Genomic DNA, 57,671 nt, shown 5'->3' with positions numbered 1-57,671 from the left:
GTCGCGCGCGCGGCCTCGTCGCCCAGGCCCTCGTAGGACAGCGAGAGGTTGATCCGGACCAGGCACTCGTCCCGGCCCGGGGGCTCGCCCTCGGGCGCCTTCGGCACGAGCGTGAGCGCGACCCCGAGATCCTGCGTCGCCGCGAAGAACCGGCCGGAGGAGTACTCGGCCGTCCCGACGTTGTAGTGCGGCTTCCAGGTCTCGACCGCGTTGACGGAGCGGACGACGCCGAACTGGCCGGCCGCGCTCGTGTACGACTGCGCGGCGTAGGACCGCTCGCCGACCAGCACGACGATGCAGATCGCGAAGAGGAACACGGCCGCGAGGGCGAGGATCGCCACGACCGGAGCGGACCAGCGCAGCAGCCGGCTGCGCCGGGCGCGCGCGTCCGCGATCGCCTTGGCCTCGCGCGCGGCCTCGATCGACGCGAAGAACTCGCGCCCGCCGGCCCCGTCGCGCCCCGGGGGGAGCTGGGTCATGGTGCTCATCGGACCTCCACGGCGCCGAGCCGGTTGCGCGAGACGGGGAACGTCCGCGCGATCGCGAACGACTCCCACACGAGCAGCACGAGCGCGAGGGTCGCGAACGGCCACACGACCGGCTGGTAGATGACGTGCTCGCGGCGTCCGTCCGCCGAGATCTCCTGGACGTCGATGCCCGAGGTGAAGCCCTCGACCGTGTCCGGGGTGATCCGGTGCACGTACTCGACGCCGAGCTGCTCGGCGATCGTGCGCAGCGTCTCCTCGTCGATCCGCGACACGGCCTCGGCCCCGCCGTTGGTCGGATCGGTGATGTAGGGCGCATCGGCGGTGGGCGTGAACCCGTCCCACACCTTCATCCGGCCGCCCTCGGTCGTCCCGTACCCGAGCACGGCGCCGCCGTCGACGAGCGGGGCCAGCGGGGCGAACGACTCGAGCTGGGCCGAGGACGAGGACTGCTCGCCGTCGGTGTTCTCGCCGTCGGACAGGAAGTAGACCAGGCGCACGTTCGACGGGTTGCGCTCGGCCGCGCCGGCCAGCGCCTCCGAGAGCGCGCCGAGCGGGCGGTCGACCTGGGAGCCCGTGGAGAACGACGTGAGCTCCTGGCGCACGGTGTCCGCCCAGGACTTCACGGCCCGCGCGTCGGTCGTCAGCGGGAGCTGCCGGGTCGCCTGGGAGTCCCAGGCGATGATCGAGTACCGCGCGCCGGGGAACGCGTCGACGATCGCGTCGAGGTCGTGCCGGACGCCGTCCAGGCGCGGCGACGTTCCGTCGTAGTCCTCCGCCGCCATCGACCCGGTCCGGTCGACGACGAAGAAGATCTCCGCGTTGGACTGCACGGTCGAGGCGGTCGTGTGCATCGTCGAGGGCCCGATGGCGATGACGCCGACGGCCAGCGCGATGCCGAGACGGCGCAGCCAGGCGATCTGCCGGTCCTTGCGCCGCAGGAGCATGACGAGGCAGACCAGCACGAGCGGCAGGGCCACGAGGAGGACGGCCCACAGCGGCCAGATCGGGTGCAGGCTCATTCCTTCAACCTCCACGCCACGAGCAGGAGGACGGCGAACGCGCACGCGAGCACCGCCAGTGCCGCCGCGGGCCGGTCCGTGATGACGACCTCGGGCGTCGCGTCGAGGTCGACGGCCTGCTGCGACTGGATGCGGTCGATGATCGCGTCGACGGCGGCCGGGTCGTTGGCCTCGAAGTAGAGCCCGTCGTGCGTCGTCACGACCTCGCGGAACTCCTTCTTCTCCTGGCTGCTCGTCGCGGTCGAGGCGCCGGAGTAGATGCCGACGAGGCCGATCTGGCGCTCGGTGACGAAGTCGGCCGCCTCCGTCAGCGTGAAGATCGGCGTGCCGATGAGCTCGTTGTCCCCCGCCAGGATGATCGAGCGCGAGCGCTCGGTGTCGGCCTCGTCGAACAGCAGGCCGCACGAGACGAGCCCGTCGCCGATGAGCGACGTCGACGTGTCGCTGCCGCCCTCGGTGCCGGTGATGAACTTGAGCAGCCGGTCGAGCTTGCCCGGGTCGTAGGAGCCGTTGTCGAGCGAGTCGACGTCGAAGTCGAGCGCGTCGCGCGCCGCCGTCAGCTCCTCCTTGACGAGCGTGTAGTCGTCGGTGAGCGGGAAGACCGTGCGCGTCGTCTGGTTCCAGATCGCGAGGGCGATCCGCTCGCCGTCGAAGGAGTCGACGAGCTGGAGGAACCGGTCGACGATCTCCACGTCGTACCCGATCATCGAGCCCGAGACGTCGAGGCACAGCACGATGTCCCGCGTGGCCAGCTCGGAGTTCTCCGTCGAGCGGTCGACCGGCCGCGCCAGCAGCACGCCGGCGGCCACGCCGCCCGTGAGCGCGACGAGCACGAGCGCCGCCAGCCCGGCCCGGTACTGGACCATCCGCGCCCGGAACGACGGCAGCTCCGTGAGGTAGGAGGAGTTCGCGACCCAGCGCACGTCCGACGGCGTCCGCGGTCCGCGGCGCGTCGCGTAGCCGAGGACGACGGCGACGGCGAGCAGCACGACCGCGATGACGATCGTCCACGGGCGAAGGAGCAGCGACTCGGTCACCACGTGCCGATCACCTCCCGCGCCTCGGTGCAGGCGGCGGCGGCCTGGGCGTCGGACACGGCGGCGAACGCGGGCTCGGAGTACTCCCCGAGGACGGTGGCGAGCGCCGAGCCGTGCTCGATCCGGGTGAACTCGGCGACCGTGAGCGACGAGGTGTCGATGCCCGTGCGCGCCGTCGCGAAGCTGCGGATCGCGTGGTTGAGGTCGAGGTGCAGCTCGCGCAGGTCGGCCTCGCCGCTCACGAAGCGCTGGTAGGCCTCGTCGACGAGCGCGAGGTGCTCGGCGCGGACGCCGTCGTAGCTCGACGGGTCGTCGTCCGGGACCTTGGGCCGCGTGGAGCGGAACACCCAGAAGTACCAGGCGGCGATGAGGACGAGCAGCGCGATGCCGAGCGCCCAGACCCACCAGGAGTACTGGACGGGCGGCTGGGCCGGTGCGGGCAGCGCGAGGATCGCGCCGTATCCGGAGACGTCAGTGACGGGCACGGCGGCTCCTCGCGAGCAGGTCGGCGAGACCGTCGACCACCTCGGCCTCGCTGCCGACCGTCACGGTCGGCACGTTGTAGCGGCGCAGCATCGCGGCGACGTCGCTGCGCCGGCGGGCGACGGCGTCGCGCGCCTCGGCCGCCATGTCCCGGCGCGCGCGGAAGAACTCCGGCAGCCCGAGCGGGGACTCGACGTCCTCGACCGGCTGGCTGCCGAAGTCGGTCGGCAGCGCGTCGGCGACCTGGATCACCATGAGCTCGTGCCGGGTGCGCAGCCGCTTGATCGTCTGCTCGGACTCCAGCGGCGGGCGCACCTCGTCCGTCACGACGACGACGAGCGAGCGCCGGGTGAACCAGGTGAGGACGCGGTCGAGCACGTGGGTCACGTTGGACGGCGGACCGTCGAGGGCGAGCATGCCGTTGATGCGCTGGAGCAGCATCTCCATGTGCTCGGTCCCGCCCCGGGCCGGGATCTGCACGGTGCGCTCGGCGTCGCCGGCGACGAGCGCGAGCAGGTCGCCCCGTCCGCGGGCGAGGTAGCCGATGACGTCGCAGGCGAACTGCGCGATCGCCCCCTTGACCTCACCGCTGGGGGCGAGCGCCGCCATCGAGCGGCCGGTGTCGACGGCGAGCACCATCGCGAGGTTCGACTCGCGCTCGAACCGCCGGATGATCGGGACGCCGGTGCTGGCCGACGCCTTCCAGTCGATGTCCCCGATGTCGTCGCCGACGAGGTACTGCGCCATCTCGTCGAAGTCCTGGCCGTGGCCGGAGAAGATCGAGCGGTGGCGGCCGTCGAGCAGGCCGGAGGCGCGCCGCACGACCGGCAGCTCGAGCCGCGCGCGCACGGCGGCGAGGCGCGAGTGGGCCTGGCCGGTTCGGGTGCGCGGCGGCATGCCCGTGTCGAGCCCGGGCGCGCCGGAGCCGCCCGACGCGGGGAGCGACCCGGGCGCTGGGATGGCCGGAACGGTTGACGTCACTGGTCCGGCTGGCTCACGGGCTCGGGACGGCGGCGAACACGGCGTCGATGAGCGCCTCCGGCGGCACGTTGTTCGCCAGGGCGTCGTAGGTGCGCACGATGCGGTGGCGCAGCACCGGGTGGCGCAGCTGCTTGATGTCGTCGGGCACGACGTAGGCGCGCCCGGCCTGGAGCGCGAGCGCCTGCGCGACGCGCATGAGGGCGATCGAGCCACGCGGGGAGGCGCCGACGCGCACGTGCTGGGCGAACCCGGGCAGCGGCCGCGGGCCGCCGCCGCGCGTCGTGTTGATGAGCGCGACGATGTACTGGCGGATGACGTTGTCGACGTAGACCTTGTCGACGAGCCGCTGCAGGAAGATCGTGTCCTCCAGCGTGATGGGCTGCGCCTGGATCGGCGTGTTGAACGCGCCCGACGCCATCATGTCGAGGATGTCCACCTCCTCCTCGGGGGCCGGGTAGGTGAGCACCTCCTTCATGAGGAAGCGGTCCATCTGCGCCTCGGGGAGGACGTAGGTGCCCTCCTCCTCGATCGGGTTCTGCGTGGCGAGCACCATGAACGGCTTGGGCAGCGGGTACACCTCGCCGCCGATGGAGGTCTGCTTCTCCTGCATCGCCTCGAGCATGGCCGACTGGGTCTTGGCCGAGGAGCGGTTGATCTCGTCCAGCAGCACGAGGTTGGCGTGCACCGGGCCGAGCTGCGTCGAGAACTCACCGGTCGCGTAGTTGTAGATCTGCGTGCCGATGATGTCGTTCGGCATGAGGTCCGGCGTGCACTGGATGCGGTGGAACGTCCCGCCGACGCCGGCGGCGAGCGTCTGCGCGCTCAGGGTCTTGGCGAGTCCCGGCACCGACTCGAGCAGCACGTGGCCGCCGGCGAGCAGCGACGTGACGAGCGCGGTGCGCAGACCGCGCTGGCCGACGATGCGCTGGTCGAGCACCGCGTCGAGGCGGGCCAGCAGCTCGCGGGCGCGCTCGCCGTCGTCGTAGGAGATGGGACTCGTGGGCGGTGCGAGGTGACCCGAAGGCTGGACGGACAAGTGATCCCCGATCGGTCTCGGTCCGCTGGAAGGCCGGGGAGCCACCCCCTGGTGGGTGCTCAGCCTCCGTGTGCGGTCGTGAACCGTGTCATTCTGCCACTCCCCATTTGTGCCCGGGCATGGCGTGCGTCACAGTGGGAGGACAATGCGGGAAGGCTACGCCAGGGGGGCGTGCGCCGGGGGCCCTCATTGCAGGGGTGGGACACGTGTACACGATCGAACGGACGGCACTGCTCGCTCGGCTTGATGCGCCATCACCGCTGGTGGTGATGGAGGCACTGCCGAAGAGCGGCAAGCTGACGGCACTGCGCCAGTGGGCGGAGCATGCACCGGGGCGGGTCCTGGTGGAGGGACGCTCGCTGGTCCACACGCGCGCCGACTTCCTCTCGCGGACGGTGTGGTCGGCGCAGGCGGCCGCGCGTCGCCAGGGCCATCCCGTCGGGCCCGACGTCGTCGACCAGGGCGAGCCGGCCGACTACGACGAGCTCATCGTCCGGCTCCTCGCGGAGCTGGACGCCTACCCGTGGGTCACGGCGATCGCGTTCGACGGGCTGGTCCACGCCGAGCCGGCCGCGGTCGTCGCCGGCGTCCAGGCGGTCCAGGAGGAGCGGCCGGACCTGCGCGTGCTGTTCGCGACGATCGACGGCACGCCGCTCGTCGAGGCCGCGCACGCCGCCGGGCTGCCCGTCGAGCTGGTGACGGACGCCGACGTCTGGTTCGGGCCGGGCGAGACCGACCGGCTCGCCCGCGCGCTGCTGCCCGAGATCGACTCCCGCGCCGTCGACGCCCTCCACCGCGCGACCGACGGGCACCCGGGCGTCACGCTCGCGCTGCTGGAGACCGTCCCGGCGCGCGTCCTCGCCGGGGACGTCACCGCCGTCGACGCGGCCCAGCACTGGGGCGCCCGCTCGCTCGTCGACGAGGACCAGGGCACCTCGCCGCTCCAGGAGGCGCTGCGGCTGCTGAGCCCGGCGCCGCGGTTCGGTCTCGGCCTCGCGCGGCGCGTCACCGGCAACGACGACGTCGCGGCGGCGGTGACGCGGCTCGTCGCCACCGGCGTGCTCGACGTCGAGCCCGGGCGCCGGCCCGGCACCTCCGCGTACCGCTGGCGGTTCGAGGTGGGGCGGCACTTCGACGACCGGGTGCGGGAGATCGACGACCCGAGCGACGACGTCGTGCGCCGCGAGCGGCTGCTCGAGGCGGCCCTGGCCGAGCACGACGTGGCGCTCGCGGTCACCGTCCTGGTCGGGCTGCGGCGGTTCGCCGAGGCCGAGGCGATCGCCGGCGACTGGTTCTGGGAGATGGTGGTCAGCGACGACCTCGAGCTGTGGCGACCGCTGCTGATGCAGCCGCGCGAGCGCCTCGCCCCGTACTCGGCGCTCGTCTCGCTGGCGACGGTGCTCGCCCGGCGCGGCGGTGCGGCCAGCGAGGCCGACGACCGCGTGCTCGAGCTCGGCGTGCGGGCGCGGCTCTCGGCGGCGCTGCGCGTCGTCGCTGGGGTGGCTGGTGCCGCGGGAGACGAGGGCGCCGCGTCGAGCGACGCGACCCGCGAGGCGGTGCCCGGCGGGGTCGACGGTGTCGGCGGGAGCGGTCTCGCGGCGGAGCTGACCCAGATCGCGTTCGCCGCGCTGGAGTGCGGCGACCTCGGCACGGCCGAGACGGCGTGCGCCCAGTGGTACGACCTGCTCCGGACCAGCCCCGTCCCCCTGCCCGCAAGCCCGTCGCTGGTCTCGCAGGGGCTCGTCGTGGTGCAGGCCCTCATCCAGCTCGACCAGTTCGACGGCGCCCGCGACGTCGTCGTGCGCCTGCTCGCCTCGCTCGACGACGAGGCGGCGGCCGCCGCGGACCCGGTCGGCTCGCGCCGCGTCGACCTGCTCCGCGCGCGGATGGCCCTCGACGTGCTCGCGGGGCTGCCCTACGACCCGTTCGCCGGCGACGCCATGGACGCGGTCGCCGTCACGCGGGCGCGCCAGCTCGACTGGGTGATGCGGGCGTGGACCAAGGCCCTCGTCGCGCTCGACCAGGGCGACGTGCCGGCCGCGCTCGGGCACACGACGGAGGGCATGGACGCGGTCGGCCAGCCCGAGCGGTGGCCCGTGCTCGTGCTGCTCCACGGGTACGCGGCCTGCGCCACCGGCGACCGGCCGGAGATCCTGCGGCTGTCCTCGCTCCTGCGCAGCGCCGCGTGGCGGCGGCGGCACGGTGACGGCGACGACCAGCGGCCCGTCGGCGCCGTGGTCGACGCGTTCGTCGAGGGTGCCATCGGGGGTGTCCGGGACGCCGCGGGTCCGGCGTCGATCGCCTACGCGCGGTCCTGCCACCGCGTCGCTGAGCGGCGTGACCCGGCCTCGCCGCGGCTGGCCGACCACCTGCTGCTCGTCCGGGCGGCGCACGCGGTCGGGGCCGGGCGCGAGGACGTCGCGGCCCAGGCGCTCGTCGCGGCGGCGAAGCTCCGGTCGGACCAGGTCGGCCCGGGGTTCGCACCGCTCGGGCTGCTGTGCGCCTCGCCGCGCCAGGTGGACCAGCTCCTCACCGTCGCAGCTCGCGTCCTGCCGGCGCACGAGGTCGCCCGGCTGGCGCAGGCGCGGCAGTTCGCGGGGGCGGCGGGGCCGGTGACCGAGGCCGTCGAGCTGTCCGAGCGCGAGGCCTCGCTCCTGCAGCACATCGACGGGGGGCTGAGCAACGCCCAGATCGCCGCGCTGCTGTTCGTGTCCGTCAACACGGTGAAGTTCCACCGGGCCAACCTCTACCGCAAGCTGCGCGCCCGCACGAGCGGCGAGGCGCTCGCGGTGGCCCGCCGGATGGGCCTGGTCGGCTGACCTCTCGCGCCGACCGCGCCTCCCGCGTCGTGAGATCAAGGAAGCTCGTCCGAGCCGTCCGGCGAGTGGTCCCCGAGCGGGCGCGTGATGCCCGCGTTGTCCTCGACTCGCTCGCCATCATCACCGTGACTTCGGCCACCCACGACGACGCCGCTCGCCTCGAGCCCGCGGAGCTGCGCTCGCTCGACGCCGTGCACCTCGCGGTAGCCGTCGAGCTCGGGGACAGCCTCGGTGGTCTCGTCACGTACGACCACCGCCTGGCGGAGGCGGCGGCATCGTACGGGATCGAGGTCGTCGCTCCGAGGTGGTCCGCGCGTGGAGCGGCTCGGGGTCCCGGGTTTTTCCCGGTCCCAGCCGGGGGCGGCCCGGGGCCCGTCCGTTAGTCTCGAACGGTGACCCCCGGCCGCAGCGTCGTGATTATCACGGTCTCGGACCGTGCCGCCGCCGGTGTGCGCGCGGACGCGAGCGGGCCCGCCGCGGAGCTGGCGGTCCGGGCGGCCGGGTACGACGACGTCGCCGTCGTGGTCGTCCCCGACGACGTCGACGCGATCCGGGCGGAGCTGCGCGAGGCGATCGCCGGTGCGGCCGCGCTCGTCCTCACCCTCGGCGGGACGGGCATCGGTCCGCGCGATCGCACGCCCGAGGCGACGGCCGCGGTGCTGGACCTCGAGCTGCCGGGTGTCGCGGAGGTGCTGCGCGAGCGGGGCCGGCGCGCGACGCCGACCGCGGCGCTCGGTCGCGGACGGGCCGGGGTGGCCGGCGGCGCGCTCGTGGTCAACCTGCCGGGATCGCCGCGAGCGGCCGTGGAGTCGCTCGAGGTGCTGCTCCCGCTGGTGCCGCACGCGCTCGACCAGCTCGGCGGGGGCGACCACCGGTGGCCGTGACGCGGGCGCACCCGGATGCGCGGATCGTCGCGGTGACGCCGGACGAGCTGTCCGTCACCCGGCACCTCGCCGCCGTCGAGGACCGGCGGTGCGGGGCGATCGCCACGTTCGTCGGGCGGATCCGCGACCACGACCCGGGCGTGGCCGGCGAGGTCTCCGGCATCGAGTACTCGGCCCACCCCGATGCGGAGACGGTGCTCGCCGGCATCGTCGAGTCCCTGCTCGGACGCGACGGCGACGGGCGGGACGGGGGTGCCGGTGGCCCGGTGATCGTCGCGGTCTCGCACCGGACCGGCTCGCTGTCCGTCGGGGACGTGGCGCTCGTGGCGTGCGTCGCGACGGCGCACCGTGCCCTGGCCTACGAGGTCTCGCGCGAGCTGGTCGAGCGGATCAAGGCCGAGCTGCCCGTGTGGAAGAAGCAGCACGCGGTCGACGGGACGCACCACTGGGTGGGGCTGTGACCGGGCTGGCCTGGCTGCCGACGCCGGTCCTGCCGCCGCCCGACCCGGCGGTCGGCCGCGACCGCCCGGCCCGCGACGGCGCGGCGCGCCGGCTCGTCGACACGTTCGGTCGCGTCCACCGCGACCTGCGGATCTCCCTCACGGACCGGTGCTCCCTGCGCTGCACGTACTGCATGCCCGAGCAGAACCTCGAGTGGCTGGCGCGCGAGTCGGTGCTGACCGCGGACGAGATCGTCCGCGTCGCGACCGTCGCGGCCCGGGCCGGCGTCTCGACGTTCCGCCTCACCGGTGGCGAGCCCCTGCTGCGCCGCGACCTCGTCGACGTGGTCGCGCGGCTCGCCGCGCTACGTGTCGGAGTGGGATCGCGGGCCGGCGAGCGCGTGAGCGTCGCGATGACGACCAACGGCATCGGCCTGCCGCGCGTGCTCGACGCACTCGTCGAGGCCGGCCTGGCCCGGCTCAACATCTCGCTCGACACGCTGCGCGCCGACCGGTTCCGCGAGCTGACCCGCCGGGACCGGCACGCCGACGTGCTGGCCGGGATCGAGGCGGCGGCGGCGAGCCGGCTGCGTCCGCTGAAGCTCAACACGGTCGCGATGCGCGGCGTCAACGACGACGAGCTGGTCGACCTCACCGGCTACGCGCTCTCGCTCGGCGCCGAGCTGCGGTTCATCGAGCAGATGCCGCTGGACGCCGGGCACACGTGGGACCGCTCGCGCATGGTGACCCGCGAGGAGATCCTTGCCGCGCTCCGCCGGCGCTGGGAGCTCGAGCCGGTGCCGGCGCGCGGGGGAGCCCCGGCCGAGCGGTGGCGGCTGCACGGGCCCGGGTCGCCGGACGGGGAACGGACCGTCGGCGTCATCGCGTCGGTGACCGCGCCGTTCTGCGGGGCGTGCGACCGCATCCGGCTCACCGCCGACGGCCAGATCCGCAACTGCCTGTTCTCGACCGACGAGTTCGACCTGCTCCGCGTGCTCCGGCCGACCGGTGAACCGACCGCCGAACCGATCGACGACCCGATCGACGACCCGACCGACGCTGCCCTCGACGCCCTGCTGCGCCGGGCGCTGCGCGCGAAGCTGCCCGGTCACGGCATCGACGACCCGGGCTTCCTCCAGCCGCGCCGCGGGATGAACGCCATCGGCGGCTGAGGCGTCCGGTCTAGGCGCGCGGGTCCGTCCCGGCTAGAGCTGGACCCCCAGCGCGACGGCGGCATCGATCAGCCAGCCCTCGTACCAGCCGTCGGTGGTGCACGGCGTGCTCGACTCGGCGGCGACCGTCGCGTCGTAGCCGCCCCACGAGAGCACCCGGCAGGTGGCGTCGGACTCCATCGCGTCGCGCCACGCCTGCGAGTCGGTGAAGAACCCCTGCAACCGGGCGGCGTTCATCACGTCGAAGTGCTCGTGCCACTGGTACCAGTGGCTGTACTCGTGGGCGACGAGGAACTCCCGCTGGGCGAACGTGCTGTCCTCGTTCCACCACACGAAGACGATGTCGCGGTGGTTCGTCTGGTAGCAGCCGGCGTGGACGAAGGTGTCGGAGTTCGCGTAGCCGAACCCGCAGTTGAGCGTCGGGTCGTCCGTCGCCACCGCGGTGATCTCGGGGATGCCGTGGCCGGCGAACCACTCGGTCGCGTCGGCGTAGGTGTCGCTGAACCGCGGGAGCGGGGAGCTGAGCGGGACCGGGTCCGGCAGCGGCAGCTCCCAGTAGCCGCCGAGGAACATCTCCTCGTCGGTCATCGGGGGTGCCGTCGTGGGCTCGGGGGTCGGCTCGGCCGTCGTCGGCGGGTCGGTCGGGGCCGTCGGGGACGGGGCGACCTGGGTGGGGGAGGGGTACACGGTCGGCGCGGTCGTCGGGCCGGCCTCGACCACGCGGTTCAGCGACGTGACCACGAGACCGATGACGAGCATGGTCGCGACGCCGACGACGAGCGTCACGATCAGCGCGACGAGACAGCCCGAGGTGCGCCGGCGCTGCGGCGGGCCGGCGGGGTACGGCGTCGCGCCACCGTACGCGGGGGCGCCGTAGGGAACCGGCCCGCTGGGCGGGCCGGCGTAGGGGGTGACGCCGAGTGGTTGCTGGGACGGGACACGCTGCGGCGCGGGCGCCGCGTAGCCGGCCGGCACCCGTCCCGCGGCCGCGCTCAGCCGGGCGTGCTCGCGCCACCACCCCTGGGCCTCGGTGATCGCCCGGGCGCGCTCCTCGCCGGTCCGGGCCGCGGCCAGCGCCTCCCACTGCCGCGCGTGCGCGGCCGCCTGCTCAGGCGTCACGGGTCGGGTCGGGCTGCTGGTGCCTCATGCGGGTCAGGCTACCTCGGGGCCCTCGGCGCCGGCCGACGCCGTCCACGCGTGATCGCGGTCGGTGCCGTCAGCCCCCGGCGAAGGGCGGGAGGACGTCGACGACGCCGCCGCGCGGGAGCGCGTGACCCGGGTCGTCGGTGCGCCGGCCGGCCACGAGGAAGGAGCACCGCGCGAGCACGTCGCGCGTCGTCGCCTCGCCCGAGGCGGCGACCAGCTCCTCGACGAGGTCGCCGACGGTCGCCGCGCCGCTGGTCACCGCGTCGGTCCCGACGGCCTCGGCCGCGCCGGCGAAGAGGCGGACCCGCACGGGGCCGGTCGCGGCCGTCACGCGCCGGCCTCCTCGGCCACCGGACCGGCGTCGGCGAGGGGGACGGCGAGGGCCGCCGCCTGGACCTGCCGCGCCAGGTGGGCGAGCCCGCTCGTGCGGTCCTCCGCGTCGATGCTCCCGTCCGCCAGCCCACGACCGATGGCGACGCCGAGCAGGAACGTCGAGACGGGGGCCGCGGGGCGCGCGACCCCCTTGGACACGTCGCGCGCGACGTCGAGCACGAGGCCGAGCTCCGTCTCGTCGAACCGCTCGGGCAGGCGGTACAGCTCCGCGACGGCGTCGGACCACGGCAGGAGGTCCGCCGGCGGCAGGTGGTGGGCTGGGCGTTGCTGGTCGGTCATCGGGGTCCTCCCGCGTCGTCGGCGTCGTCTGGGTCGTCTGGGTCGTCGGGGTCCGGCCGGCCCGAGCCGGCCGCGCGGCCGGAGCCGGCGGCGCGACGGCGCTCGCGGGCCAGATCGTCCGGCGTGTCGACGTCGCGGCTCGCGCCGGTCTCGTCGGCGATGCCCGCGAGCGGCACCGGCCCGAGCACGGCCCGCAGCGAGACGCCGTCGAGCGTGCCGAGGTCCGCCCGCGCCCTCTCGATCGCCGCGGCCAGCGGGGCGCGGCGGTAGCGCGCGGCCAGCCACTGGGTCCGGCCGTCGGCGTCGACCACCGCGGTCCCGAACGCGCCGCCGTGCCGCGGGTCGACGCCGGTGAGCAGCGGCACCAGCTCGCGGGCCGCCGGCAGGTCGCAGGCGAGCACGAGCACCTCGGGGACGCCGGTCGGCACGAGCGCCAGGCCGGCCCCGAGCGCGGCGAGCGGACCACCGAACGGGGGCTCCTCGCGCGTCACCAGGAGGCCGTCGCGCGCCGGCTCGGGCCCGTCGCCGACGACGACGGTGCGCCGCGCCGGCACGCCGCCCGCGGCCAGCGCGTCGAGCACGCCGTCCAGCAGCGCGACGCCGGCGACGTCGAGCGCGGCCTTCGAGACGCCGCCGAGCCGCGAGCCGCGCCCGCCCGAGAGCACGACCGCGGCCAGGCCGTCGGGACGCCGGCCGGCAGGGCGCTGGACCTCGGTCATGACGAGCGCCGCCACTCGCCCGACCTACCGCCGGTCTTGGCCTCGAGCCGGACCTCGCCGATCCAGGTGTGCTTGTCCAGGCCCTTGACCATGTCGACGATCGCGAGCGCCGCGACCGTCACGGCGGTGAGGGCCTCCATCTCGACGCCGGTCCGGTCGGCGGTGCGGACCGTCGCCGACACGGCGACGCCGGCGTCCGTGACGTCGAGCTCGACGACGGCGCCGTGCACGCCGATGACGTGCGCGAGCGGCAGCAGCTCGGCGCACCGCTTGGCACCGGCGATGCCGGCGATCCGGGCGACGGCCAGGACGTCGCCCTTGGGGGTGCTCCCGTCGCGAAGGGCCGCGACGACGCCGGGCGAGCAGTGGACGAAGCCGGCGGCGGTCGCGGAGCGGACGGTCGGCGTCTTCTCGGTCACGTCGACCATGCGGGCGTGGCCGGCGGAGTCCAGGTGGGTGAAGGTCATCGGGGCCTCGGCTCTGGTCGTCGGGGTGGGGTGCTCGTCCTCCAGACGCGGTGCGGGCCGACCGGCTCGAAGCCCGCCGCGAGCACGGCCGCGAGCTCCTCGTCCCACGCGTAGTCCGTCACCGCCCGGCCCGGCAGCAGCACGCCGGCGCAGGCGAGGACGTCGGTCACGTCGGCCTCCGTCGGCACGCCCGAGACGGACCAGAGGTTGGACATCCCGGCAGTGCCGCCCGCGTCGTGCACGACGGCACCCGCGACCGGCTCGTCGTCGACGATGCGTGCGAGCACGTGGAGGTCTGCGCGGTCGAGGACGGCGGGCGGCAGCACACCGGCGTAGTCGTGCCGGTGGCACCAGCGCGTCAGCAGGTCGGGCTCGCGGACGACGCGCCACGGCTCCGGCCAGGGCGCCGTCACGCCGGGGTGGTAGACCCACGTCGCGTCGATCAGGAGGTCGAACCCGCGCCCGGCCAGGTCGAGGACGCCGAACGAGTCGGCAACCGACCCGCCCGTGCGGTCGCCCCATACCCCGAGCGCCGCGGCGGCGTCGACGTCGGCCCGCAGCGTCTTGACCGCGGAGTGCCAGGGCGGTGGCTCGGCGAGCGCGACCCACAGCCGGTCGTCGACGCGCACGGGCAGGTCGTGGAGCTCGGCCACGGCGTCGTACCAGCGCCGGCTGGCCTCGACGGCCGCCGCGAGCCGCGGATCCACGGCGGACACGTCAGACCCCACCGCGCGGCGCGCCGGCCGGGTGCGGCAGCTCGAGGGCGAGCCGGACGACCGCGACGACGTCGCCGGGGTGCACCCGGCCGTCGTCGTGGCGACCCTGGTCGGCCGCCGGGACGATCGCGTACCCGTTGGCGGCGGCCAGGCTCGCGGCCAGGTGCGACTTCGAGCCGAGCGCGGCCGCCGGGCCGACGAGGGCCGGGCCGGCGTCCCGCGCGTCGGCGACGCCGGCGGCCTCGGCGATCCGCGCCGGGAGGTACTGGTCGCGTCCCCCGGGGGTGCGCCAGCCGGTCTCGACGACGGCGAGCGTCGGCCGCGGGAGCACGACGTCGTCGGGGGCGCCGGCCAGCGTCAGCAGGAGGGGCCGGGCGAACACGAGGAACGAGACCCACACGCTCACCGGGTTGCCCGGCAGGCCGAGCAGAAGCGGCCCGTCGGCGCCGAGCCGGCCGACGGCCTGCGGCTTGCCCGGCTGCATCGCCACCCGCGTGAACCGCACGGCGTCCGAGCCGGCGAACGCACGCCGGACCGGGTCGTGGGCTCCCTGGCTGACGCCGCCGGTGAGGACGACGACGTCGGGCGCCGCCCCGTCGACGACCCGGGCGAGGACCAGCTCGAGGTCGCCGGGAGCATCCGACGCGTGCTCGACGGCGGCGACCTCGGCCCCGGCATCCGCGACCAGGCCGGCCAGCAGCAGGGAGTTGGAGTCCGGGATCCGGCCGCGGCCGAGCCGCTCACCGGGCGCGACGAGCTCGCTGCCCGTGGCGACGACCGCGACGCGGGGCCGGCGCCGGACCCACGCCGTGCCCGCGCCGGTCGAGGCCAGCGCGGCGGCGACCGGGCCCGTCACGAGCGTGCCCGCCGCGGCCACCGGGTCGCCCACCCGACGGTCCTCGCCCGCCCGTCGCACGTGCATCCCGGCCCGCGGCCCGCGCAGCACCGTGACGGTCGACGCGAGCGGGGCCGCGGGGTCGTCGCGGTCGGTGTGCTCGAGCTGGACGACCGTGTCGGCGTCGGTCGGCAGGGACGCGCCCGTCATGATCCGGACGGCCTCGCCCGGTCCGATCGGCGGGTCCTCGGGCGAGCCGGCCGGCACGTCGCCGACCACGCGCAGCGTGACCGGGCGCTCGGGGGCGGCCTCGGCCACGTCGGCGAACCGCACGGCGTAGCCGTCCATCGCGGAGTTCTCCCACGGCGGGACGGCGAGGCTCGCGGCGACCGGCCGGGCGAGCCGGTGGCCGAGCGCGGCCCCGAGCCGGACCTCCAGCTCGGGGAGCGGTCGGACGCCGGCGAGGATGCCCGCGAGGTGGTCGGCGACGGGGACAAGGCTCATCGCGGGGCTCCCTCGGGCCGGTCGGTCAGCGCGGACGCGGCCCGGAGGCGGTCGACGTCCTCGGGCGGGAGCGCGACGGCCGGCACGCCGAGCGAGCGCAGGAGACGTGCCCCGCGCTGGGCCCGAGCGCCCGAGCGGCAGTAGAGGCGAAGGTGGTTGACGTCGTCACCGGAGACGGTCGGCGGGAGACCGGCGACCGCGAGCGCGGCGATCGGGTCGGCCGACCGGGCGGCCTGCTCGATGACGCCGATGGGCACGACGACGGCTCCGGCCAGCCCGTCGCCGGCCTCGGCGGCCTCGGCCGGCTCGCGCACGTCGACGAGGGGGCCAGCGGGTGCCGCGACCGCCGCGGCGGGCCCGGTGCGCGGGAGGGCCGTGCTCGGCGCGGGCCGGGCGCGGGGCGGGGTGGCGTCGTGATCGGCGGGGCGGAGGGGGACGTCGTGGACGCGGAGCGTGAGCCCGTCGACCACCGCGACCCGCCCGAGCAGGACCTCGCCGATCCCGGCGACCAGCTTGATCGCCTCGAGCGCCATCATCGACCCGACCATGCCGCACAGGGCCCCGAGGACGCCGGCCTCGGCGCACGAGGGAACGGATCCGGGCGCCGGCGGCTCGGGGAACAGGTCGCGCAGCGTCACGCCCGCGACCCCGTCCGGGAACCCCTGGGCGTCCGCGCGGTCGGCCGCCGGCGTCCAGAACACCGCGACCTGGGCGTCGAACCGCAGCACGCTCGCCCACACGAGCGGGACGCCGAGCCGCGCGCAGGTGTCCGCGACGAGGTAGCGGGTCGCGAAGTTGTCCGTCCCGTCGAGGATGACGTCCCACCCGCCGCCGATGACGTCCGCGGCGACCTCCGGCGTCAGCCGCTCGCGCACCTCGACGACCTCGACGGACGGCGCCACCTCGCGCAGCCGCCGCGCGGCGCTCGCCGTCTTCGCCCCTCCGACGTCCTCGACGCCGTGGATCACCTGACGGTGCAGGTTGCTGACGTCAACCTGGTCGTCGTCGACGATCCCGATCGTGCCGATGCCCGCCGCCGCCAGGTAGAGGAGGGCGGGGGCACCGAGGCCCCCGGCACCGAGCACGAGGACGCGCGCGGCGTGCAGCCGGCGCTGGCCGAGCTCGCCCAGCTCGGGCAGGCGCGCGTGGCGCGCGGTGCGCTCGGCCTCGGCCGCGGACAGCGGCGGGCCGGGCTCGACGATGGCGGGCAGGCGCACGGTGCGAGCCTAGCCAGCGGACCCCGACGCGGCGGCGTCGGAACCGGGGCCGACGCCCGGCTCGCGGACCTCGACGGTGCCCGCCGCGCCCTTCTCGGCGTCGGACATCGCGTGCGTCACGAACGAGTAGTGCCCGGCCTCCGGGAAGGTGAGCTCGACGAACCCGCCCTGGGCCGGCAGCAGGCCGAGGACCTGCGAGCCGCCCGACCCCGTCGACCCGCCGTCGCGCAGCGCGTAGTCCCCCTCGAGGAAGACCGTGTCGAACTGCCCCCCGACGACGTGGAACGCGCTGGGCCGGTTGGGCCCGACGTCGAGCACCCACAGCCGCACGCGCTCGCCGACCTCGGCCCGCAGCGGCGCCCAGCGGTACTGGTTGGCGTAGCCGTTGAACGCCATGAGGTCCGGGTTCTGGGTCGCGATCCGCTCCGGGTCCGCGGTCCCGCCCTGCGGCCCGAGGTAGAGCTCGGACTGCACGAGCACGTACTCGCGGTCGACCGGCGCGAGGTCCTCGGGGTCGATGACGACCGCGCCCATCATCCCGTTCGCGATGTGGAGGCTCATCGGCATGGTCGAGCAGTGGTACATCCAGATGCCCGAGCGCTCCGCCCGGAAGACGTAGGTGAGGGACTCGCCCGGCGAGATCGTCCGCATCGGCTCGTCGGGCGCGAGGGCACCGGCGTGGAAGTCGATCGAGTGGCCGAGCGAGCCGTCGTTGACCAGGGTGATCTCGAACGTGTCGCCGACCTTCCCGCGCAGCACCGGGCCGGGCGCCGTCCCGTTGAACGTCCAGAGCGTCTGCCGGACCCCGGGCGCGACCTCCGTCTCCACCTCCTCGACGGTCATGGTGATCCGGTGGAGCGTCCCGGTCCCGTCGGGGTCGGGCTCGCTCGTGATGCCCTGCGCGTCGGTGCCCGACGTCGCGGCCGGGGCCAGCGTCGCGTCGCGCGCGGCGAAGCCGTCCGGCGCGTCACCGTGCAGCAGCGCCGCGAGGTTGACCGTGTCGGCGACGGACGGCTCGCCGGCGTCGGGCGTCCCGTCGCTCCCGTGGCCCGCGTGGCCCGCGTGGCCCGCGTGGCCGTCCGGGGCGTCCGCCGTCACGGTCGTGTCGTCGTCGCTCGCCACGGCGACGATGCGCAGCGTCATGCCGAGCACGCGGTGGCCGGCGACCGAGCACCAGCCGTCGAGGTCGGCGGTGATGACGCCGGCCTCGACCGTCGCGGACTCGCCGGGGTAGAGCCGGCCCGAGGACGCGCCGCTCGCGAGGACGAGGTCGTGGACCTGGTCGCCGTCGTTGGTCACGTCGAGGACGAGCGCGTTGCCGACGGGGACCTCGATGACGTCGGGCGTGAAGGTCATCCCGGACATCGTGACCTCGACCGTCGTGGTCTCGCCCGTCGGCTGCGCCGCGTCGGACCCGCTCGCGGCAGCGGACCCGCCCGCCGCCGTCGCGGGCAGCGCGGTGACGCCGGCCGCGACCGGGTCGGCCGCGACGCCGAGGACGACGGCGGCCACGACGAGCGCGGCCCCTGACGCGGCGCTGGTGAGCGTGCGGGTGCGGGTGCGGGTGAGCAGGCGACGCTCCCGGACGACCTCGGCGTCCGGACGTGGCTGCGGGAGCGTGCGCGAGGGGCGGCGACGCTGGACCAGCACGGTGCGCACCGCGAGGACGAGGAAGGCGAGCAGCGAGCCGAGGCCGAGCGTCGAGACGGTGACGGCGACCCAGCTCGGCAGCGGGAGCGCGAACAGCAGGACGCAGGCGTTGAGCACGACGAACCGCGCGCCGCCCCACCGGGTCAGCTCCGCGATCGACCACCGGACGGCGCCCGGCCCCCCGCCGAGCACGACGGGGAGCAGGTACGTCATCGAGCCGACCATCACCTGCGCGACGAACCCGGCGGCGAACGGCGCGACCAGCCCGGTGAGCGAGCCGGGAACGGCGGCCCACGTCGGCGCGCGGACGACGGTGACGCCGAGCGCCACGACGCAGCAGGCGAACCAGACGAGCGACGCGGCGATCGACCAGGCGGCGAGGCCGCCCCCGGTGCCGGAGGTGTGCCCGGCCGCGCGCGACGCCGCCACGGCCTCGCGGCCCGCCTGCCAGCCGAGCCAGGCGATGCCGGCCGCGACGACGAGGCAGCCCGGGCCGACGAGGACGCGCACGCCCGTGGCCGTGGCGACGAGCGTGAGCGCGAGGCCGGCCCCCATGATGGGCAGGGCCCAGCGCCCGGCGCGGTCGGCCTCGTCGTCGATCCGGGTGTGCAGGACGGTCGGGAAGAGGAGCACCGCCGTCCCCGCGACCGTGAGGCCGATCCAGCCGAGCACGGTGAGCAGCACGTGCGCGAGGTAGAGCCGACCCATCGGCTCGGGCCCGGGCTCGAGGCGTGCCATGAGGACGCCGGCGGCGATCCCGGGCGGGAGGAGGGCGCCGGCCACGACGTAGTACCGGACCAGGTGCGCGAACCGGTTGCCGAGGAGACGGCCGGCCGCCCGCGCGCCACGGCCGCCGCCGCGGCCCCCGGCCGTGCCCGCCCGGGCCTGCCGGACGAGGACGGCGACGTGCGCGAGCGCGACGACGCCGGCGAGGATGCCGCCCGCGACCGTGGCGGCGGTCGCGACCGCCGCGAGGCCGGGTCCGCGCCCTCCGAGGACGGTGCCGGCCGTGACGAGGAGCGCGCCGACCGTCCAGCCGATCAGCCGCAGCCACAGGCCCCGCCGCCCGCCCGGGGCCGGTCGGCGCAGAAGCGTCTCGGCGAAGTGCTGGCTCCACAGGAGGATCGCGGTGCTGACCCCGCCCGCGAGGAGGAGGTGGACCATGAGCCAGCCGGCCTCGGGGACGAACCGGTGCCCGAGCGTGACGACGCCGGCGCCGACGAACCACGCGAGGACGAGCAGGTTCGCGGGGACGTAGAGGCTGGCCCGGGTCGCGCGCTGGGCCGCGGCCGCGGGGTGCGCGGCCGCGGGGTGCGCGGCCGCGGGGTCGGGCCGGCCGGCGGAGTCGGGAGGAGGGCCGGCGGGCTGGCCCGGGGGAGGGCCGACGGGGATGGTCACGACGCGGCTCCGTCGATGTCGGAGGTGGGTGGAGGGCTCGGGCGCACCGCGCGGGCGGCGGGCGGGTCGCGCCGTGCGCGAGGCAGGGTGACGCTGCCCGCGGCGAGGACGACGAAGAGGAGGACGGCGACGACGTTCCCGACGCCGCCGACCTGGACGGCGAGGGGCAGGTCCCAGGCGTCGCCGGCCAGGAGGCGCACGAGCAGCGAGCCGTGCAGCAGGGCGAGGGGGAGGTAGAGCACCCGGCGGTAGGGCAGCGGGCGGCGCAGGACCGCCGGGAGGATGACCGGCGCGTGCGCCATGATCATCGAGAGCACGAAGCCGAGGAAGACGGCGTGCAGGGCCGCGTCGTAGGCCCGGCCCTGCCAGGCGGGTCCGGCGACCACCCACACGCCCGCGGCCACGGCGAGCCACGCGTAGCCCGCGAGCATCGCGCACGCCATGTAGCGCGTGAGCCCGCGCGTGCGGACGGTGCGTCGCGCGACGTCGTGGTGGGCGACGACGGCGACGAGCCCCGCGAGGACGAGGCCGAGCGCGCGGTAGCCGGCCTCCGGGACGACGAGCGCGGCGGCCGCGGCGAGCAGGTACGCGCCGGCGCCGGCCGCGGCCAGGGCCTCGGGGGCGGTCGGCCCGGGGTCGGGCGCGCGGAACCCGACGGCCGCCAGCTCCAGCCGCTCGCCGAGGATCGTCAGGACGAGGAAGCCGACCAGCGCCGGCGCGAGGAACGGGACCGCGACGCCGAGGAGCCAGAGCGCCGCGGCCGCGGCGGCGCAGACGGCGCCGACGATCTCGACCAGCAGCGGCAGGGCGGCCGCGCGTCGCCACAGCCGGGCGTAGACGGCGACGAGGGCGAGCGTGCCCGCGAGCAGGACGGCCCGCGCGAGGCGGGGCTCGACGGGAGCGAGCAGGAGGAGCCCGCCGAGGCCCAGCAGCCCGGGGGCGAGGAACGCCGCGGCGGCGCGCAGCGCGACCGCGCGCTCGAGCGCGATGACGGTGCCGACGAACGCCAGCACCATGAGCGGTCCGTGCACCTCCTCCCAGCGCTGCGGCACGCCGGCCAGGGGGAGCCCGAGCAGGCCGAACGCAGCGGCGATGCCGCCCAGGAGGGCGAGCCCGCCCGGCACGAGGAACAGGGCGCGGGGGTGCGCGCGCGTCGCCGGCCTCGCCGCCGTCTCGGCGGCGCCGCGCGCGGGGGCGTCCCCGACGGCCGAGGGTCGGGCAGAGGTTTCCACGCCTACGACCGTAGAAAAGCCGGAGCGGCCCGGCCTGAGCCTTTAGTCCCTGGCCGGGCCGTGATTAATCGGGAAGGATGCCCCCATGGTCGATGAGATCGGGCGCGCGCGCGTGCTCGCGTCCCCCAGCCGGAACGAGCTGCTGCACCTCCTGCAGCAGCGCGGGACGGCCACCGTCGCAGAGCTCGCCGAGAGCACCGGCCTGCACCCCAACACCGTGCGCGAGCACCTCTCCCGTCTGCTCGAGGTCGACCTCGTCCGGCGTGAGGCGGAGGTGCGCACGGTCCGGGGGCGGCCCCGGATGTTCTACCGCCCGACCAGCGGCGCCGAGGTGGCCGCCGACGCCGAGGCGTCGGGACGCCTCGAGGCCACGCTCGCGCGGACGGCGTTCGCGCGGGCGCTCATCGAGGGGTTCGCCGCCCGCGAGCCGGGCACGCAGGCGCGGGCCGAGGCGGCCGGCGCCGTCGTGGGCCGCGGCCTGCCGCCGGACCGGCTCGACGCGCTGCCGCACGACGACGCCGAGCGCGGCATCCTCGCGCTCGAGGCGCACCTCGACTCGTTCGGCTTCGACCCGGAGTGGGACTCCGAGACCCTCACCTTCCACCTGTGGCGCTGCCCGTTCCTCGAGATGGCGAAGGACCGGCCCGACGTCGTCTGCGGCGTCCACTCCGGTCTCGCCGAGGGCGTGCTCGAGAGCGCCGGCGGCGCCATGACGGTGGAGCGGCTGACGCCGTTCGTCGGGTCGCACCACTGCACGCTGGCCATCCGCCGCCGGTCCGGGGGCGGGCGCGACGTCGCGCTCGACGCCGGCCATCCCGCCCCCGCGACCCGCTGACCGACGGGTCGTCGCACATCCCGGGTGCCCGGGCGGTGGGACGTCCGCGTGACCGCGCGAGCTCGACGTGATAGAGGTGGACGAGCGACGGGGCGCCGGGAGCGCTCCGCCACCGGATGGAGGTGCCCGTGGACATCGACGACGCGACACAGCCGACCTCGCCGCGCCCGACGGCGCCGCGCTCGCGGACCGCGGTCCTCGTGGCCCTCGGGGCGCTCGTCGTCGTCGCCGTCGTGTGGGCGGTCGGAGCCGCGCTGAGGACCGGTGCGCCCGGCGACGCCGCGCCCGATGCGACGGACGTGCCGGGCGGGCTCGTCGTCTCCGCCCACGACGCGAGTGGTGCGGTGCTCACCGGCGACGCAGCCGACGACCTCGAGACCGTGCTCCTGCACCGGCTGGGGCGAGCGGGCATCGAGCACGAGGGCGTGACCAGGACCTCGGACGGTGGCTGGGCCGTGACGCTGCCCGACGGCGCCCCGCCGGAGGCGGTGGCCGCGGCGGCGCAGGTGCTCGCGACCCCCCTCGACGGCGGCGTCGCGCGCGTCCTCGCCGTCGGCCGGAGCGCGGCGGACGAGGTCGCGGGGGCCGTGGTGGCCGGGACGTCACCGCTGCTCACCGCCGACGTCCTCGACGCGTTCGGCGCGCTCGACTGCCACGGCACCACCGGGGCGGTCCGGCTCGCGGACGGGGTGAGCGCCGTCTGCGACCTGACGTCGACGATGACGTACCTGCTCGGCGACGTCGAGGTCCCGCTCGCCGACGTCACCGACGTGACGGTCCGGTCGGACGCGGTGGAGATCGCGTTCGACGACGACGGCGCCCGGAGGCTGGCGGAGCTCACGGGGACGGTCGCCGGTCTCCCGGCACCCGAGAACCAGGTCGCCGTCGTCGCCGCGGGCGAGGTGCTCACCGCTCCCCAGGTGCAGCAGGCGATCGCGGGCGGAGTGGTCTGGATCGCCGGAGACGGGGAGCTGGACGACGTCGTGACGTCGTCCCTGCGGCTCGCGGCCGCGGGTGCGCGACTCGACGTCGCCGCCATCGGCTGACGCCCTCGGGCGGCCGACCCGCCGCGCGACCCGCCGCCCCGCCCACCGCGTCACCCGCCGACCGCCTCTCGAGGCGACGCAGATGCGGCACTCGAAAGGCATTCCTCACGCGAATGCGACGCGAATTCGGGAAGGCCTCCGTCCAACCGTTTTTATGCATCGCCCACGTCACGTATTTCCCCGGTCGGTGCGCGGCCGAACCGCCTCCCACCTGCACGGACGCTCTCGGAACCGCCGAGAGAAATGACCGGGTTATTCACGGCCCCCGCGGTGGCAGACGGGGTACGGTCGTCGGAGACTGAGGCCTCAGTCGGGACCCCGACGTCGTTGTCCCACCGATGCGATGGAGCCGCCATGAGCGCTGCTGCTGCACCCGAGACGCAGGCCACGAGCATGCTTGCCAAGGACCTGTCGAACTGGAACCCCGAGGACGAGCGCACCTGGGACTCCTCCCTCGCCTGGCGCACCCTCTGGGTCACCACCTACAACCTCACCCTCGCCTTCATGGTGTGGTACCTGGTCTCCGCCATCGCGCCGATGCTCAACTCCATCGGGTTCGACCTCACGGCCAACCAGCTCTACTGGCTCGCGGCGGTCCCCGGGCTCTCCGGCGGCCTCATGCGGCTGATCTTCATGTTCCTGCCGCCGATCGTCGGGACCAGGACGCTCGTGGGCGGCGCGACGACGCTCCTGCTCATCCCCGTGCTCGGCTGGACGTTCGTCGTCCGGGACCCCAACGCGCCCTACGCGCTCCTGCTCATCCTGTCCTTCCTCACGGGCATCGGCGGCGGCGCGTTCGCCGGGTTCATGCCGTCCACCAGCTACTTCTTCCCCCGGAGCAGGGCGGGGACGGCGCTCGGCCTCCAAGCGGGCCTGGGCAACTTCGGCGTCTCGCTCATCCAGTTCCTCGGCCCGTGGGTGGTCGGGTTCGGCCTCCTCGGGGCCGGCGCCCTGGCGCCGCAGACCGACACCGCGGGGCAGAGCATCTGGGTGCACCAGATCGCGTTCGTCATGGTGCCGTGGGTGATCACCGGCGTCGTGCTCGCGGCCATCGTGCTCAAGCGCGTCCCGATCAACGCGAACTTCCGCGACCAGCTCGACATCTTCCGCGAGAAGCACACGTGGATCATGACGGCGATCTACACCATGACCTTCGGCGCCTACGCCGGCTTCGCCGCCCAGTTCGGCCTCATCGTCAAGGCCGAGTTCGGCAGCTTCGCCGACGCGCCCAACCCCGTGAAGTTCGCGTTCCTCGGCCCGTTCCTCGGCTCGCTCACCCGGGCGGCCTGGGGCCCGCTGTGCGACCGGTTCGGCGGGGCGATCTGGACGCTCGTCTCGGGCATCGGGATGACGGCGTTCACGGTCTGGACCGTCTTCTTCCTCGCCCCCACCAGCGGCAGCCAGTTCCTGCCGTTCCTCATCGGCATGCTCGGCATCTTCACGTTCGCCGGCATCGGCAACGCCGGCACGTTCAAGCAGATGCCGATGATCTTCCCCAAGCGGCAGGCGGGCGGCGTCATCGGCTTCACCTCCGCCATCGCGGCGTTCGGGCCGTTCCTCGTCGGGATGGCGCTCACGGTCGTCGCCCCGCGCGCCTTCTTCATCGGCGCCGCCGTCTACTTCGCCATCTGCACCGTCCTCACCTGGCACTACTACGCGCGCCCCGGCGCCGAACGCACGAGCTGACCGACTGCAAGGAGCACCGTCATGACGACGCACGAGGGACGCACCGGCGCCCCGGCCGCCGGCCTGGACAACCCGCTCATCGACGCGATGGTGCGGGTCGGGTCCAGGCTGCACCCGGGAACGGTGTCGGAGGACCTGCGCTCGGTGTTCCTCACCGGTGGCCGCGAGGGCGACGCCTTCTACCGGGACCGGTGGAGCCACGACAAGATCGTCCGGTCGACCCACGGCGTCAACTGCACGGGCTCCTGCTCGTGGAAGGTGTACGTCAAGGACGGCATCATCACGTGGGAGACGCAGCAGACGGACTACCCGAGCGTCGGCCCCGACTCCCCGGAGTACGAGCCGCGGGGCTGCCCGCGCGGCGCCGCCTTCTCCTGGTACACCTACTCGCCGACCCGCATCCGCTACCCCTACGTCCGCGGCGTGCTGCTCGAGGCCTACCGGGAGGCGAAGGAGTACCTCGGCGACCCGGTGCTCGCGTGGGAGGCGGTCACGACCGACCCCGAGACGGCGCGCGCCTACAAGCACGCCCGCGGCAAGGGCGGCCTCGTCCGCGCGACGTGGGAGGAGGCGGCCGAGATCGTCGCGGCGGCCCACGTCCACACGATCAAGACCTACGGGCCGGACCGCGTCGCCGGCTTCTCCCCGATCCCCGCGATGTCGATGGTCTCGCACGGCTCCGGGGCCCGGTTCGTCGCGCTGCTCGGCGGCACGATGCTCTCGTTCTACGACTGGTACGCCGACCTGCCGGTCGCCTCCCCGCAGGTGTTCGGCGACCAGACCGACGTGCCGGAGTCGGCGGACTGGTGGAACTCCTCCTACCTCGTGATGTGGGGCTCGAACGTCCCCGTCACGCGCACGCCGGACGCGCACTTCATGACGGAGGCGCGCTACCGCGGGACGAAGGTCGTCGTCGTCTCGCCCGACTACGCCGACAACACCAAGTTCGCCGACGACTGGCTCGCGCCGCACCCCGGGACCGACGGCGCGCTCGCCATGGCGATGGGCCACGTCATCCTGCGCGAGTTCCTCGTCCAGGAGCGCACTCCCTACTTCGCCGACTACCTCGCGCGGTTCTCCGACGCCCCGCACCTCGTCCGGCTCGTCCCGCGCGAGCCGGGCGCGTACGTCCCCGGCAAGTTCCTCACCGCCGCCGACCTGCCGGTCCCCGGCACGGACCGGGACGCCGCGTTCCAGACGACGATGCTCGACGCGGACGGCACCGTCGTCGTGCCGAACGGCTCGCTCGGTCACCGGTTCGACCCGGCGAAGGCCGGGACGTGGAACCTCGAGCTCGGCGACCTCGACCCCTGCCTCTCGATCGCGGACCTGGCGACGTGGGACGGGACCGCCGTCGCCGTCGACCTGCCGCGGTTCGACCTCGTGCCGGGCGGCGGGTCCGGTGACATCTCCGGCGTCCGTCCGCTCGACGACGCGGCGGGCGACGCGCGCGGCCCGGCGGGTGCCGCGGGCGATGCCGACGACGAGGAGCTGCACACGGGCCTCGGCGGCGTCGTCCGGCGCGGGGTGCCCGTGTTCCGCGTCGGCGACGAGTACGTCACCACCGTCTTCGACCTCCTGCTCGCGCAGTACGGCGTCGGTCGCGACGTCCGCACCGGGGCCGACGGCGCGACGGGTCCCCTCCCGGGAACCTGGCCGACCGGGTACGACGACGCGAGCACGCCCGGCACCCCGGCCTGGCAGGAGGAGATCACGTCGGTCCCCGCGGCGGCCGCGGCCCGGATCGGCCGGGAGTTCGCGCAGAACGCGCGGGACTCCCAGGGTCGCTCGATGATCCTCATGGGGGCCGGGACCAACCACTGGTTCCACTCCGACGCGATCTACCGCACGTTCCTCGCGCTCACCACGATGACCGGCTGCCAGGGCCGCAACGGCGGCGGCTGGGCGCACTACGTCGGCCAGGAGAAGCTGCGCCCGGTCACCGGCTGGGCGCAGTACGCCTTCGCCGCGGACTGGGGGCGTCCGCCGCGGAACATGATCGGCACGGCGTTCTGGTACCTCGCGACGGACCAGTGGCGCTACGACGGGCTGCCGGCCGACTCGCTCGCCTCGTCGCTCGCCACCGGCGTGTTCGCCGGCCGCACGACGGCCGACACGCTCGTGGAGTCGGCCAAGCGCGGCTGGATGCCCTCCTACCCGACGTTCGACCGCAACCCGCTCGAGCTGACCCGCGCGGCGCGCGAGGCCGGGGTCGAGCCCGCCGACTACGTCGTCTCCGAGCTCGAGGCCGGCCGCCTGCGCTACGCCTGCGAGGCGCCGGACGCGCCGGAGAACTTCCCGCGCGTCCTCAACATCTGGCGCGCCAACATCCTCGGCTCCTCTGGCAAGGGCAACGAGTACTTCCTGCGCCACCTGCTCGGCACCGACTCCTCCGTGCTCGCGCAGGAGTCCGGACCCGAGCGTCGCCCCGTCTCGATGGAGTGGACGGACGAGGTGCCGCGCGGCAAGCTCGACCTCCTCGTCACGAGCGACTTCCGGATGACCAGCACGACGCTGTTCTCCGACGTCGTGCTCCCCGCGGCGACCTGGTACGAGAAGTACGACATGTCCACGACGGACATGCACCCCTACGTCCACTCGTTCAACGCGGCGATCGACCCGCCGTGGCAGACGCGCACGGACTTCGACATCTACGCGCTGCTGTCGAGGGAGGTCTCCCGGCTGGCCCGCGGCCACCTCGACGGCACGGTCGAGGACCTCGTCGCCGCGCCGCTGCAGCACGACACCCCGGACGAGCTCGCCTACCCGCGCGGCGAGGTGCGCCCGACGCAGGAGCTGGTGCCGGGCCGGACCATGCCGAAGCTCGTCGTCGTCCCGCGCGACTACACGCAGCTCCACGAGAAGTGGGGCGCGCTCGGCCCGCTGACCGAGAAGCTCGGCATGGTGACCAAGTCGGTCGCCTACACGGCGACGCCGGAGATCGAGGAACTGCGCCGGAAGAACGGCGTCGTCGAGTCGGGCGTCGCGGCCGGGCAGCCGCGCCTGACCACCCCGCAGCACGTGTGCGAGATGATCCTGCGGCTGTCGGGGACGACGAACGGCCGGCTCGCCGTCGAGGGCTTCCGCGACATCGAGCGGAAGACGGGCACGCGGCTCGCGGACCTGGCCGAGGACCACGCGGGCACGCGGATCACGTTCGCCGACGTCCAGGCCCGCCCGACGCCGGTCATCACGTCCCCGGAGTGGTCCGGCAGCGAGCACGGTGGCCGGCGCTACTCGGCGTTCGTCATCAACACGGAGCGGTCCCGGCCGTGGCACACGCTCACCGGTCGCCAGCACTTCTACCTCGACCACGACTGGATGACGGAGCTGGGCGAGGGCCTGCCGGTCTACCGACCGCCGCTCGACATGCACCGGCTGTTCGGCGACGCGCGCGTCGGGTCGCGCGACGCGACCGGCGTCGCCGGGTCGGACGGTCGCGCCGAGGTCGCCGTCCGCTACCTCACGCCGCACTCGAAGTGGTCGATCCACTCGGAGTACCAGGACAACCTGTTCATGCTGGCGCTCTCCCGCGGCGGCCCGACGATCTGGATGTCGCAGGCGGACGCCGCGAAGATCGACGTCAAGGACAACGACTGGATCGAGTCCTACAACCGCAACGGCGTCGTCGTCGCGCGGGCCATCGTCAGCCACCGGATGCCCGAGGGCACCGTGTTCATGTACCACGCGAAGGACCGGACGGTCGACGTCCCCCGCTCCGAGACGACGGGCCTGCGCGGCGGCATCCACAACTCCCTCACCCGGGTGCTGCTCAAGCCGAGCCACCTCATCGGCGGGTACGCCCAGCTCTCCTGGGCGTTCAACTACCTCGGACCGACCGGCAACCAGCGCGACGAGGTGACGACGATCCGTCGTCGCTCGCAGGAGGTGACGTACTGATGCGTGTCATGGCCCAGATGTCGATGGTGATGAACCTCGACAAGTGCATCGGCTGCCACACCTGCTCCGTCACCTGCAAGCAGGCGTGGACCAACCGCGCCGGCATGGAGTACGTCTGGTTCAACAACGTGGAGACGCGGCCCGGCCTCGGCTACCCCCGCACCTACGAGGACCAGGACCGGTGGGAGGGCGGGTGGACCCTGACCCGCCGCGGACGGCTCAAGCTCAAGGCCGGGGGTCGGTTCAGCAAGCTGCTCAACATCTTCGCCAACCCGGTCCTGCCGGACATCGACGACTACTACGAGCCGTGGACCTACGACTACGACATGCTGCTGTCCGCCCCGCAGGGCGAGCACACGCCGGTCGCCCGGCCGAAGTCGCTGCTCACGGGCGAGGACATGGCGATCCGCTGGTCGGCCAACTGGGACGACGACCTCGGTGGCAGCGGGGAGTACCTCCAGGACGACCCCGTCCTGAAGAAGATGAGCGCGCGGGTCAAGAACGACTTCGAGAACGCGTTCATGTTCTACCTGCCGCGCATCTGCGAGCACTGCCTCAACCCGGCGTGCGTCGCGTCGTGCCCGTCGGGGGCGATGTACAAGCGGGCGGAGGACGGCATCGTCCTCGTCGACCAGGACGCCTGCCGCGGCTGGCGGATGTGCGTGACGGGCTGCCCGTACAAGAAGGTCTACTTCAACCACCGCACCGGCAAGGCCGAGAAGTGCACGATGTGCTACCCGCGCCTGGAGGTCGGGCAGCCGACGGTCTGCTCCGAGACCTGCGTCGGACGCCTGCGCTACCTCGGCCTCGTCCTCTACGACGCGGACAAGGTGCTGGAGGCCGCATCGGTCACGGACGAGACGGCCCTGCTCGAGGCGCAGCGCTCGGTCTTCCTCGACCCGCGCGACCCCGAGGTGGTCGCGGCCGCCCGCCGAGACGGCATCGCGGAGGACTGGATCGAGGCGGCGCAGAACTCGCCGATCTGGAAGCTCATCTCGGTCTACGAGGTGGCGCTGCCGCTGCACCCGGAGTACCGGACGCTGCCGATGGTCTGGTACGTGCCGCCGCTGTCGCCCGTCGTCGACGTCGTCACGGACTCGGGGAACGACGGCGAGGACGCGCCGACCCTGTTCCACGCGATCGACCGGCTGCGCATCCCGATCGGCTACCTCGCCGAGCTGTTCACCGCCGGCGACCCCGAGCCGGTCGTGGCCTCGCTCCAGCGCCTCGCGGCGATGCGGGCGCACATGCGCAACGTCAACCTCGGGACGGAGCAGGACCCGCGGATCGCCGCGAGCGTCGGGATGGACGGCGCGACGATCGAGGAGATGCACCGGCTCCTGGCGATCGCCAAGTACGAGGACCGCTACGTCATCCCGACGGCGCACGTCGAGACCGCGCGCGAGCTGGAGGAGCTGGGCTCGGGCTGCTCGCTCGACGTCGATGGCGGTCCCGGGATGGGTGGACCGCGCGGCGTCGGTGGGCCGTTCGGGTCCTCGTCGGGGACGCCGATGCGCGCCACCGTCGAGAGCTTCCACGCTCTCAAGGCGCGCCAGCGCGCCGACACGATCCCGACCGCCTCGCGGGTCAACCTGCTCAACTGGGACACGGCGGCCGGCGAGCCGCCCGCCGGGGTCTTCCCACCCCGGCCCGGCGAGCCCGGCTACGGCGAGGGGCCCGAGGCGTCCCGCGGGGACGAGCACGGCGGGGACGAGCACCGATGAGCCGCCTCACGACGCTGCTCGAGGGCCCGATCGGCCGCACGCTCGGGCTCGGCCCGCGCGCCCCGCGCGTCCCCGACGGGCCGCAGCGGCTCGAGCCGGTGACGCCAGCCCCGCGCTCCGGCACTCGCGCCCCGCTGCCGTTCCTCGCCCCGCAGGAGGGGCTGACGGCCGGGGAGACCGGCGTCGTCCATCTCGCCGCCGCCCTCCTGCTCGCCTACCCCGACGAGGGCCGCGCGCGACGCGAGGAGTCCGTGCACGCCGCGGTCGGCGGCCTGCCGGGCCAGGTGGCGGCGGACCTCGCGTCCTTCCTCGACCGGACGGGCGAGTGGGGCGACGCCGAGCTCGCCGCGCACTACGTCGCGACGTTCGACCTGCGCCGACGCTGCGCGCTGCACCTGTCCTTCTACTCCTCCGGCGACACGCGCCGGCGGGGGATGGCGCTCGTGACGTTCGCCGAGGCGTTCGCCGCCGCGGGGTTCGAGGTGCCGACGGGGGAGCTTCCGGACCACCTGCCGCTCGTCCTGGAGATGTCCGCGCGTGGTGGTCGGGACGTCGCGGCCGTCCTGCTCGCCGCGCACCGCCAGGGCGTCGAGCTGCTGCGCTCGGCGCTGCACCAGGTCGGCTCGCCGTACGCCGCCGTGCTCGACGCGGTGTGCCGCACGCTCCCGGAGATGCCCCAGGAGACGATCGACCGGTTCCTCGCGCTGCTGTCCGAGGGGCCACCGGGGGAGATGGTGGGCCTCGCGGCACCGCTGCTCCCGTTCCCCACCATGCGCCCGGACGAGGGCCCCGACGCGGGAGGCGAGGCATGAACCAGCTCCACATCGTGATGTTCGGGGTGGTGCCGTACATCGCGGCGGCCATCTTCGTCGTCGGTCACGTCTGGCGGTACCGGTACGACAAGTTCGGCTGGACCACCCGGTCGAGCGAGGTCTACGAGAAGCGGCTGCTGCGGATCGGCTCGCCGCTGTTCCACTTCGGCATCCTCATGGTGGCCGGCGGCCACGTCGTCGGTCTCCTGGTCCCGCGGGAGTGGCTGTCGGCGATCGGCATCGACGAGCACGCGTATCACCTGGGCGCGATGGTGCTCGGGACGATCGCCGCGGTCATGACGCTGTCGGGGCTCGTGATCCTCGTCTACCGGCGTCGCACCACGCGCTCGGTGTTCCTCGCCACGACCGTCTCGGACAAGGTGATGTTCGTCGTGCTCGGCGCGACGCTCCTGTTCGGCACCGCGGCGACCGTGCTCGTGCAGATCTTCGGGGGCGGCTACGAGTACCGCGGCACGATCTCGCCGTGGTTCCGCAGCCTCATCGTGTTCCAGCCGGACATCGAGCTCATGTCCCAGGTGCCGGGCATGTTCACGGCGCACATCATGAGCGCGATGGTGCTGTTCGCGATGTGGCCGTTCACCCGGCTCGTCCACGTGTGGTCGGCGCCGATCGGCTACCTCGTGCGGCCGTACGTCGTCTACCGCTCGCGCGACCCGCGTCGCGACCCCGCCGCCCGGCCGTCCCGTCCGGGCTGGGTCCCCGCTGGCCTGCCGGCGCCGACGCGCGCCGAGTCCGGACGCACCGGAACCGGCCGGACGGGTCCGACGGGACCGTCGCGCCGCCCCTGACGCCGAGCCCGACCCCATCCCCCACGCGAAAGGCCCCTCATGGTCCAGCAGGACGTCCAGCTCCACACCTCCCAGCCCGGTCGGGCGGAGGGGCACACCTGCGGGTGCGCGCACGACGACGCCGACCCCGTCCTCGACGTGCGGCCCATCCCGCACGCGATCCGGCACGGCGCGGTGTTCGGGGCGTTCGGTGCGACGCCGCCCGGCTCGTCCCTCGTGATCGTCGCGCCGCACGACCCGCTCCCGCTGCTCGCCCAGCTCCGCGAGCTGGCGCCGATCGAGGTGGGCTACCTCGAGCGCGGGCCCGAGGAGTGGCACGTGCGGATCACCCGCCTGGGCTGACGGCCCCGGCGCCGCGCCAACCCGGCGCCGCGCCGCGCCGGACTCGGGGTTTTTCACGGGATCACCGGTGGCAAATGCGTCTCGAACCGGGTTTAGTCGGCGCATGAGCGTACGAAGACTGCGGATCGCCGAGGCGGCTGCGTTGCTCGGCGTCAGCACGGACACCGTCCGTCGGCGCCTGGCGGAGCGCGACATCGAGACCTCCCCCGACGCCGCCGGCGTCGCGACGATCGCGGGCGAGGAGGTCGCCCGCCTCGCCGAGGAGGAGGCGTCCGACTCCCACCTCGCCGACCTCGGCCCGCTCGCGCCCGCGAGCGTGCGCAACCGCCTGCGCGGGATCGTCACCCGCGTCCTGCGCGACGGCGTCATGGCGCAGGTCGAGGTCCAGGCCGGTCCCTACCGCCTCGTCTCCCTCATCTCCCGCGAGGCGGCCGACGAGCTCGAGCTCGCGCCCGGCAGCCTCGTCGCGGCCACCGTCAAGGCAACCAACCTGGGAATCGAGGGAATCGGATGATCACCTCCACGCGCCGCACCGGCGCGCTGGCACTCGCCGCCGTACTGTCCGTCGGGCTCGCGGCCTGCACGTCGTCCCCGGCGTCGTCGCCGTCGGGCGACGCCTCCTCGGGTGCCGCCGCGGACTCGACCGACGACGCCGGCACGGCGTCCGAGAGCGCGTCGGTCGACGGTTCCGACCAGGTCGACGCCTCGCTCACCGGCGACCTCGTCGTGCTGGCCGCCGCCTCGCTCACCGATGCGTTCGGCGAGCTCGGCGCCCAGCTCGAGGAGGAGAACCCCGGCCTGACCGTGAGCTTCAGCTTCGCGGCCAGCTCGGCGCTCGCGGAGCAGGTGCTCGCCGGGTCGCCGGCCGACGTGCTCGCGACGGCCTCCGCCAAGACGATGGAGCAGGTGGGCGACCTGGCGGTCGACCCGGCCGACTTCGCCACGAACACGCTCGTCATCGTGACCCCGGCCGGCAACCCGGCGGGCATCACCGGCATCGCGGACTTCGCCCGCGAGGATCTGCGCCTGGCCGTGTGCGCCGAGGAGGTCCCGTGCGGGGCGCTGTCGGCCAAGGTGTTCGAGACGCTCGGGATCACCCCGTCCGTCGACACCTACGCCGAGGACGTCCGCGCCGCCCTCACGCTCGCGGAGCAGGGGGAGGTCGATGCGACGCTCGTCTACCGCACGGACGCGATCGTCGGCGGCGACGGCATCACGACCATCGAGTTCCCCGAGGCGAGCCAGGCGGTCAACGACTACCCGATCGCGGTGCTGAGCGAGTCCCCGAACCCCGACGCCGCGGCCGCGTTCGTCGCCCTCGTGCTCTCGGCCGACGGCCGGGCCGTGCTGGACGCCGCCGGGTTCTCCCCGCCCCGGTGAGCCGAGGAGGCGTGAGCCGGGTCGGGGCGTCCGGGGGCGGCGCCAACCCGGGCGGCACGACCCCGGACGCGGGGCGCGGGCGCCGCGGCGGCCGGGCGCACGCGCCGTGGCCGCTGCTGGTGCTGGGCGGCCTGGCGTTCGCGTTCCTCGTCCTGCCGCTGCTCGCGATCGTCGCGCGCGCCCCCTGGGGCCGGCTGCTGTCCGTGCTCGGCGACGGGCCGGTCCTGCAGGCGCTCGTGCTCTCGATGCGCACGGCGTCGCTCGCGACGCTCGTGGGGCTCGTCGTCGGCGTCCCGCTCGCCTGGCTGCTGGCCCGCGGCGGGCTGCGCGGCACCGGGGTCGTGCGGGCGCTCGTCACGCTCCCGATGGTGCTGCCGCCCGTGGTCGGCGGCGTCGCCCTGCTGTCGCTGCTCGGCCGGCGCGGGATCGTCGGTCAGTGGCTGCACCAGTGGTTCGGGCTGTCCATCCCGTTCACCACCGCGGCGGTCGTCCTCTCCCAGGCCTTCGTCGCGCTGCCGTTCCTCGTCCTCTCCGTCGACGGCGCGCTGCGCGGGCTCGATCGCGGCCAGGAGGACGTGGCGCGCACGCTCGGCGCGTCGGAGTGGACCGTGTTCCGCCGGATCACGCTGCCGCGGCTCGCACCCGCGATCGGCGCCGGGGCGGTGCTGTGCTTCGCCCGCGCGCTCGGCGAGTTCGGCGCGACGATCACGTTCGCCGGCAACTTCCCCGGCACGACGCGGACGATGCCGATCGCCATCTACCTCGCGATGCAGCAGGACCCGGCCGCGGCGCTCACGATGTCGGTGCTGCTCATGACGATCTGCGCCGTGGTCCTCGTGCTGCTGCGCTCGCACTGGCTGACCGCGCTCGGGAGGACGGGATGACCGCGCCGCCGCCCGGCGGCCTCGTGCTCGACGGCGTCGTCGTGCGCCGGGGGACCGCCGAGATCGCCGCCTCCTTCGCCGTCCCGGCCGGCCGGGTGCTCGCGCTCGTCGGCCCGAACGGACGCGGCAAGTCGACGCTCGTCGACGCGATCGCCGGGCTGCTGCCCCTGGCGGCCGGGCGCATCGAGCTCGACGGCACCGTGCTCGCGCGCGTCACGCCGTCGTCGGCGACCTTCCTGCCGCCGCAGGAGCGCGGCGTGGGGCTGGTCCCGCAGCGGCACGTGCTGTTCGCGCACCTGAGCGCGCTGGAGAACGCGGCGTTCGGTCCGCGGTCGACCGGCGCCGGACGCGCCGTGGCGCGCGCGACGGGGCAGCGGTGGCTGGAGCGGTTCGGCGTCGGCGACCTGGCGCACCGCCGGGCCGACCGCCTCTCGGGCGGGCAGTCCCAGCGTGTGGCGCTGGCCCGGGCGCTCGCGGCCGAGCCGCGCGCGCTGCTGCTCGACGAGCCGTTCGCGGCGGTCGACGCCGATGGCCGGTCCGAGCTCGGCGCGCTCGTGCGAGAGGCGGTGGCCGGCGCCGGCATCCCGTGCGTGCTGGTCAGCCACGACGCGGACGAGGTCGACCGCCTCGCCGACGCCGTCCACCGGCTGTCCTAGCGGTCGACGACTGCGCGGCACCGAGCCGGCCGAGCGCCGCCACGTCCGGCGTCAGCGCTTGCCGCCGCCGAGCAGGTCGCCCAGCAGGTCGCCGATACCGCCACCGCCGGACCCGCTCGACCCGCCGCCGAACATCCCGCCGAGCAGGTCGCCGAGGCCGCCGCCGAGCCCGCCGCTGGACGGCGTCGAGGTCTGGCCGCCCGCGCCGAGCCCGTTGAGCAGCCCGCCGAGGATGTCACCGAGCCCACCGCCCATGCTGCCGTGCGGCGCCTCGCCGGCCGCCTGACCCGTGGCCGGGTCGGCCGCCGGGGTGCCCCCGCCGAGCAGCTTCTTCGCGAGGAAGGACAGCACGATCGGGGCGAGGATCGGCAGGAGCTTCGCGACGAGGCCCTCGCTCTGCTTGCCGGGCGCGCCGCCGAGCGTCGCGATCACGTCGTCCGTCCGGTCGCCGAACACGTTCCGGACGATCTTCCCGCCGTCGACGACGTCGACCCGGGACACGTCGACCGCGCCGTCGGCGAGCGTCGTGTCCTTCGTGGCGAGGGCCTTGACGAGCGAGGCCTCGCCCGCCGGGTCCTTGGCGTTCGCCTCCATGCCGCCGAGCAGCGCGGGGATCGCCGCGGCGACGCCCTCCTGGGCCGTCGCGCGGTCGACGCCGAGCTGGGCCGCGACCTGGTCGATGGGGATGATCGAGAGAAGCTCGTTGAGATCGGTCATGGTGAGAAGGCCCCCTGGCACATCGTCGTGAGTGGTGGTGCCAGCCTACTCGCGCGGGCCGGTCAGGCCACGACGTCCAGCTCCGCCCGGAGCAGGTCCGACGTCCGCGAGGACGGTCCGACGAGCAGCGCGAACCGGCCCGGCTCCACGACCCGTCGCGCGGCCGCGTCGACGATCGTGAGGTCGGCCACCGGCACCGCGAGGTCGACGACGACGGACTCCCCCGGCGCGACCTCCACCTGCCGGTACGCCTTGAGCTCCTTGCCGGCCCATGTCACGGACGCCACGACGTCGTCGACGTACACCTGGACCGTCTCCAGCGCCGGCCGCTCCCCGGTGTTGGTCAGCGTGACGCGCGCCCGGACGACGTCGCCCGTGCCGACGACGGGCGTCGTCACCTCCAGGTCGGAGTACGCGACGCTCGTGTAGGAGAGGCCGTCGCCGAACACCCACTGCGGCTCCTGCGTGAGGTCGGCGTAGCGGTCGCCGTGCTGGTCGGTGATGGCGTTGTAGAAGACCGGCTGCTGGCCGACGTGCCGCGGCCAGGAGATCGGCAGCCGACCGCTCGGCTCGATGTCGCCGGCGATGAGCTCGGCGATCGCCTGCCCGCCGCGCATGCCCGGGTTCGCGGCCCAGACGACGGCGTTGGCCCGGTCCAGGACGTGCTCGGGGATGATCTGCGGCTTGCTCGCGATGACGACGACGACGAGCCGCGCGCCGGACGTCGCGCACTCCTGCGCCATCGCCTCCAGCAGCGCGGTCTGCGCGCCGAAGAGGTCGAGCGTCGCCGTCGAGCGTCCCTCGCCGACCAGCTCGATCCGGTCGCCGACGACCGCGACGACGACGTCGGCCGCGCGGGCCAGCTCGCGCGCCCGGTCCAGCTCCTCGGCGTCCGGCGCGACGGGGACGGCCACCGGGAAGCGGGGCTGGCCGTCGGGCATCGTGCCGCCGAGCGGGTGCGGCTGGAGCGTGAGGATGCCGGCGCCGGTGGTGTGCTCGACGTCCCAGCCCCTGGCCTCGCCCAGCTCGCGCAGGCCGTCGTAGACCGTCGACGTCATCTCGCGCGGGTGGCCGATGCCGCGCAGCCACGGGGCCTGGCCCGAGGCGCCGGCCCAGTCGCCGAGGATCGTGTGCTCGTCGTGGGCGTTCGGGCCGACGACGGCGATGGAGAGCTGCCGACCGGGGCCGTCGGGGTCACTGGACGCGACGGGGAGCGCGCCGTCGTTCTGCAGCAGCACGAGCGAGCGGCGGGCGACCTCCAGGTTGAGCTCCGCGTGCTCGGAGCTCCCGATGACCGCGCGCTGCCGCTCGACGTCGGGCAGGCGCGGGTCCTCGAACAGGCCGAGCGCGAACTTGACGTGGAGGATCCGGGAGACGGCCGCGTCGATCGCCTCGATCGGCAGCGTGCCCTTCTCGATCGCCTCCTGCGCGCCGTCGAAGAACTCCGGCGTCGACATCACCATGTCGTTCCCCGCCAGCACGGCCCGCGCGGCGGCGTCGGCGAAGTCGGGCGAGATGCCCTGGATGCGGACGAGCTGGCCGACGTTGTCCCAGTCCGTCACGAGCATCCCCGAGTAGCCCCACTCTTTGCGCAGGACCTCGTTCAGCAGCCAGTCGTTGATCGTGACGGGCACGCCGTCGATGGACTGGTAGCCGAGCATGAACGTGGCGCAGCCCTCGCGGGCGACCCGCTCGAACGGCGGCGTGTACCAGGAGAGCATCTTGCGCCGGGAGACGTCGGCCTCCGACGCGTCGCGTCCGCCCTGCGTCTCGGAGTAGGCGGCGAAGTGCTTGGCGCACGCGAGGATCGCCTCGGGGTCGGACAGGCCGTCGCCCTGGTACCCGTGGACGAGCGCCGACGCGAGCTCACCGATGAGGAACGGGTCCTCGCCGAACGTCTCGCTGACCCGGCCCCAGCGCAGGTCGCGCGCGATACAGAGCACGGGGGAGAAGGTCCAGTGCACGCCGGTCGGGGCCACCTCGACGGCCGTGGCCCGCCCGACCCGTCGGACCAGCTCCGGGTCCCAGGTCGCGGCCATCCCGAGCTGCGTCGGGTAGATCGTGGCGCCGCGGAAGAACGAGTGCCCGTGGATGCAGTCCTCGCCGATGAGCAGGGGGATGCGCAGGCGGGTCCGCGCGACGAGCGCGTGCGCGCGGGCGAGCTGCTCGGGGGAGGCGTGCAGGACGGAGCCGACGCGGAAGTCGAGCACGAGGGTGTCGACCGAGTCGACCACGTCCCCGGCGACGTACATGTCCGCCGGGAGCTGCATCATCTGCCCGACCTTCTCCGGCACGGTCATCCGGGAGACGAGGTCGGCGACCCGCTCCGGGATCGGGCGGGTCGGGTCGAGGTACGCCGCGTCGGCGGGGACGGGGGCGGGGCTGTCGGTCATCGGTGCTCCTTCGCGGATGGTGGCCGAGCGGCCGTCGAATCGTTTCGATGTTAGCGGTGCTAGCGTTCGGTCGTGCACACGTTGATGACGCTCGCGGGCTCGACCGATCCCGCCGATCTCGCCGCCAACCCCACGTACTGGGGAGGTGGCCTCATCTGGTACGTCATCGAGGCGTTCTTCCTCATGAAGGTGTTCCAGAAGGCCGACCTTCCCGCGTGGTACGCGTGGGTGCCGTTCGTCAACCTCTGGGGCATCGTGCGGCTCGCCGGCCGCGGCGTCGGTACGTTCATCCTCCTGTTCGTCCCGCTGGTCAACATCGTGGTGTGGATCATCGTCGCGCTGCGGATGGGGCGCGCGTTCGGCAAGGAGGGCGTCTTCAGCTTCTTCCTGCTCGCGTGGTTCCACATCATCGGCGTCGTCGTGATCGCGCTCGACGACTCCCGCTACGCCCCGCGCGGTCTCACCCCAGCCGAGGACCCGCGCTTCCGCTGACGGCGACGCGGCTCCGGTCCGGTGACCCCGGTCCGGCGGCCCCGCCGGCGCGGGCGGGCGCGGCCCGCACCACCTAGGCTCGTCGGGTGACCGTCTCCTCCGACCCCGTCCGCACGGACCGTCACGCGCCGCTCGAGCTGGAGATCGTCGACGACGCGCGCGCCGACGTCGTGCGCGCCCTCGTCGCGCCGGGCGCCACGCTGCGCACGGTCGCCACCGGGGGCGCCTGGTTCGAGGGCCCCGTCTGGCTGCCGGCCCGGCACACCGTCGCGGGCCGCGACACGCTCGTGTGGAGCGACGTCGTCGCCGACCGTCTCCTCGCGTACGACGACGCGCGCGGGGCCCGGACCTGGGTCTCGCCGTCGTTCCACCAGAACGGGCACACGCTCGACGCCGACGGCCGCATCCTCGCGGCCAGCCACGGGGAGCGGGCGGTCGTGCGACGCGAGCGCGACGGGTCGTGGACGGTCGTCGCCGACCTCGTCGACGGACACCGGTTCAACTCCCCGAACGACCTCGTGGTCGCCGCCGACGGAGCCGTCTGGTTCACCGATCCGTACTACGGGCTGCGCCTGGCGGACGAGGGGTACGGCGGCGAGCCCGAGGTCGACGGCGCGCACGTCTACCGCGTCGACCCCCGCGACCCCGGGCTGCTGACCGGGGCGAACGTCCGCGCGGTCGACGGCGGGCACCCCGCGATGCCCGGACCCAACGGCCTCGCGTTCTCGCCCGACGAGTCCGTCCTCTACGTCACCGACTCCGAGGCCGGTCACGTGCTGGGGTACGCCGTGCGCTACGGCCTGGAGGGGCCGGTGCTCGGCTTCCGCTGGACGGTCCACCTGACGCGGGACGGCCGGCCGGACGGCCTGCGCGTCGATCCCGCCGGTCGGCTCTGGGTGTCGTCGGGGGCCGGCGTCGAGATCCTGTCGGCGCCCGTCGTCGGGCGGCGCGCCGACCTCCTCGCCGTGCTGCACACCCCGCGCACGACGGCGAACCTCGCGTTCTCCCCCGACCTGCGCCGGCTCGCGCTCACCTCGACGGACGAGCTGCACCTCGTCGCGCTGGGCGACGTCACGCGCTGACGGCGGGGCCGCCGGGCCGCGGGTGCTCGGGTGCGGCGCACCCGGCGCGCACCGGGGCCTCGGTCGTGGCCACCCCTGGACCGGATCGCCCCCTGGACCCGGCCCCACGGTGGACACCGCCTCGGCCGCGCCGACCACCGGGCCGGACGGCCCCGCGGATCCGGTCGCGGGGTGGCCACGGCGCCGCACCGCCCCCGGCGCCCGGTCCTCCCAGCGCCCCGCCGCCACCGCCGTCCCGGGGGCGGCGCGACGAAGGCCGGCCCACCGTGTGGTGGACCGGCCCTCGTCACGCCGCGTCGGCGCGGGTCACGCGCCTCGGCTCAGCGTCAGACGGACTCCCGGCGACGCCGTGCGCCCGCGACGGCCGCGAACCCGCCCAGCAGCAGGAGCGCCGCCGCGCCGAGCACGAGCGAGGCACTGCCGACGCCGGTGCTGCCGAGCTCCTTCGGCGTCGGCTGCTGCGCCGGCGTCGGGGTGACCTTCGCGTGGTACGGGTCGTCGTCCGAGACCTCCTGGCCGGTGACGTACCCGACGGCGGTGACGGTCGCGGTGTCCCGGTGGAGCGCGGTGGCGGTCACGTCGGTCAGCGGCGCCGTGCAGGTGATCTGCTCGCCCGGGAGGAGCGGGCCCGCCCAGGTCGTCCCGGTCGTGTCGTCGGGGAAGGCGCACGAGACGGCCGAGGTGTCGACCGTGCCGCTGCCCGAGGAGACGTCGACCAGCTCGATGCCGATGAGCGGCTCGTCCCCGGTGTTGGTGACGACGAACTCGAGCGTGGTGGCGCCGTTCCTGTCGGTCAGGTCGGCGGCGTCGCCCTCGGTGTTCGCGTCGTTGCCGTCGATGTCCTTCTTCACGATGTCGATCTCCGGCGTGTACGTCACGAAGCCGAAGTCGAGCGTGAGGTCGGCGGCCCCGTCGACGTCGAGCGGCAGGTAGCTGCTGGCCGAGCCGTCCGAGGAGTCGACCGCGCGGTCGTCGCCGGCCTCGACCACCGGCGTCGGGTAGTAGCCATCCGGCGTGCCCGTCACGGTGACCGTGTAGGAGCCCTCCTGCAGCGGCGGGAGGTTCTCGAACAGGTAGTCGCCGTTCTCGTCCGTCACCTGCGGGCCGACCACGGCGCCGGTCACGTCCGTGACCTCGGTGCCGTCGGGACCGGTCAGCGTCACCTCGACGCCGGCGAGCGGCTGCTCGCCCTCGTCCTGGATGCCGTCGCGGTCGGCGTCGATCCACGTGTGGTCGCCGACGCTCACGGTCGCGGGCGTCGCCGGGTTGGTGAGCTCGATCGCGATGTCACCACCGCCGTCGATCGTGAACGACGACCGCGTGAAGACCTCCGGCCCCCAGACCACGCCGAAGACGTCCGGCTTGACCTCGGTGAGCGCGACGCTCGCCCCGGCCGGCAGCGCGGGCGACGTGACCGTCTCGCCGGCCGCGACCGTGAGCGGGGTCTGCGCCACGCCGTTGACGGTGTAGGCGATCGTGAAGGTGGTGTCGCCGACGAGGCCGGTGACCCGCTCGTCCGCGTCCAGCGCCTTGGTCACCGAGAAGGTGCCGTCGGCCGGGGTGGCGCGGTTGTCCACGACGATCTCGATCCGCTCGCCGCCGGCGGGCGCCAGGGTGTAGCAGCCGTCGGCGTCGGGGCCCGTGACCCCCGTGCCGGTGACCGTGTAGGGCGCCCAGATGACGCCGGCGACGGACGGGACGGTCTCGCAGATCGTGATCGGGCCGCCGCTCGCGAGGAAGTACGGCGAGTTGACCTGGGTGCCGTCCGCGGGGACGGTGATCGTCTCGGTCTGGCCGCCCTGCGTCGCGGTGAGCGTGTACTCCTCCGGCAGGACTGCGCCGCTCTCGTCGGTGACGCGCTTGCTGGCGACGAACGACGTGTAGGCCCCGGCGTCGGCGCCGCCACCGCCCTGGACGCGCGGACGGGCCGAGGACTCCTTCGGGTCGCCGTTCACGGTCGCCGTGTTCTGGTACAGCTCGTCGTCCAGCGAGACCACGCCGTCGGCGTCGCTCCAGTAGGCGAGCCGGTACTGGTGCGGCACCGTCGCGTTGTCGAGGTGGAAGGTGTAGCTCTTGCCGTCGGCCGAGACCTGCGGCTCGGTGAAGACCTCGCCGTCGAGCGCGTCGGTGTTGACGGTCCACACGCCGTTGTCGTACCAGGCGAGGCTGGCGTGGGAGCCGGGGACGCCGGTGTCGCCGGCGCCGGCCTCGACCCACGTGCCGTCGGGGTTCTGCGCGCGGTCCCAGCGGTAGAGGACGAACGAGCCCTCGCGCAGCGAGTGCGGCATCGCGGGGTTCGTCGACACGAGCTGGTCGGACACGGTGAACTCGTCGACGCAGGTGCCGACGACGGGGCCGTCGCAGCCGGGCCACATCTCGAGCCCCCACTGGAGCTGCGCCTTGCCGCCGACGATCGAGGCGCTGGTCACGCGCTTGGTCGTGCCGAACGGCGGCGTGTACGGACCGGGCGGCGGGACGTGCGGCGTCGGCAGGACGACCGGCGTGCCGCCGACCTCCCACGTGGGGCTCTCGCTCGGGTCGCCCGGCGGGTCGAGCCGGCCGGTGAACCAGATGGTGCCCTCGGCGTTCGCGTGCGGGCCGCCGATGACGGTGCACCTGATGGCCAGGTCGGGCACCGAGTACTGGCAGGTGGTGAGCGGTCCGTTCGGGCCGTTGATCGTGAACGGCTCGCTGCTCGCGATGCGGAACGGGCTCGGCACGGGGACGAGGAACGTGTCGCCGTCGTTCGACTGGCCCGGGATGCTCCAGTCCGCGTGGAAGGTGAGCGTCGTGCTCGTCGTGATCTCGGTGTCCTGGGACACCTCGGTCCCGGTTCCCTCGGGGTCGTAGCCGAGGGTGACCCGCGGGTTCGTGACGGTCGCCGTCAGCTCGGCGGCGCTCGCCGGCGTCGCGATCCCCATCATCGCGACGGCGCCGACGGCGAGCCCGACGAGTGCGCGGACCGCGCGGGGTCGCCGCCGTCCGGGCATGGTCCTGGTCTCTCTCACTGATCCCCATCTCCTGCGGCGCGTGCCGCCAGCTCTCGCGCCGCCCGTGTCGGCGGCCGCGAATCGTGCAAGGACGTCCACCCGCGCGACGGGCAGACCCAAGGGCCCGGCCGCTCTGTGTCAGCGGCCGGGACCCGGGGTCGGAGCAGCCGGTGAGGGCCAGCTGGTTCGGGTGCCGCCGCGCGCACCGGGGGACCGATACGCGCGGTGGTGCAGCGCTCGAGGGATGCTGCAGGCGCGCCACGTCACGAGCGCCGTGACGGCAGGAGGGCGCGACGAACTGCCGAGCAGCTAGGCATCCCCCTGCCTTCACGACGCGTCACGATCCACGCGCCGGTCGAACGACTCCGACGCAAACACGCTGCCACAGGGTCAAGCCGACCGTCAGTCGTCGATTTCGACGACCCCGCGGCGTCCGGATCACGCGCCACCTTTAGGTACCGTGAACGCGACAGGGGGATCGTGAGGGGATCCCGCCATGGGCAGGGGGAGTCGCATGGCGAAACTACTCATGCGTGGTGGAGATGATGGGGCCATCCCTCGCGAGGGTTGCAGCCGTCGACGGTCATGCGATCGTGCTGCGGGGAGTCGAGGCCGTGCTGGAGGGCGCCAGTGGCGTCCGGCACGTCAGGAGTGCGTCGAGCGTCGCCGAGCTGCTGCGCGACGGGGTCGAGGACATCGACGTCGTGCTGCTCGACGTCGACCTCGGTGACGGGAGCGACGCGGCAGAGAACGTGCGGGTGCTGCGCGACCTGGGCGTGCAGGTGCTCCTGCACGCGGGGGCGCGGCGACCCGCGACGCTGCGGCGCGCGCTCGCGGCAGGCGCCTGTGCCCTCGTGCTCAAGGACGACTCGCCGGAGCACCTCGTCTGCGCCCTCGCGGCGGCCGCCCGGGGCGAGGCGCACGTGAACTCGGAGCTGGCGGAGGCCGTGCTCGCCGACCCGGTCGGCGCGGTCGAGCTCTCGCCGCGCGCCCGCGAGGTGGTGCGGCTGCTCGCGGCGGGCTATCCGTGGTCGTCGGTCGCGTCGACGCTGGGCATCTCGGTCTCGACGGCGCGCACGCACATGATGCACGTCATGAACGCGTTCGAGGCGGCCGGCGTCCCGCTGCGCGACGGCCCGCGGGAGGCCGTGGCGCGGGCGCTCAACGCCGGGCACATCGACGACCCCTACCCGCGCCGTCCGTGGATCGACCCGGAGGCCGCCGAGGGCTGAGCGACCCGCGCGGCCGCGGCCGCCCGTCGCCGGCCCCTCCCGGACGCCGAAGCGCCGCCGTCGTCCGTCTCGAAGGAGGAGGAGACGAGACGGACGACGGCGGCGCGGCGGACCGGCGGGGGATCAGCCGGTGACGCCGGCGATCTCCGTCGTGGGGCGCCCGAGGTCACCGGACTTCCAGACGGTCCCGCCGCTGAAGTCGACGGCGTGCAGCTCGCCGGTGGCGGGCTCCGTCACGTAGGCCATCCCGTCGAGGACGGTCAGGGCCGGGTGCGCCGTCTGCCACTCCTCCGGCACCTCCCACGCGTCGATGACGGGGATCTCGCGGACCTGTGCGCCCGCGGTGTCGAGGACGCGCAGCACGCCGTCGGTGCCGAGCACCAGGATCTCGCCGTCGTCGCCGCGGGCGAGGCCGCGCCACGTGTACTCGGCGTCCGACCCGCCGAACGGGTCGACCGGCGTGATGGTGTCGGTGCCGAGGTCGATGAGGCTGATCTGCGTCAGGCCGATCCCGCCCTGCTCGTTGGTCTTGTAGTCGCCGAGGACGATGTCGTTGCCCTCGACGCTGAACGCGTTGCCGATGCGGCCGAAGGCGTCGGGCGCCGCGAGCTTGGTGAAGGTGCCGTCGCGCAGGACGAGGGCCCCGTTCTCGCAGCCGGCGAGGATGAACTCCTCGCCGTCGGCGTCCGTCGCGGCGGACTCGCCGTGCACGCCGGGGCACTGGTCGTCGACCGCGATCTCGGCGTCGTCGGCGTCGAGCAGCATGGCGCCGGTGCGCCCGCTGTCGTCGCCGCGGGTCACGAACAGGTCGCCGTTGGCGGTCGCGACCGCGACACCGTGGTGCGCGTGCTCGGTCGTGTACTCGCGGATCGGGTGGAGGTGGCCGTGCTCGACCATGTCCGTCCACTCGCTCGTCTCGACGACGGTGACGTCGCCGGTGCCGTCGTCGAAGAAGGCGTTGAGGCCGTCGTGGTGGACGGCGTGTCCGGGCGTCGTGGCCTCGAGCAGGACGTCGGTCAGGGCCGGGGCCGCCGTGTAGTAGTGCGAGTGGTCGCCGTGCGGGACGCTCCAGGTGCCGGCGTCGAGCACCGCCCAGCCGCCGGTGGTCGAGACGGCGACGTGGCGGCCGTCGCCGAGGGCGGCGAGCCGGTTGAAGCCGTCGAGCTGGAGGTCGGCGACCGTCTCGAGCGTCGTGGCGTCGACGACGAGGATGCCGCCGTCGTAGGTCAGGGCGAGGCGGGGCGTCCGGCTCGAGGCCTCGGTGGCCTCGGCGTCGTCGTGCCCGTCGGCGTGGTCCTCGTGGTCCTCGCCGTCGTGGTCGTGGTCGTCGTGCTCCTCGTGCTCCTCGGTGGTGCCGGCGGTCGAGCCGTCGTCGCTGCCCGTCGAGGGCGCGGCGCAGGAGGCGAGCGCGATGGCGAGGACGCCGAGGGCGGCGGCGGCGAGCGGGCGGGTGGATCGGGACATGCGGGTCCTTGCTATCTCGGGAGTGGTCTCGGTCATGGGGACCTGCTCGACCCTAGCCGAAAATGAGAACTGTTATCAATTCGGGTCAGGGCGCCGGACCCGCGTCGCGGGCGCCGGCACGTCTCGACATGCGGACCGCAGCCCGGCATCTGGACCACCGCCCGTCGCCCGCGCTACTCTCCAGACACCATCCAGAGCGGCCGAGAGACCTGGCTCGTCGACGCCGCAGCAACCCCTCAACGGAAGCCTCCCGCGGGGAAGGGTGCTCACGCCAGGACCGATGGAGACACTCATGCGGGCCAACCACCCGCGGCGAGACGGGAGGCCGACGTGACCACGTCCGAGCTCTACCGTCCGCCGCGTCCGACGATCAGCTACGAGCTGTACCCCCCGCGCACGCCCAAGGGCGAGGCGCAGGTGTGGGAGACGATCACCCGGCTCGCCGAGGGGGACGCGGACTACTTCTCCGTCACCTACGGCGCCTCCGGCAGCACGGCCGAGCGCTCGCAGGCGCTCGTCGCCCGCATCCTCGCCGAGACGACGGTGCCGGTGATCGCGCACCTCACGTGCGTCGGGCGCTCGCGGGCCGAGCTCCGCGCGGTGGTCGAGGCGTTCCTCGACGCCGGCGTCCGCGACTTCCTCGCCCTGCGCGGCGACGCCCCGCAGGGCGAGACCGAGTGGACCCCGGCGCCTGACGGGTTCTCCCGCGCGAGCGACCTCGTCGAGCTCATCCGCGAGGTCGAGGCCGAGCGGTTCGGCGCGCGGGCGAGCTCGGGCCTCGCCCGCCTCGTCGCGCACCGCGGGCAGCACCCGCGGGTGTCGATCGCCGTCGCCGCGTACCCCGGCTACGAGACGAGCGCGGCCGTCGCCGCCGGCGAGGACCCGGCGGTCGGGGGCGCCGAGGCCGGCGCCGTCGGGGCCGCCCCGGCCACCCGCCGGTACGCGTGCCGCGCGGACGAGCTGGCCGCGCTGCGGGCCAAGCAGGACGCCGGTGCCGACTTCGCCATCACCCAGCTCTTCTTCGACGCGGAGGCGTACCGGGAGCTGCAGCAGGCCGCGCGCGAGGCCGGGGTCACGATCCCCCTCGTCCCCGGCATCCTGCCGCTCACCGACCCCGCGCGGGTGCGCAAGCTGTGCGCCCTCAACGACATCCCGGAACCGACCGCGCTGCTCGCCGAGCTCGACGCGGCCGCGACCCGTGATGAGGCCACCCGGATCGGGCTGCGGGCGACCGCGCGCCTGGCCCGGGAGGTCCTCGAGGCCGGAGCCCCGGGCCTGCACCTGTACACCTTCAACCAGCACGGCGGCGTCTCGGCCCTCCTCGACGAGGTCCTCGCCCCCGCCTGAGCCTTCGGCGCGCACGGCCGCGGCCCGCCACCGACGCGGATCGCGGATCGCGCCCGCCGGGCTCGGGACACCCACACCCCGGAGAACCCCATGCCTTCCCCCACCGCACCCTCGACCAGCCCCGACGCCGCCGCGCTCCCCCGCGCGACGGTGCTCGGCTACCCCCGGATCGGCCGCGACCGCGAGCTCAAGCGCGCGCTCGAGAGCCACTGGGCCGGCCGCACCAGCGCGGCCGACCTCGCGGAGGCGGCCACGGCCCTGCGCGCCGCGACCGTCACCCGCCTGCGCGACCTCGGCCTGACCGAGCCGAGCTCCGTCCCGCTCGACTTCGCCCACTACGACCAGGTGCTCGACGTGACGCTCGCGCTCGGCGCCGTGCCCGAGCGGTTCGCCGGTCTCGTCGACCCCGCGGCCAGCACGCCGCTGGGCACGGACGTCGAGTTCGCTCTCGCGCGCGGCACCGCCGAGCAGCCGCCGCTCGAGATGACGAAGTGGTTCGACTCGAACTACCACTACCTCGTCCCGGAGATCGGCCCGCTGACGCCGCTCGCCTACCGCGGCAGCTCCCGCGTCGCGCACGTCCGCGAGGCCGCGGGGCTCGGCGTCGTCGGCCGTCCCGTGCTCGTCGGTCCCGTCACCTACCTGCTCCTGGCCAAGGCGAGCGCCGACGCCCCCGCCGGCTTCCGGCCGCTCGACCGCCTCGACGAGGTCGTCGCCGCCTACGCCCTCCTGCTCGCCGACCTCGCCGCGGCCGGGGCCGCCTGGGTCCAGCTCGACGAGCCGGCGCTCGTCAGCGACCTGTGGGAGGTGCCCCGCGAGGAGGTCACGGCCGCGACGGAGCGGGCGTACGCCGCCCTGACCTCCGCGGCCGTCGGCGAGGCGCGTCCGCGCATCCTCGTGGCCGCGCCCTACGGCCGCCTCGGCTGCGCGATCGACCCGCTGCTCGCCGCCGGCGTCGAGGCGATCGCGCTCGACCTCGTCCGCGGCGAGCTCCCGGCCCCGACGGCTCCGGACGGGACGACGCGCGACCTCTCGGGCGTGACGCTGCTGGCCGGCGTCGTCGACGGGCACAACGTGTGGCGCACCGACCTCGACGCCGCCGCGGCGACGGTCGCGGCCCTCGCCGGGGTCGCGGGCGGCCCGGTCGGCGTGACGACGTCCACCTCGCTGCTGCACGTGCCGCACACCGTGGCGGACGAGCTGGACGACGCGTCCGGGGACGCGGGCCGCTCCGACCTCGGCCCCGCCACGCTGCCGGCTCGCGTCGCCGGCTGGCTCGCGTTCGCCGACGAGAAGATCGGTGAGGTGCTCGCCGTCGCCGCCGGACCGGAGGCCGCCGCGGCCGCCTTCGAGACCAACCGCGCGGCGCTCGCGGACCGCGCGACCGCCCCCGGCGTCGTCGACCCGGCCGTGCGCGCCCGGGCGGCCGAGCTGTCGGCCGACTCGTTCTCCCGCGGGCCGTACGCGCAGCGGCGCGCGGCGCAGGAGGCGGCCCTCGCCGGCCTGCCGACGCTGCCGACCACGACGATCGGCTCGTTCCCGCAGACGCCCGAGCTGCGGCTCGCGCGGGCGGCGCTGCGCCGCGGCGAGCTCGACGCCGCGGCCTACGCCGACGCGATGCGGGCCGAGGTCGGCCGCGTCATCGCGCTGCAGGAGGAGCTCGGCCTCGACGTGCTGGTGCACGGCGAGCCGGAGCGCAACGACATGGTGCAGTACTTCGCCGAGCTGCTCGACGGGTTCGCGGTCACGCGCAACGGCTGGGTGCAGAGCTACGGCTCGCGCTGCACGCGACCGTCGATCCTGTGGGGCGACGTGTCCCGGCCCGAGCCGATGACGCTGGCGTGGGCGACCTACGCCGCGTCGCTCACGGACAAGCCGGTCAAGGGCATGCTCACCGGGCCGGTCACGATCCTGGCGTGGTCGTTCGTGCGCGACGACCTGCCGCTCGGCGAGACCGCCAACCAGGTCGCGCTCGCCCTGCGGGACGAGGTCGCGGACCTCGAGGCGGCCGGCATCGGCGTCGTCCAGGTGGACGAGCCCGCGCTGCGGGAGCTGCTGCCGCTGCGCTCGGCGGACCACGAGGCCTACCTCGACTGGTCGGTCGGGTCGTTCCGGCTGGCGACGTCGGGCGTGCGTCCCGAGACGCAGATCCACACGCACCTGTGCTACTCCGAGTTCGAGCTGATCCTCCCGGCGATCGACGCGCTCGACGCCGACGTCACCTCGATCGAGGCCGCCCGCTCGCGGATGGAGCTGCTGCCGGCGGCCGCCGGGTTCGAGCGGGGGATCGGCCCGGGCGTGTGGGACATCCACTCACCGCGCGTGCCGAGCGTCGAGGAGCTGGTCGAGCTGCTCGGGCTGGCGCTCGACTCGGTGGGGGAGCGGCAGCTCTGGGTGAACCCGGACTGCGGCCTCAAGACGCGCGGCTACGCGGAGACCCGGGCGTCGCTGGAGAACCTGGTCGAGGCGGCCCGGACCGTGCGCTCGCGCGTGGGCTGACCGGCCCCGGTCGACCACCGGCCGCGGCCGGACGGAGCGGGGGTGCGGGCGGCAGGCTCGCACCCCCGCGGTCGTCGGACGCGCCGGCGGACGCCGGCGCCGGCCCGGCGGGCCGCCGCCGTCCGTCCGGGTGTCCCGGGACGAGCCGCCGCCACTAGGCTGCTCACATGAGCGCGTCCCCGTCCTCGCAAGCCGCGTCCGCTCAGCTCACGGTCAAGGTCGCCCGCGCCTACTACCTCGAGGACAAGACCAAGCTCCAGATCGCGGCCGAGCTCGACATCTCCCGGTTCAAGGTGGCCCGGCTGCTGGCGCGGGCCCGCGAGACGGGCATCGTCACGGTGTCGATCCACGAGAACCCGAGCGCGGAGATGACGCTCGCGGCGCGCCTGCGGCACCGGTTCGGGCTGGTGGACAGCATCGTCGTCGCGCCGGTCGACCACGCGGCGGCCCGCGACCAGGTGGCGATGGCGGGCGCCGCGTTCCTCGCGACGCGGCTGAGCCCGCAGGACGTCGTCGGCCTCGCCTGGGGCCGGACCCTCGCGGCGATGTCCGGGTTCCTCGGCGGCCTGCCGCCGGTGCGCGCGATCCAGCTCAACGGCTCGCTCGGCGACGACCTCGCGATCTCGCCGATCGAGATCCTGCGGAGGGTGGTCACGTCGGCCGAGGGGCAGGCGGTGCCGATCTTCGCCCCGCTCCTCGTCGACAACCCCGAGGCGGCGACGACGATCCGCCGGCAGCCCGAGATCCGGCGCGCGTACGAGGCGTTCCACGACCTCACGATCGCCTGCCTGTCCGCGGGCTCGTGGGAGCCGACGACGAGCCAGCTCGTCGACCGGCTCGAGGAGTCCGAGCGGCTCGCCCTGGTCGAGGCCGGGGCGGTCGGCGAGGTGGCCGGCATCTTCCTCGACGCGCAGGGGCGCCCGCTGGAGATGCTCGCCGGACGGATGATCCGGATCCCGGTCGACCTGCTCGCGCGGGTGCCGCTCAAGATCGTGATCGCCGACGGCGTGCCCAAGGCGTCGATCGTGCTCGCCGCCATCCGGGCCGGACTGGTCGACGCCGTCGTCGTCGACCACGCGCTCGCGGCCGAGCTGCTCCGGCTGAGCGAGCCCGAGGACTAGCCGGGCTCGTCGCCCCCGACGGGCCCGTCGCCCCCGCCGAAGAAGCTGCGCCCGAGGACGAGGACGCTCGCGCCGGCCTCGACGCACGCCCCCGCGCGCTCGGGGGTGAGGCCGCCGTCGACACCGATCTCCGGGCCCGGCCCGACGAGGCGGCGCACCTCGCGGACGCGCTCCGGCGTCGTCGGGATGTACTGCGCCCCGCGCTCACCCGGCCGGCACGACATGACGAGCACGCCGTCGAGCTCCCCGCCGAACCCGGCGAGCAGCCCGACCTCGGTCTCCGGGGAGAGCGCCAGCCACGCCCGCGGTCCCCGTGCACGGATGAGCGCGAGGATCTCCCGGCCCTCCCGCTCCGGCTGGGCCTCGACGTGGAACGCGACCGTCCGCACGCCCGGGAGGGCGAAGACGTCGGCGCTGCGCCGGTTGTCCGACGTCATGAGGTGGACGTCGATGGGCAGGTCGGACGCCGCGAGCACCCGCTCGAGCTGGACGGCGTTGAGCCCCAGCTCGGGGACGAAGTGACCGTCCATGACGTCGAAGTGGAGGCCGTCGGCCCCCGCCGCCGCGGCCGAGCCGAGCGCCTCGGCGAGGTGCAGCGGGTCGGCGGCGTAGAGCGACGGCGTCGTGCGCACGCGTGGCGGTGCGCTCGTCGGGTGGTCAGCCACCGGCATTGAGGCGCTTGCCGACGGCGCCCCCGGGGTGGATCAGCGCGAACTGCGCCTTGGTGAACCCGCGCAGCTGCATCAGCTCGATCGTGATGGCGTCGAACATCGCGAGGACGCCGAGGATGGACGCGGTCGCCAGCATGTTGAACGGGTCGGGCTCGCGACCGGTGCGCACCTCCAGGAGGATGTCCGCCGTCCGGCCGAGGTCGGACTCGGGGTTCTGGGTGACGCCGACGACGACGGCCCCCTTGGCCTGGCACGGGGCGACGAGGCTCGTCATCTCCTCGGTCTGGCCCCCCTTGGTGAACAGGATGACGACGTCGCCGGGCTGCACGACGCCGAGGCCACCGTGGACCGCGTCCGCCGGCTCGAGGAAGAGCGCGGGGCACTCGACGCAGGAGAGCGTGTGCGCGATCTTGCGCGCGGCGGTGCCGGACGTGCCGCAGCCCGACGTCACGACCTTGCCGGTGCAGGCCTGGATGGCGTCGATGACCTGCTGGACCTGCTCGATCCGGCAGGTGTCGGCGAGCTCGCGGATGGCGTCGCTCTCGAGGTGGAGCGTCCGCTCGATGGCGGCGGACAGCTCGCCGCTCACCTGGTCACCTGGCCGTAGTAGGCGTCGGCCCCGAACTTCCGGTCGCGGTGCTTGACGTGCATGTGCTCGGGCAGCACGTCGGGCGTGCGACCGAGCAGCGTGCTCTCCAGGTAGGCCATCTCGGCCACGTACTCGAGCACCTGGGCGTTGGTGACGGCGGCCTCGGGCGAGGTCCCCCACGCGAACGGAGCGTGGTGCGCGAGGAGGATCGCCTGCATCCGCAGGCAGCGGTCGGGGCTCACGGCCTCCTCGATCGCGACGGCCTGGGCGGCCTCGTAGCCCGCGGCCACCTCGGCGGGGGTCAGCTCGCGCGTGCACGGGATCGGTCCGTCGAAGTAGTCGACGTGGGTGGTGCCGAGCGCCGGGATGTCGCGCATGGCCTGGGTCCAGACCGTCGCGAACTTGGAGTGGGTGTGCACGACGCCGCGCACGCCGTGGTCGCCGTAGAGCCGGTAGAGGGCCAGGTGCGTCGGGGTGTCGGTCGACGGCCGGTAGTCGCCGGCGACGGTGGTGCCGTCCAGGTCGAGCACGACCATGTGGTCGATCGTCATCTCGTCGTACGTCACGCCGCTCGCCTTGATCGCGATGACCCCGGCCTCGGCGTCGTAGCCCGAGACGTTCCCCCAGGTCGAGATCACGAGGTTGCGGGCGACGAGCTCGAGGTTGGCCTCGAGCACCGTCTGCCTCAGGTCGTGGAATCGGTCGTTCATTCTTCTCTCCAGCTCTTTCGGGGGGTCAGGCGGGGTACGCGGGGGTGCCGCTCGGGCGGCTCGCGGCGTCGGCGACGGCCCGGAGCCGCTTGAGCGGTCCGTTCGCCGCGCCGAGCAGGTCGTGCAGCTCGCGGTAGATCTCGTACAGCGGGTGGTAGGCGGCCACGGCGTCCTCGCGCGGGCGGTAGCGGGTGAACTCGCGGCACCCGAGCGCGTCGGTGGCCTCGGCGACCGTGTCGAAGCCGCCAGCCTCGCGCCCCGCCGCGACGGCACCGAACAGGGCCGATCCGTAGGCGGCGCTCTGCGCCAGGGCGGGGACGAGCACGTCCATGCCGCACACGTCGGCATAGACCTGGACGAGCAGGGCGTTCTTGCTCGGGATCCCACCCGCGGCGTAGAGCTCGGTCACCGGGACCCCGCTCTCGCGGAGCGTCTCGACGATCGTGCGGGTCCCGAACGCCGTCGCCTCGATGAGCGCCCGGTAGATCTCGGCCGGCGTCGACGCGAGGGTGAGGCCGACGACGACGCCGGTGAGGTCGGCGTCGACGAGGATCGACCGGTTCCCGTTCCACCAGTCGAGCGCGACCAGCCCGCTCGCCCCGACGGCGAGGGCCGCGGCCTGCCGCTCGAGCAGCTCGTGCGTCCCGATGCCGGCGGCGCGCGCCTGCTCCACGACGGCGTCGGGCACGCAGGTGCGGACGAACCAGTCGAAGATGTCGCCGACCGCCGCCTGGCCCAGCTCGTAGGAGACGAACCCGGGCGAGGTCCCGTCCTTGACCGCGCCGCACATGCCGGGCACCTCGCGCTGGACGTCGCCGAGCAGGAGGTGGCAGGTGGAGGTCCCGATGCTCATGACGAGCTGGCCGACCTGGTCCATCCCGAGCGCCGCCGGCACCACGCAGGCGTCGGACTGGGCGACCGCGACCGCGGTGCGCGTCGTCAGCCCCAGCTCGGCCGCCACCGCGGGGGAGAGGTGGCCGACGCGCCCCCCGACGGTCCGCACCGGGGCCGGCAGCTTCTCGGCGACGACGTTCTCCAGCAGCGGGTCCAGCGCGGCGAAGAAGTCGGTCCCGGGGTACCCGGTCCCCTCCTCCCACAGCGACTTGTAGCCGGCCATGACGTTGCTCTTCACGTGGGTGCCGGTCAGCTTGAAGCACAGCCAGTCGGCGACCTCGGAGAAGCGGTGCGCCGCGCGGTACACGTCCGGGGCCTCCGCGGCCACCTGCATGATCTTCGGGATCAGCCACTCGCTGCTGATGCGGCCCCCGTACCGGGCGAGGAACGGCTCGCCGCGCTCGGCGGCGATCCGGGTCAGCCGGTCGGCGTACGGCTGGGCGGCGTGGTGCTTCCACAGCGCCAGGTGGGCGAGCGGCACGTCCTCGAACTCGGGGTGGGAGCTGAGCGGCTCCATCTCCGCGTCGAGCGGCAGGACGGAGCACGACGTCGAGTCGAGCCCGATGCCGACGACGGCGTCCGGGTCGACCCCGGCGACGAGCCGGCGGACCAGCCGGACCAGCAGGTCCCAGTAGTCCCGCCCGTCCTGCAGCGCCCAGCCGGGGCCGAGCTGGGCGCCGCTCGGCAGCCGGGTCTCCATGACGCCGTGGGGGTAGCCGCCCTCCGCGCTCGCGACGATCGTGCCGTCGACCAGGTCGACGAGCTCGGCGCGGGCGGACTGGGTGCCGTAGTCGATACCGATGGCGTAGGGCATGTGCGTTCCTTCTCGGCTCCGCCGGGGTGGGCCGGGGTCAGGCGGGATCAGGCGGGCAGGTCGGCGAGGCGCTTGCGGATGCGCTGCGTCATGACGGAGAGCGCGACGGCGAGGATGAGGACGCCGCCCTGGACGACCATCTGCACGTAGTCGTTGACGTTGAGCATGACCATGCCGGTCTTGAGGACGCCCATGATGACGGCGCCGACCAGGACGAGGCTGATCTTGCCCTCGCCGCCGGTGAGGGCGATGCCGCCGAGGACGACGGAGGTGATCGCTTCCATCTCGTACCCGGAGGCGGCACCCGGCTGGCCGGAGTTGGTCCGCGAGAGCAGCACGAGGCCGGCGACGCCGGCCAGGAGGCCCGAGACCATGTAGGTGAAGATCTTGACCCAGCCGACGTTGATGCCGGACAGGCGGGACGCCTCCTGGTTGCTGCCGACGCCGTAGATGTACCGGCCCATGGTGGTGCGGCCGAGGAACCAGATGGCGAAGCCGTACAGCGCGAGCAGCAGGATGACCGGGTAGGGCAGGCCGAGGAACGTGCCCGACGCGAACTGCCCGAACGTGGTGGAGAAGCCGAAGACGGGCAGGCCGCCGGTGATGATGAAGGCCAGACCGCGCAGCGACGTCATGGTGGCCAGCGTCGCGATGAGCGGTGGCACCGCGATCTTGGTGATGAGGAGCCCGTTGATCGCGCCGTAGACCCCGGCGATGAGGACCGTAACGAGGCACGCGAGGAGGACGGGCATCCCGTTGAGCATGAGGATGGCGGCCGTGACCGCGGAGACGGCCGCGACGGATCCGACGGAGAGGTCGATCCCCCCGGTCAGGATGACGAAGGCGCTGCCGATGGAGACGATTCCGATGATCATGATCTGCTTCAGGATCGTGACCATCGTCCCGACGGTCATGAAGTTCGGCGACATCACCGAGAAGAAGATCAGCAGGGCGATCAGCATCAGGAGGATGCCGTAGTTGAGGGCGAACATCGCCAGGCTCTTGTGGCGCATGGGAGCGTTCTTTCTTGGTCGAGGGGGAGGCGAGAACGCCCGGTCAGTCGTCCGCGTGGAGCGGATCGAGACCCGAGGCCATCTCCAGGATTGTCTGTTGCGAGTACTGCGGCGGACTCAGCTCGCCGACGATGCGGCCCTCGCGCATCACGAGGATCCGGTCGGACATCCCGATGAGCTCCGGCATCTCGCTGCTGATGAGGATGATGGCCTTGCCCGCCTGGGCCAGCCGCGTCATCAGCTCGTAGATCTCCTGCTTCGCCCCGACGTCGATCCCGCGGGTCGGCTCGTCGAGGATGAGGATCTCGCAGTCCGTCGCGAGCATCTTCGCGAGGACGACCTTCTGCTGGTTCCCGCCCGAGAGGTTGGCCACGAGCTGCCAGCTCCCGGGCATCTTGATCCGAAGGCTCGAGGCGTAGGAGTCGACGACGTCGCGCTCCCTGCCCGTCCTCACGACGCCGGCGACGGCGAGCTGCTTGAGGCAGGCGTAGGTCACGTTGTCGCGCACCGGGCGGTTGAGCACGACGCCCTGCGCCTTGCGGTCCTCCGGGATGAGGCCGATCTTGTTCGCGAGCGCGGTGCGGGTCGACCTCGGCCGGTAGTTCCGCCCCCGCACCCGCATGGTGCCGCCCGTCATCGGGTCGGCCCCGAAGACGAGGCGCGCGACCTCGGTCCGACCGGCGCCGATGAGGCCGCCGAGGCCGACGATCTCGCCCTCGCGGACGTGGAAGGAGATGTCCGTGACGTCCTTGCTCGTGACGCCGCTGGCCTCGAACACGACGTCGCCGGGGGAGCGGTCGGCGTGCGGGTAGTCGCTGTTGAGCTCGCGGCCGACCATGAGCGAGATGAGCTCGCGCTCGCCGATGTCCGCGGTGCGGCTGGTCGTCGAGAGCTTCCCGTCCACCAGGACGGTGACCCGGTCGCACAGCCGGAAGACCTCGTCCAGCCGGTGGGAGACGAACAGGATCGTCACGTTGCGCTCGCGGAGCCGCTCGATGATCCCGAAGAAGACCTCGGTCTCGCTCACCGTGAGCGGCGCGGTCGGCTCGTCCATGATGATGAACTTCGCGTTCGTCGCGACGGCCTTCACGATCTCGACGATCTGCTGGTACGCGACGCCGAGGTTGTGCACCTGGGCCTTCACGTCGATCCGGATGCCCATCTGGTCGCAGAGCTGCTGCGCCTCGCGGTTCATCCGGGCGACGTCCCGGACGCCGCCCCGGTGCAGCTCGCGGCCGTAGAAGATGTTCTCCGCGACCGTGAGGAACGGCACCAGACTGAACTCCTGGTAGACCGCGGCGATGCCGAGCGCCATCGCCTTGCGCGGCGTCAGGTCGTGCAGCTCGCTCCCGTCGAACGCGATCTCACCCGACGTCGGGTGGATCGCGCCGGTGAGGATCTTGATGAGCGTGGACTTCCCGGCCCCGTTCTCACCGCACAGCGCGTGGACCTCCCCCTCGGCGATCTCGAAGGAGACGTCCTGAAGGGCGTGAACGCCCGCGTAGTTCTTTGAGACCTCTCGGATCTCGACGAGGTTCCTCGTCATCAGCGTCCTCCTCGACCCTGAGGTGCCCCGTGCGCCGGTGGCGGGACCGGCGCACGGGGCGGTCGTGTCACTCGGTCTTGGACGCCTCGTAGGAGCCGTCGAGCACGTCGGCCTGGGGGACCGGGACGTAGGGGAGCATGATGGTCTCCTGCTCGGCCGGGATGCCCTCGGTGACGTACTTGTAGAGGATCTCCGCGCTCTCGTAGCCGCCCTTGTACGGGAACAGGTCGACGGTGCCGCGGTAGATGCTGTTCGGCTCCTTCATCTTGGCGAGCGCCTCGGCCGTCGCATCGCCGGAGAACACGGCGCGGTCCTCGCCGACGGCGTTGCCGCCGACCATGGCCTGGTAGCCGCCGATGGCGCCGGAGTCGTTCGTGCCGACGACCAGGTTGAGGTCCGGGTGCTGCTGCAGCACGGACTCGATGATCTGCATGCCCTGCTCCGGCGTGTCACCGGCCTGGCGGGAGACGATGTCGGCGTTGGGGCAGATCTCGAGGATGGACTCCTCGACGCCGTTCCCGCGGGGGATGACGGCCTCGACGTTGTCCTGGGAGATGATCGCGACCTTGACGTTGCAGTCGAGCGTGTCCTTGGCCCACTCGGCCGCCTGGGTCCCGATCGAGACGCCGTAGTCGTACTCGTCGAGCGTGTAGATGAGGTTGGCGTTGTCCTGCGGCTGGGCGATGGACGCCGTCGCGATGCCCTTGCTCTTCGCCGTCTCCACGAGGTCGCGGGTCGCGTTGGGGTCGATCGGGATGAACGTGAAGCCGCTGTAGCCGTCGTTGATGAGGTTCTCGATGTCGCTGACCTGCTTGTCGACCTTGTACTGGGAGTCGATCGTGAGGCACTGGATCCCGAGGTCCTTGCAGGCGGCCTCGAACCCGTTCTTGACCTCGACGGTCCACGGGTTCGCCAGGTTCATGCTGACGTAGGCGAGCTTGATGTCGCTCGTGCTGGTCGTGCCGCCCGTCGACTCGCCGCCCGTGCTCTGCGAGTCGCCCGGGGCCTGCTGGGAGCACGCGGCGAGCGCGGCGGCTGCCAGCAGCCCCGTCGCCAGGGCGAGTGCCTTCTTCTTCATGTCGATGCACCTTCTGGAGTTGGTGGTGGG

General features: G+C 74.1%; 50 protein-coding genes and 1 riboswitch (1 of these 51 running past the window's edge). Of the genes, 22 read left to right on the top strand and 28 right to left on the bottom strand.

The window, feature by feature from the left end:
* The 6 genes in view from EDD28_RS05435 to EDD28_RS05410 are tightly spaced (at most 13 nt apart) and all read right to left on the bottom strand, a layout consistent with a single transcriptional unit that may run on beyond the window.
* Window positions 1–479 carry the 5' end (the start) of a hypothetical protein gene (locus EDD28_RS05435; RefSeq protein ID WP_148059557.1) on the bottom strand. Its footprint begins 487 nt before the window's first position, so the window shows 479 of its 966 coding nt (coding positions 1–479); the start codon lies at window positions 477–479; its stop codon lies off the left edge, out of view.
* 5 nt (window positions 480–484) lie between these two features.
* Window positions 485–1,507: a vWA domain-containing protein gene (locus tag EDD28_RS05430; RefSeq protein WP_123738675.1), complete on the bottom strand. Its 1,023-nt coding sequence runs from the start codon at window positions 1,505–1,507 to the stop codon at window positions 485–487.
* Window positions 1,504–2,547, bottom strand: coding sequence for a vWA domain-containing protein (locus EDD28_RS05425; RefSeq protein ID WP_123738674.1), 1,044 nt, complete (start codon window positions 2,545–2,547; stop codon window positions 1,504–1,506). The genes EDD28_RS05430 and EDD28_RS05425 overlap by 4 nt, the downstream gene beginning before the upstream one ends.
* Complete coding sequence (locus tag EDD28_RS05420) at window positions 2,541–3,029, bottom strand: adenine nucleotide alpha hydrolase family protein (RefSeq protein WP_123738673.1); 489 nt, start codon at window positions 3,027–3,029, stop codon at window positions 2,541–2,543. The genes EDD28_RS05425 and EDD28_RS05420 overlap by 7 nt, the downstream gene beginning before the upstream one ends.
* Complete coding sequence (locus tag EDD28_RS05415; protein ID WP_245967934.1) at window positions 3,016–4,008, bottom strand: DUF58 domain-containing protein; 993 nt, start codon at window positions 4,006–4,008, stop codon at window positions 3,016–3,018. The genes EDD28_RS05420 and EDD28_RS05415 overlap by 14 nt, the downstream gene beginning before the upstream one ends.
* Window positions 4,009–4,021: 13 nt before the next feature.
* Window positions 4,022–5,089 carry an AAA family ATPase gene (locus EDD28_RS05410; RefSeq protein ID WP_425469964.1) on the bottom strand — a complete coding sequence of 356 codons (1,068 nt, stop codon included), beginning with the start codon at window positions 5,087–5,089 and terminating at the stop codon, window positions 4,022–4,024.
* A gap of 224 nt (window positions 5,090–5,313) precedes the next feature.
* Between EDD28_RS05410 and EDD28_RS05405 the strand changes: the two genes are divergently transcribed.
* Entirely contained in the window at window positions 5,314–7,863 is a 2,550-nt protein-coding gene (locus EDD28_RS05405; protein WP_123738671.1) for a helix-turn-helix transcriptional regulator, read from the top strand.
* Between the two features lie 35 nt (window positions 7,864–7,898).
* Here the strand turns inward: EDD28_RS05405 and EDD28_RS18135 are convergent, their stop codons facing one another.
* Complete coding sequence (locus EDD28_RS18135; protein WP_342769924.1) at window positions 7,899–8,117, bottom strand: hypothetical protein; 219 nt, start codon at window positions 8,115–8,117, stop codon at window positions 7,899–7,901.
* A gap of 138 nt (window positions 8,118–8,255) precedes the next feature.
* Here EDD28_RS18135 and EDD28_RS05395 point away from each other — a divergent pair, with 138 nt between their 5' ends.
* Genes EDD28_RS05395 through moaA form a run of 3 tightly spaced genes read left to right on the top strand, consistent with a single transcriptional unit; the run spans window position 8,256 to window position 10,359 of the window.
* A complete protein-coding gene (locus EDD28_RS05395) occupies window positions 8,256–8,747 on the top strand; it encodes a MogA/MoaB family molybdenum cofactor biosynthesis protein (protein ID WP_123738670.1) in 492 nt (163 codons plus the stop codon).
* The gene (locus EDD28_RS05390; RefSeq protein WP_245967932.1) at window positions 8,744–9,208 is read left to right on the top strand and encodes a molybdenum cofactor biosynthesis protein MoaE; all 465 of its coding nucleotides are present in this window, start codon (window positions 8,744–8,746) and stop codon (window positions 9,206–9,208) included. Before EDD28_RS05395 ends, EDD28_RS05390 begins: the two co-directional genes overlap by 4 nt.
* A 5-nt stretch (window positions 9,209–9,213) precedes the next feature.
* Window positions 9,214–10,359: a GTP 3',8-cyclase MoaA gene (gene moaA / locus EDD28_RS05385; protein ID WP_425469977.1), complete on the top strand. Its 1,146-nt coding sequence runs from the start codon at window positions 9,214–9,216 to the stop codon at window positions 10,357–10,359.
* Between the two features lie 33 nt (window positions 10,360–10,392).
* Here the strand turns inward: moaA and EDD28_RS05380 are convergent, their stop codons facing one another.
* The 10 genes from EDD28_RS05380 to EDD28_RS05335 form a co-directional block, all read right to left on the bottom strand.
* Entirely contained in the window at window positions 10,393–11,478 is a 1,086-nt protein-coding gene (locus EDD28_RS05380) for a hypothetical protein (RefSeq protein ID WP_123738669.1), read from the bottom strand.
* Between the two features lie 97 nt (window positions 11,479–11,575).
* Window positions 11,576–11,836 (bottom strand): MoaD/ThiS family protein, encoded by a 261-nt coding sequence (locus EDD28_RS05375; protein ID WP_245967931.1) that lies wholly within the window; start codon window positions 11,834–11,836, stop codon window positions 11,576–11,578.
* Entirely contained in the window at window positions 11,833–12,177 is a 345-nt protein-coding gene (locus EDD28_RS05370; RefSeq protein ID WP_123738668.1) for a DUF6457 domain-containing protein, read from the bottom strand. Before EDD28_RS05370 ends, EDD28_RS05375 begins: the two co-directional genes overlap by 4 nt.
* A complete protein-coding gene (mobA, locus tag EDD28_RS05365) occupies window positions 12,174–12,896 on the bottom strand; it encodes a molybdenum cofactor guanylyltransferase (protein ID WP_123739949.1) in 723 nt (240 codons plus the stop codon). The genes EDD28_RS05370 and mobA overlap by 4 nt, the downstream gene beginning before the upstream one ends.
* A complete protein-coding gene (gene moaC / locus EDD28_RS05360) occupies window positions 12,893–13,363 on the bottom strand; it encodes a cyclic pyranopterin monophosphate synthase MoaC (protein WP_123738667.1) in 471 nt (156 codons plus the stop codon). Before moaC ends, mobA begins: the two co-directional genes overlap by 4 nt.
* On the bottom strand, window positions 13,360–14,079 hold the full coding sequence (locus tag EDD28_RS05355; protein WP_148059555.1) for a hypothetical protein: 720 nt from the start codon (window positions 14,077–14,079) through the stop codon (window positions 13,360–13,362). The genes moaC and EDD28_RS05355 overlap by 4 nt, the downstream gene beginning before the upstream one ends.
* Window position 14,080: 1 nt before the next feature.
* Window positions 14,081–15,418 carry a molybdopterin molybdotransferase MoeA gene (locus EDD28_RS05350; RefSeq protein WP_123738665.1) on the bottom strand — a complete coding sequence of 446 codons (1,338 nt, stop codon included), beginning with the start codon at window positions 15,416–15,418 and terminating at the stop codon, window positions 14,081–14,083.
* On the bottom strand, window positions 15,415–16,635 hold the full coding sequence (locus tag EDD28_RS05345) for a ThiF family adenylyltransferase (RefSeq protein WP_123738664.1): 1,221 nt from the start codon (window positions 16,633–16,635) through the stop codon (window positions 15,415–15,417). The genes EDD28_RS05350 and EDD28_RS05345 overlap by 4 nt, the downstream gene beginning before the upstream one ends.
* 9 nt (window positions 16,636–16,644) lie before the next feature.
* A complete protein-coding gene (locus EDD28_RS05340) occupies window positions 16,645–19,683 on the bottom strand; it encodes a multicopper oxidase domain-containing protein (RefSeq protein WP_245967930.1) in 3,039 nt (1,012 codons plus the stop codon).
* A complete protein-coding gene (locus EDD28_RS05335; RefSeq protein WP_211339116.1) occupies window positions 19,680–20,915 on the bottom strand; it encodes a hypothetical protein in 1,236 nt (411 codons plus the stop codon). The genes EDD28_RS05340 and EDD28_RS05335 overlap by 4 nt, the downstream gene beginning before the upstream one ends.
* Window positions 20,916–21,000: 85 nt before the next feature.
* Between EDD28_RS05335 and EDD28_RS05330 the strand changes: the two genes are divergently transcribed.
* The 12 genes from EDD28_RS05330 (at window position 21,001) to EDD28_RS05275 (ending at window position 34,989) form a co-directional block, all read left to right on the top strand.
* The gene (locus tag EDD28_RS05330) at window positions 21,001–21,750 is read left to right on the top strand and encodes a helix-turn-helix transcriptional regulator (protein ID WP_123738663.1); all 750 of its coding nucleotides are present in this window, start codon (window positions 21,001–21,003) and stop codon (window positions 21,748–21,750) included.
* 128 nt (window positions 21,751–21,878) lie between these two features.
* Entirely contained in the window at window positions 21,879–22,796 is a 918-nt protein-coding gene (locus EDD28_RS05325; protein ID WP_148059554.1) for a SecDF P1 head subdomain-containing protein, read from the top strand.
* A gap of 354 nt (window positions 22,797–23,150) precedes the next feature.
* Window positions 23,151–24,482, top strand: coding sequence for an MFS transporter (locus EDD28_RS05320; RefSeq protein ID WP_245967929.1), 1,332 nt, complete (start codon window positions 23,151–23,153; stop codon window positions 24,480–24,482).
* Window positions 24,483–24,503: 21 nt separating this feature from the next.
* Window positions 24,504–28,382 carry a nitrate reductase subunit alpha gene (locus EDD28_RS05315; protein ID WP_123738661.1) on the top strand — a complete coding sequence of 1,293 codons (3,879 nt, stop codon included), beginning with the start codon at window positions 24,504–24,506 and terminating at the stop codon, window positions 28,380–28,382.
* On the top strand, window positions 28,382–30,106 hold the full coding sequence (gene narH / locus EDD28_RS05310; protein WP_123738660.1) for a nitrate reductase subunit beta: 1,725 nt from the start codon (window positions 28,382–28,384) through the stop codon (window positions 30,104–30,106). The genes EDD28_RS05315 and narH overlap by 1 nt, the downstream gene beginning before the upstream one ends.
* A complete protein-coding gene (gene narJ, locus EDD28_RS05305) occupies window positions 30,103–30,918 on the top strand; it encodes a nitrate reductase molybdenum cofactor assembly chaperone (protein ID WP_123738659.1) in 816 nt (271 codons plus the stop codon). The genes narH and narJ overlap by 4 nt, the downstream gene beginning before the upstream one ends.
* On the top strand, window positions 30,915–31,727 hold the full coding sequence (gene narI / locus EDD28_RS05300; RefSeq protein WP_123738658.1) for a respiratory nitrate reductase subunit gamma: 813 nt from the start codon (window positions 30,915–30,917) through the stop codon (window positions 31,725–31,727). The genes narJ and narI overlap by 4 nt, the downstream gene beginning before the upstream one ends.
* A 39-nt stretch (window positions 31,728–31,766) precedes the next feature.
* Window positions 31,767–32,069: a DUF2249 domain-containing protein gene (locus EDD28_RS05295; protein ID WP_123738657.1), complete on the top strand. Its 303-nt coding sequence runs from the start codon at window positions 31,767–31,769 to the stop codon at window positions 32,067–32,069.
* A 103-nt stretch (window positions 32,070–32,172) separates the two neighbouring features.
* Window positions 32,173–32,583, top strand: coding sequence for a TOBE domain-containing protein (locus tag EDD28_RS05290; RefSeq protein ID WP_123738656.1), 411 nt, complete (start codon window positions 32,173–32,175; stop codon window positions 32,581–32,583).
* The gene (modA, locus tag EDD28_RS05285; protein ID WP_123738655.1) at window positions 32,580–33,449 is read left to right on the top strand and encodes a molybdate ABC transporter substrate-binding protein; all 870 of its coding nucleotides are present in this window, start codon (window positions 32,580–32,582) and stop codon (window positions 33,447–33,449) included. Before EDD28_RS05290 ends, modA begins: the two co-directional genes overlap by 4 nt.
* Window positions 33,450–33,460: 11 nt before the next feature.
* On the top strand, window positions 33,461–34,333 hold the full coding sequence (locus tag EDD28_RS05280; RefSeq protein WP_123738654.1) for an ABC transporter permease: 873 nt from the start codon (window positions 33,461–33,463) through the stop codon (window positions 34,331–34,333).
* Window positions 34,330–34,989 (top strand): ATP-binding cassette domain-containing protein, encoded by a 660-nt coding sequence (locus tag EDD28_RS05275; RefSeq protein ID WP_123738653.1) that lies wholly within the window; start codon window positions 34,330–34,332, stop codon window positions 34,987–34,989. Before EDD28_RS05280 ends, EDD28_RS05275 begins: the two co-directional genes overlap by 4 nt.
* Before the next feature lie 51 nt (window positions 34,990–35,040).
* Here the strand turns inward: EDD28_RS05275 and EDD28_RS05270 are convergent, their stop codons facing one another.
* Together EDD28_RS05270 and EDD28_RS05265 are read right to left on the bottom strand one after the other, a co-directional pair.
* Window positions 35,041–35,706 carry a DUF937 domain-containing protein gene (locus EDD28_RS05270; RefSeq protein ID WP_123738652.1) on the bottom strand — a complete coding sequence of 222 codons (666 nt, stop codon included), beginning with the start codon at window positions 35,704–35,706 and terminating at the stop codon, window positions 35,041–35,043.
* 62 nt (window positions 35,707–35,768) lie between these two features.
* A complete protein-coding gene (locus EDD28_RS05265) occupies window positions 35,769–38,099 on the bottom strand; it encodes a glycoside hydrolase family 3 N-terminal domain-containing protein (RefSeq protein WP_123738651.1) in 2,331 nt (776 codons plus the stop codon).
* Between the two features lie 72 nt (window positions 38,100–38,171).
* Between EDD28_RS05265 and EDD28_RS05260 the strand changes: the two genes are divergently transcribed.
* Together EDD28_RS05260 and EDD28_RS05255 are read left to right on the top strand one after the other, a co-directional pair.
* A complete protein-coding gene (locus EDD28_RS05260; protein ID WP_148059553.1) occupies window positions 38,172–38,591 on the top strand; it encodes a DUF5684 domain-containing protein in 420 nt (139 codons plus the stop codon).
* Between the two features lie 86 nt (window positions 38,592–38,677).
* Window positions 38,678–39,673, top strand: coding sequence for an SMP-30/gluconolactonase/LRE family protein (locus EDD28_RS05255; RefSeq protein ID WP_123738649.1), 996 nt, complete (start codon window positions 38,678–38,680; stop codon window positions 39,671–39,673).
* A 326-nt stretch (window positions 39,674–39,999) separates the two neighbouring features.
* Here the strand turns inward: EDD28_RS05255 and EDD28_RS05250 are convergent, their stop codons facing one another.
* Window positions 40,000–42,663: an SdrD B-like domain-containing protein gene (locus tag EDD28_RS05250; RefSeq protein ID WP_123738648.1), complete on the bottom strand. Its 2,664-nt coding sequence runs from the start codon at window positions 42,661–42,663 to the stop codon at window positions 40,000–40,002.
* Between the two features lie 542 nt (window positions 42,664–43,205).
* Here EDD28_RS05250 and EDD28_RS05245 point away from each other — a divergent pair.
* A complete protein-coding gene (locus EDD28_RS05245; RefSeq protein ID WP_123738647.1) occupies window positions 43,206–43,895 on the top strand; it encodes a response regulator in 690 nt (229 codons plus the stop codon).
* Window positions 43,896–44,018: 123 nt separating this feature from the next.
* Here the strand turns inward: EDD28_RS05245 and EDD28_RS05240 are convergent, their stop codons facing one another.
* On the bottom strand, window positions 44,019–45,359 hold the full coding sequence (locus EDD28_RS05240; RefSeq protein WP_123738646.1) for a hypothetical protein: 1,341 nt from the start codon (window positions 45,357–45,359) through the stop codon (window positions 44,019–44,021).
* 184 nt (window positions 45,360–45,543) lie between these two features.
* A riboswitch (SAM riboswitch) is annotated at window positions 45,544–45,646 on the top strand.
* Window positions 45,647–45,689: 43 nt separating this feature from the next.
* On the opposite strand from EDD28_RS05240, the gene EDD28_RS05235 reads away from it, so the two are divergent.
* From EDD28_RS05235 to EDD28_RS05225, 3 genes are all read left to right on the top strand, one after another.
* Complete coding sequence (locus EDD28_RS05235; protein ID WP_123738645.1) at window positions 45,690–46,706, top strand: methylenetetrahydrofolate reductase; 1,017 nt, start codon at window positions 45,690–45,692, stop codon at window positions 46,704–46,706.
* Window positions 46,707–46,796: 90 nt separating this feature from the next.
* Window positions 46,797–49,205 carry a 5-methyltetrahydropteroyltriglutamate--homocysteine S-methyltransferase gene (metE, locus tag EDD28_RS05230; RefSeq protein ID WP_123738644.1) on the top strand — a complete coding sequence of 803 codons (2,409 nt, stop codon included), beginning with the start codon at window positions 46,797–46,799 and terminating at the stop codon, window positions 49,203–49,205.
* 167 nt (window positions 49,206–49,372) lie between these two features.
* Complete coding sequence (locus EDD28_RS05225; RefSeq protein WP_123738643.1) at window positions 49,373–50,326, top strand: sugar-binding transcriptional regulator; 954 nt, start codon at window positions 49,373–49,375, stop codon at window positions 50,324–50,326.
* On the opposite strand, the gene EDD28_RS05220 is transcribed toward EDD28_RS05225, so the two are convergent.
* The 7 genes from EDD28_RS05220 to EDD28_RS05190 all read right to left on the bottom strand — a co-directional run bounded on the left by EDD28_RS05220 (window position 50,323) and on the right by EDD28_RS05190 (window position 57,641).
* A complete protein-coding gene (locus tag EDD28_RS05220; RefSeq protein ID WP_170169360.1) occupies window positions 50,323–50,958 on the bottom strand; it encodes a beta/alpha barrel domain-containing protein in 636 nt (211 codons plus the stop codon). The genes EDD28_RS05225 and EDD28_RS05220 overlap by 4 nt on opposite strands.
* Window positions 50,959–50,983: 25 nt before the next feature.
* Window positions 50,984–51,586, bottom strand: coding sequence for a KpsF/GutQ family sugar-phosphate isomerase (locus tag EDD28_RS05215; protein WP_123738641.1), 603 nt, complete (start codon window positions 51,584–51,586; stop codon window positions 50,984–50,986).
* Complete coding sequence (gene araD / locus EDD28_RS05210; protein ID WP_123738640.1) at window positions 51,583–52,296, bottom strand: L-ribulose-5-phosphate 4-epimerase AraD; 714 nt, start codon at window positions 52,294–52,296, stop codon at window positions 51,583–51,585. The genes EDD28_RS05215 and araD overlap by 4 nt, the downstream gene beginning before the upstream one ends.
* A gap of 25 nt (window positions 52,297–52,321) precedes the next feature.
* Entirely contained in the window at window positions 52,322–54,004 is a 1,683-nt protein-coding gene (locus EDD28_RS05205; protein ID WP_123738639.1) for a ribulokinase, read from the bottom strand.
* Between the two features lie 47 nt (window positions 54,005–54,051).
* Window positions 54,052–55,017, bottom strand: a complete 966-nt coding sequence (locus EDD28_RS05200) for an ABC transporter permease (protein ID WP_123738638.1) — start codon at window positions 55,015–55,017, stop codon at window positions 54,052–54,054.
* 43 nt (window positions 55,018–55,060) lie between these two features.
* The gene (locus EDD28_RS05195; RefSeq protein WP_123738637.1) at window positions 55,061–56,563 is read right to left on the bottom strand and encodes a sugar ABC transporter ATP-binding protein; all 1,503 of its coding nucleotides are present in this window, start codon (window positions 56,561–56,563) and stop codon (window positions 55,061–55,063) included.
* A 67-nt stretch (window positions 56,564–56,630) separates the two neighbouring features.
* The gene (locus EDD28_RS05190; RefSeq protein ID WP_123738636.1) at window positions 56,631–57,641 is read right to left on the bottom strand and encodes a sugar ABC transporter substrate-binding protein; all 1,011 of its coding nucleotides are present in this window, start codon (window positions 57,639–57,641) and stop codon (window positions 56,631–56,633) included.
* Window positions 57,642–57,671: the final 30 nt, after the last annotated feature.

It is taken from the genome of Salana multivorans, from assembly GCF_003751805.1.
Taxonomy (GTDB): Bacteria; Actinomycetota; Actinomycetes; order Actinomycetales; family Beutenbergiaceae; genus Salana; species Salana multivorans.
This window is presented reverse-complemented; position numbering and strand designations above follow the sequence as displayed.

Bases quoted from the DNA above. Each gene is read 5' to 3' on its own strand.
- EDD28_RS05250 (WP_123738648.1), bottom strand. From the start codon at position 42,663: ATGCCCGGACGGCGGCGACCCCGCGCGGTCCGCGCACTCGTCGGGCTC.
- araD (WP_123738640.1), bottom strand. From the start codon at position 52,296: ATGAACGACCGATTCCACGACCTGAGGCAGACGGTGCTCGAGGCCAAC.
- narJ (WP_123738659.1), top strand. From the start codon at position 30,103: ATGAGCCGCCTCACGACGCTGCTCGAGGGCCCGATCGGCCGCACGCTC.
- EDD28_RS05430 (WP_123738675.1), bottom strand. From the start codon at position 1,507: ATGAGCCTGCACCCGATCTGGCCGCTGTGGGCCGTCCTCCTCGTGGCC.
- EDD28_RS05240 (WP_123738646.1), bottom strand. From the start codon at position 45,359: ATGTCCCGATCCACCCGCCCGCTCGCCGCCGCCGCCCTCGGCGTCCTC.
- EDD28_RS05295 (WP_123738657.1), top strand. From the start codon at position 31,767: ATGGTCCAGCAGGACGTCCAGCTCCACACCTCCCAGCCCGGTCGGGCG.
- mobA (WP_123739949.1), bottom strand. From the start codon at position 12,896: ATGACCGAGGTCCAGCGCCCTGCCGGCCGGCGTCCCGACGGCCTGGCC.
- EDD28_RS05330 (WP_123738663.1), top strand. From the start codon at position 21,001: ATGGTCGATGAGATCGGGCGCGCGCGCGTGCTCGCGTCCCCCAGCCGG.
- EDD28_RS05370 (WP_123738668.1), bottom strand. From the start codon at position 12,177: ATGACCGACCAGCAACGCCCAGCCCACCACCTGCCGCCGGCGGACCTC.
- EDD28_RS05350 (WP_123738665.1), bottom strand. From the start codon at position 15,418: ATGAGCCTTGTCCCCGTCGCCGACCACCTCGCGGGCATCCTCGCCGGC.
- metE (WP_123738644.1), top strand. From the start codon at position 46,797: ATGCCTTCCCCCACCGCACCCTCGACCAGCCCCGACGCCGCCGCGCTC.
- EDD28_RS05265 (WP_123738651.1), bottom strand. From the start codon at position 38,099: ATGACCGACAGCCCCGCCCCCGTCCCCGCCGACGCGGCGTACCTCGAC.
- EDD28_RS05190 (WP_123738636.1), bottom strand. From the start codon at position 57,641: ATGAAGAAGAAGGCACTCGCCCTGGCGACGGGGCTGCTGGCAGCCGCC.
- modA (WP_123738655.1), top strand. From the start codon at position 32,580: ATGATCACCTCCACGCGCCGCACCGGCGCGCTGGCACTCGCCGCCGTA.
- EDD28_RS05405 (WP_123738671.1), top strand. From the start codon at position 5,314: ATGGAGGCACTGCCGAAGAGCGGCAAGCTGACGGCACTGCGCCAGTGG.
- EDD28_RS05320 (WP_245967929.1), top strand. From the start codon at position 23,151: ATGAGCGCTGCTGCTGCACCCGAGACGCAGGCCACGAGCATGCTTGCC.
- EDD28_RS05315 (WP_123738661.1), top strand. From the start codon at position 24,504: ATGACGACGCACGAGGGACGCACCGGCGCCCCGGCCGCCGGCCTGGAC.
- moaC (WP_123738667.1), bottom strand. From the start codon at position 13,363: ATGACCTTCACCCACCTGGACTCCGCCGGCCACGCCCGCATGGTCGAC.
- EDD28_RS05290 (WP_123738656.1), top strand. From the start codon at position 32,173: ATGAGCGTACGAAGACTGCGGATCGCCGAGGCGGCTGCGTTGCTCGGC.
- EDD28_RS05195 (WP_123738637.1), bottom strand. From the start codon at position 56,563: ATGACGAGGAACCTCGTCGAGATCCGAGAGGTCTCAAAGAACTACGCG.
- EDD28_RS05270 (WP_123738652.1), bottom strand. From the start codon at position 35,706: ATGACCGATCTCAACGAGCTTCTCTCGATCATCCCCATCGACCAGGTC.
- EDD28_RS05200 (WP_123738638.1), bottom strand. From the start codon at position 55,017: ATGCGCCACAAGAGCCTGGCGATGTTCGCCCTCAACTACGGCATCCTC.
- EDD28_RS05225 (WP_123738643.1), top strand. From the start codon at position 49,373: ATGAGCGCGTCCCCGTCCTCGCAAGCCGCGTCCGCTCAGCTCACGGTC.
- narI (WP_123738658.1), top strand. From the start codon at position 30,915: ATGAACCAGCTCCACATCGTGATGTTCGGGGTGGTGCCGTACATCGCG.
- narH (WP_123738660.1), top strand. From the start codon at position 28,382: ATGCGTGTCATGGCCCAGATGTCGATGGTGATGAACCTCGACAAGTGC.
- EDD28_RS05275 (WP_123738653.1), top strand. From the start codon at position 34,330: ATGACCGCGCCGCCGCCCGGCGGCCTCGTGCTCGACGGCGTCGTCGTG.
- EDD28_RS05205 (WP_123738639.1), bottom strand. From the start codon at position 54,004: ATGCCCTACGCCATCGGTATCGACTACGGCACCCAGTCCGCCCGCGCC.
- EDD28_RS05245 (WP_123738647.1), top strand. From the start codon at position 43,206: ATGATGGGGCCATCCCTCGCGAGGGTTGCAGCCGTCGACGGTCATGCG.